This is a genomic window from Pontibacter sp. BAB1700 (genome assembly GCF_000277005.1).
Lineage (GTDB): Bacteria > Bacteroidota > Bacteroidia > Cytophagales > Hymenobacteraceae > Pontibacter > Pontibacter lucknowensis.
In genome coordinates, this window is record NZ_AKIS01000068.1 from 1 (window position 1) to 44,048 (window position 44,048).

The window sequence follows — 44,048 nt, forward strand, 5'->3', positions numbered from 1 at the left end:
ATTGCACGTTCGCTCCCAGACTCGGGTAAATGACATTGATCCAGTGTGGCTGCGCAATCATCGAAGAATCAGGGCGTATCTTGGCGTGCTTCGAATACTCGAAGGTATACGGATGCTCGTCCTGCAGCTGCTGGTAAGCAGCTTCTGGCAAGTCAATGCGGTTGTATCCTTTGGGTTTTGGGGTGTACTCGGCGTTACAGCCAATGATGGACAGGGCCATACCTGCCCATAGGGCCATTTGCAGTTTAGCTGACTTTATGATAGTGCTCTTTTTTGCTTGCGACATTAATCTTGATTCGTTTTACACGCTTATTGTCCGCCGACTCAACCGTAAAGTAATAGCGACCATACGACACTTCTTCGCCTACGTAAGGTATACGACCAAAAAGTGCCAGCATCAGGCCTGCCACTGTTTCGTGCTCGCTCTTTACTTCGTTAAAGGCATCGAACGGAACTTCCGTGATCTTACAAAAGTCATGCAGCGATGTTTTACCGTCAAATATAAAGGTATTTTCGTCGAGTTGTGAGTAAATGATCTCGTCCTCGTCATCAAACTCGTCATTGATCTCACCTACAATCTCTTCGATTACATCTTCCATCGTAAGCAGTCCTACTGTAGTGCCATACTCGTTCACCACGATGGCCATGTGCACGTGCTTTTCCCTAAAGTCCTGCAGTAGGTTGGATATGTGCTTGGTTTCCGGTACGTAAAAGGGCGCTCTGATCAGGTTCTGCCATTTAAAGTCAGTTCCTTTGTCAAGGTGTGGCAGCAGGTCTTTTACATAGAGTATGCCGTCGATGCTGTCGGTGCTTTCAGTATAAACCGGCACGCGCGAATAACCCCACTTGATGATCTGCGGAAGCAGTTCAGGTAGAGTAGCACTCTGCGGGAAAGCCACGATATCCATACGAGGACGCATTATCTGCTTCACCGTAATCGATCCGAAGTTTACAATGCCGCGCAAGATCTTACGCTCTTCAGGCGACGTCTCTTCGTTGGTAAGGGCCACATCCAGACTATGGTGTAATTCTTCCAGTGTTTGGCTATAAGCACGCACACGGTAGCGCTTGTCTATGAAATTGCTGATACCGGTCAGCAACCAGGCAAGCGGTCGTAGCACAGGCCGCAAAGCATCCAGTATCGGAGCCATACGCTGCGCAATAGCAGTGCCGTGCTTGCGGGCATATACCTTAGGAAGTACCTCCCCAAAGAAAACGATCAGGAACGTAACTACCAGCACACTGGCCAGCATCGTAGAAGTCGCCAGCGAAGTAGAGCCGACAAATTGCCACGCAATGTAGGCGCAGAGCGTGATGATACTAACATTGATCGCATTGTTAATGATCAGGAGCGAGGCCAGTAGTTGGCGTGGGCTCTGCAGGAGGTGGTGTACCAGTTGGAGCTTTTTTTCTTTGCTTGTTCTGGCTTTTTCAATCTCCTGAGGGGTGAGAGAGAAAAAAGCTGCCTCCGCCCCCGAAGTGAGGGCAGAGAGCAGCAATAAGATAAAACAAACCGAGATGGCTGCGATATATTCAATTCTAAGTAAAGCTGTTGCGCTTTGTAAAAGTTGCAGTAAGCTATAACTTAGGGGGTCTCCGGAATCTAAACTGTCCAAAATCAGATAGTTAGGTTAAACATAGGTTAGAACGGCAGGTCATCTGGCTCGTCGTTCTGGAAGGCAGACGCATTGCCCTTGCCTGATGCGGTAGCACTGCCCTGACCTGAGGTTTGTCCCGATGACTGTGATGAAGAGCCGCCCTGGAATCCGCCAGAGTTGCCATTGCCACCTGTCTGTGCTTCAGTACGGGACGTTAGCATGGTCATGCTATCGGCGACAATCTCGGTTCTGTACCGCTGCACACCGTCTTTGTCCTGGTAGTTGTCTGTGCGAAGCTTGCCCTCAATGTAAACTGAGTGCCCTTTGCGCACATACTTTTCGGCTACCTCGGCCAAACCGCGCCAAAGCACGATGTTGTGCCACTCGGTGCGCTCCTGGCGCTCGCCGTTTTTGTCTTTGAATGTTTCGGAAGTAGCGATCGGGAAACGCGCTACAGCTACGCCGCCTTCAAGGTGGCGAACTTCTGGGTCCTTACCAAGATTTCCGATAAGGATTACTTTGTTAACACTTGCCATGTCTTTTTTTTGTTAAATATTAAATTGATTAGGGCTACTCCGACAACCAAGCCGGAGGCAATTATGGCTACTGAACCTTTAGAATGCATTTTCACGCATAAAAGTTTCAGTTTATAAATTTAGTAAAATCTTCTCATCTTTCAAATAGCTGTCGATAAGAATTGGCTTCGGCAAAGCCTCTATTTTTTCAGATGAATAAGGTGCCAGTCGCGCCTCCTGCAAAACCTCTTTACTTAAACGAAAATCGAGCTGAATGAGATAAAACCGGGCTGTTATTTTCTGGTGACTAAGCACATGCTTATAGTCTTTGCGCGGTGGCAAAAGATGTGATTCCTGCACTGCTACACCTGCATCGTTCAGTTCTTTCAGCAGCCTGGCGGTGTCCAGGATTTTCGTGTCGCTTTCGTGCAGGTAAAAATCATACAATCCTTCCCAAATATCGCCACTCAGGCGCTTGCGCATGTAATACTGTCCTTCGTGCATAAAAACCATGTAGTGGAAAAAGCGTGGGCGGGCGGCCTTTGCCTTTGACTTGACAGGAAGCTCCTGCACCAGGCCATGTGTGAAAGCGAAGCAGGACTGCTGCAGCGGGCAGAACAGGCAATCGGGCATGACGGGGGTGCACTGGATAGCCCCGAACTCCATGATAGCTTGATTGAAGGTGTCAGGCGCATCAGCAGGTATAAGTTCGTTGGCCAGTTGCTGAAACACCTTTCGTGAAGCAGGTGCCGCAATATCGTCTGATAATCCAAACACCCGGGCCAGCACCCTGAAAACGTTGCCATCGAGCACAGCAACCTTCTCCTGAAAGGCAAAAGAGGCGATAGCGGCAGCTGTGTAGCTTCCCACGCCCTTCAGTTTCAGGAGCTCTTCATACTTGTTTGGGAACACGCCGCCATATTCCTGCACGATCTGCTTAGCTGTGTGGTGCATATTACGGGCCCTGGAGTAGTAGCCAAGTCCCTGCCAGAGGCGTAGCACTTCATCCTGAGGGGCCGCCGCCAGGTGCTGCACGGTTGGGTAGGCTTCGGCAAAGCGTTGGAAGTATGGCAGTCCCTGGGCTACGCGCGTCTGCTGCAGGATCACTTCAGAAAGCCAGATCAGGTATGGATCGGTGGTGTCGCGCCAGGGCAGGGTTCTTTTGTGGCGCTGGTACCATGTCAGCAACGTGTTTGGGAAGTATGTGCTAGGAATGTTTTTCATAATAAAAGGTCCCTTGAGCTCAGGCAGCTTGAACAGACAAATGTAAGACATTGTTCTGAGTGTGGAAGGAATGTATTGGTGTCAGTTTTTGTATCTTATTAAAATATAAGTAGATACGTGGCGTTAGGAAGAGGGCAAGCTGGCATGGGTATTGCAAGAGAACCGTCAGCCAAAAGGTGTGGAGAAGGTATATGAACGGCAAGGTTAAATCTGTAATAATTTAGTGCTAAAGCTTTTACTTGTCGAAAAGTAGGTATACCTTGRTGCCCCGAAAAATGGGGAACGACAGCGCTGTTGTTTCTCCTGATAAAGAGAAAGTTAACTTATTACTAATTTATAAAAATCTAAGAAAGTGACTAAAGCAGAAGTAATATCAGAAATTGCTGATAAAACAGGGATTGATAAGGCTGATGTGCAATCTACCATTGAGGCATTTTTCAAAGTGGTGAAAGACTCTATGGCCGATGGCAACAACATCTACGTGAGAGGTTTTGGAAGCTTTGTAAACAAGAAGCGCGCTAAGAAAGTGGCTCGTAACATTTCGAAGAACACTTCCATCATTATTGATGAGCACTTTATTCCAAGCTTCAAGCCATCTAAGACCTTTATTGCTAAGATTAAGAACAGCAAAAAGATCAAAGAACTGGCTCATTCTTAATTCTTTCGTATATTTGCCGGTTGCCTGTTTGGTTATCCTTTAAAAAACAGTCACTTACAAAAACAGAAACACATGTCACGCGCTCAAATATTTATTCTTGTAGCAGCAATTGCTTTGGCAGGGGCTATGTTCTTTCTGCCTAAAGTGGTTGTGACGAAGGATGACAGTACAGTAGCTGCTGAGCAGACTGCAACCATACCTGAAGGACACTCTGAGGATGATGGCCACGACCATGGACCTGCGCCAGCCGCTGCGGCTGATGGGATGCACTCGATGGCTACGCCAGAGCAAATGATGGAACTGGCTACAGTACGTGCCCGCTATAACAAAGCATCTGATGCCAAAACACGCGGCTTGTTAGCCAATGAACTGGCAGCTGCTTATGCTGCAGCAAGTAAATTTGACAGTGCAGGTTACTATTACGAGTTGGCCGCTGAAGCCCGTCCGGGTGAAAAGACCTACCGTAAAGCAGGTGACCAGTACTTTGAAGCCTTTACTTATGCAGCCACACAGCAGCGTGCGAGCGAAATGGGCGGCAAGGCACGTAAAATGTATGAGCAGGTGCTAAAGAACAATCCTTCGGACATGGACGCGAAAACAAACGTGGCCATGACTTATATCGCCAGCGAAAATCCTATGCAGGGTATAACGCTGTTGCGTGAGGTGATTTCGGCAGATCCGAAAAACCAGAAGGCGCTGTTTAACTTAGGTATACTGTCAGTGCAGTCAGGGCAGTGGGACAAAGCCGTGGAGCGTTTCCAGGAGTTGACAACCGTTAACCCGGATCACGTAGAAGGCACTTTCTACCTGGCTGTGTCGCTGGCCGAAACCGGTAAGAAAGAAGAAGCCATCAGGACTTTCAACAAAGTGAAGACGATGAGCAGCGACCCTGCACTGACAGCTTCAGTTGACGAGTACCTGGCAAAAATGTAATAAAAGAAATAATCATTTAATAAAAATTTCAAGACTATGCCTTGCGGAAAGAAAAGAAAAAGACATAAGATTGCTACTCACAAGAGAAAGAAGCGTCTAAGAAAAAACAGACATAAGAAGAAATAATTTCTTCTGCGTTTATTGAGGCCCACATTGCTTCTGCAATTGTGGGCTTTGGTCTATACATCCAACTAATCTTTGAGAGAAATTGAGTAACGAGCTTATTATCAATTCTACTCAGGATGGAGAGCGCATCGCCTTATTACAGGATAAGAGACTTGTAGAGTTTCACCACGAGAAAAAGGACACCAACTACATTGTAGGGGATATCTTTCTAGGGACTGTAAAAAAGGTAATGCCAGGCCTAAACGCCGCTTTTATTGATATTGGCTACCACAAAGATGCATTTCTGCATTACCATGATCTGGGAGCCAATATCAAAACCCTGAACAAGTATGTGAAAGCGGCACAGACACAGAAGAACGCTTCTGCAAAGCTTAACCAGCTTAAATTTGAGCCAGAAATTGACAAACTCGGCAAGATCGCTGATGTTCTTAAAAAAGGACAGCAGGTATTGGTGCAGATTGTCAAAGAACCGATTTCAACCAAAGGACCGCGCCTTTCATGTGAGCTATCGCTCGCCGGTCGATACCTGGTGCTCGTACCGTTTTCAAACACGGTAAGCGTATCCAAGAAGATTGTTAGCAAGGAAGAACGCACACGCCTTAAGCGCCTGATCAACTCGATCAAGCCTGAGAACTTTGGCGTGATCATCCGGACAGTGGCAGAAGGCCGTGAGGTGGCAGAACTCGACAGAGACCTGCGCAACATGGTGGAGAGCTGGGAAGAAGGCTTTAAATCGCTGAAGATTGCCAAGCCCAATGACAAGATCATTGGGGAATTGGGACGTTCTTCGTCCATACTGAGAGACTTAATGAACGAGAGCTTTGACAACATAGTAGTCGACGACGAGTCGCTCTATGACGAGATCAAAGCATACATCGGTAGCATTGCGCCAGATAAAGTAAAAATTCTGAAGCATTACACCGGTAAGACAAAAACCTCGAACACTTTAACATTGAGCGGCAACTAAAGGCTGCATTCGGTAAAACAGTGACCATACCAGGCGGCGGATACCTGGTGATAGAGCACACCGAAGCCCTGCACGTAGTCGATGTGAACAGTGGGAATAAATCTAATACCGAAACCGATCAGGAGGCTACCGCGCTGAATGTGAATATGATGGCTGCCAGAGAAGTGGCCCGTCAGCTGCGACTCCGGGATATAGGTGGTATCATTGTAATTGACTTCATTGACATGAAGTCGCCCGAAAACCGCCAGAAAGTATACGAGGTAGTCAAAGAGGAGCTGAAGAGAGACCGATCCAAGTCGACAGTTCTGCCTATCTCTAAGTTTGGCCTGATGCAGATCACGCGACAGCGTGTAAGGCCAGAGCAGAATATCGTGACCGGCGAGGTATGCCCTACCTGTAACGGCACCGGTAAAATAACTGCCAGCATTCTGATTACTGATGAAATAGACGTAGCGGTAGACGACCTGCTCACGCGACACAACCATAGAAGTCTGACACTGTACGTGCATCCTTTCCTGTATGCTTACTATACAAAAGGATGGTTCTCCAAGCAGATCAAGTGGTTCTTCCACTACTTCAAGTGGGTGAAATTTGTAAAAGACACTTCGCTCGGCATTACTGACTTTAAGGTAATGGATGACAAAGGCGAAGAAATAGAGCTGCGCACCGCCCTGACGGAGGTGAACGGGACGCAGGAATAAGAAAATTTTAATCAGATTCAACGGCAACAAAAAGGCCGCTCTGTTTATTCAGAGCGGCCTTTTTGATTTGTGTTCAAGTTATACTTAGAACTTGATGCCCACATCAAGGGATACTCCGTTGTTCTTGATCGCAATATTTTTGTCACCTAGTCGGTCACTATAGAAATTGTCAATATTACTCAGACCACGCAGGTAAGTAACACCGCCGAATAGTTTAGTGCTCTGACCGAGTTGCAATTCGGCGCCAGTTCCCAACAGGGCGCTGGTTTCAAAGATATTGAAGCGCTTCGCTGTCTTCTCACCATTGATCACTTTTTGGTTGTTTACCTGGGCTGACACCTTGGTTCCAAGAGCACCACCTACCTGGAAGTACAGGATCACATCCGGAGCTACCTCATTAGTGAACAGCTTAAGCGTGAGCGGTATTTCCAGATACTGCACAGTCAGGTCATCCTCTACTGGCACTGTCGTTGGCTGGCCGTTCGGATCCTGTGAAGTAAAATCATACTTGATTTTAGAGCCTTTGCTGCGGAACATCAAACCAGAGCTGAAGGCATAGTTATTGGAGAAAAAATAATCACCAACCACACCTACACCAATACGCAGTGTATTGCTGCTTTTTTCAAAACCGTGTCTGTCCTCAGCTATAAAGCGATTGCCTGAAATGGTAGGGGAGAACTGAATGCCGATTTCCATTTGGGCCATGGCAGTGGATGTAAAGCCCAAAAAGAGCAGCAGTAATGCGAGTTTTTTGAATTGCATGTTAATTTGTCGCGTTAATTTATTCTAATACGGGATAACCCTGTATTTTTGTATTAAATATTCGGCAATGTATCACAGATTATTATTACTCGCAACCATCCTATTGCTTTTTAGCTGTAAGAAGAAGGGGGGCTGCGACATACCTGAAGAAATTGAGCGTATACCTGTAACGGTAGAGATCGAACGACTGGAAAAGCCCTTTTTTGCGGCAAGCTCAAAGCAGGACATCGCTACTTTCCTTGATAGCAATCCCGTCTTTGCGGAACGTTTCATCCAACGCCGGAACTACCCTTCGGACTCGGCAGTAATTAATGCGCTTTATGCGTTGGCCACTAACCCTGAGCTCCAGAAGCTGGTGCAGGAGGCGGACCAGACTTTCGGTGACATGGCTACAGAAAAGCAGCAGCTCGAAACTGCTTTCAAGCATATCAAATATTACTATCCTGAGTTTAGGGAGCCGCAGGTCAAAACTTTCGTTTCTGGTCTCAACCAGGACCTGATGGTATCAGATAGCCTGCTGGTTTTCGGTATTGACTTTTTTATTGGCAAAGATGCCAGCTACCGACCTGATACCTACGATTACATCCTGAAACGCTACGAGCGCCCGAACATGGTACCGGCTGCCATGCTGCTGTTGTCCAACCGGTTCAACAAGACCAGCTTCCTGGAACGAAGCCTTCTCGCCGAAATGGTGAATACAGGCAAAGCTTACTATTTTGTGAAATCCATCATGCCTTGCACGCCTGACTCTACCATCATCGGGTATAGCGGACAGCAACTGGCCGATGTGCGCCACAACGAAGGCCGCATCTGGGCACATTTCGTCGAGCAAAAACTGCTCTATGAGAAAAGCCCATTCGTAGTAAACAAGTACATCGGCGAGCGACCTAATACGCCCGAAATCGACCCAACCTCCCCTGGTCGCCTGGGTACCTGGGTAGGCTGGCAGATTGTGCGCAGGTATATGGAGCGCAATCCGAAGGTCACGTTGCAGGAACTGATGGCTGACGACGATCACCAGAAAATTTTCAACGAATCGAAATACAAGCCTGAGAAGCGATAGTTCTATACCTCGCCTCTATACCTGCGCGCATGCACATAGCTATTTTTAATCAGCATCATCACAACCCTGACTGCCCTTCTACCTGCAGGCACTACACCTTTCTGGAGTACCTGGCCAAACGACATAAGGTGAGTCTGGTAACGAGCAGCGCCTGGAAGCAGCTTCGCATTACAGACAGGTATAAGTGGGTGCCGGATGGAGTGGACCTTTACGAACAGGAGGTGCCCTACAGCAACAAAATGGGCGTGCGCAGGCGACTTGTTTCTTACGGCGGCTTTGCAGCCTACAGCCTGGCCAAAGGTCTTTCTATACCTAAGCCTGATGTGGTCTGGGGAGTGTCAACACCGCTTTCTACGCCTTGGATGGCAGCCCGTGTCGCAAAGATGCGTGGCATTCCGTGGGTGTTTGAGGTGCAGGACCTGTGGCCTAGCTTCCCGATTGAAATGGGAGCAGTCAAGAAGGAGTGGCTAAAACGACGCCTTTTCAGGCTTGAGAAGAATCTCTACCAGAATGCCAGCCATATCATCACACTTTCTCCGGATATGGAAGAATATGTGGTTAGGCAAGGTATAGCGCGGGATAAGGTAAGCACTATCCTGAATGGCACTGACTTGGAAATGGCCGACGCTGCGACTCCTGAGAGAGTGGCAGCACTGCGAAAGCAATATCAGCTGCAAGGCAAGCAAGTCGTACTCTATGCCGGTACGTTTGGTCGCGCCAATGATATACCTACCATTATGCAGGCAGCTGAAGCAATGGCTAACCAACAGGACATTGTATTTGTGCTGGCAGGAGGAGGCTACTATGACAACGAACTGCGGAAGCTGTCGTTGCGCCTGCCTAACCTGGTGCTAATGCCGCCACAGCCGCGCCTGATGTGTTCACCCTATTCAAATTAGCAGATCTGGCACTCATTACCTTCAACGATTTGCCTGTGCTCGCCTCTAATTCTCCGGCCAAGCTTTATGATAGCCTGGCTTGCGGTGTTCCCGTGCTTGTGACTAATCCCGGTTGGACAAAGACATTCGTGGAGCAACATAACTGTGGCTGGTACAGTCCTGCAAGTCAGTCTGAACTGTTGGCTAAGAAGATAAAAGAGATCATGGCTGATCGTGAAAAGCGGCGACAGGCCGGGGCCAATGGGCAATCCATAGCCCGGCAACTGTTCGACCGCCAGCAACTTGCCGCCCAGGTAGAGCAGATTTTGTTGCAGGTGACAGGCAAGGTATAGGCTTTAGTCTTTGATGCTCGCCGACAGGTGTCTGAAGTCTTCTTTAAGCTGTGGCGCGTTTGCGGCCAATGTCCAGCAAATCACTTTGTAGAAATGTGTTTTTGTTTCTACAGCTGTGATGAGCATAAAGAAGTCGCCATCTTCATCAGTCCACTTCAGTTCGCTTTGCGCAACATGGTTTCCATTTGATTCAAAAACCTTGGCCTTGCTCAGTTTGCGTCTCTTCTCCTCCTTTTTGTAGTCGGCCGCAAAGCTATCCAGAAAATCAGCCGCATTTTCGAACCTCATGCCCTTCAGTTCAAGCTCTTCTTTCGAGTCCTCTATCACAATTGTATAAGCCTCTTTATTTTTATTGAAATACTGCAGACTGGCAACATCGTTCAGCTCATAAGTTTTGACCATGTAGCTGGGTATTTCCATTGAGTAGGAGTGACCTCCTTTGCGCTCAGCAAACTGTGTTTGAGCATGCGCGGCAGAGTAACTGCCCAGGAGGAGCAGGAAGAAGGCTAATAGTTTAGCAGGAGTAAAAGTTTGCATAAGCTTATAAAAGTATAATGATGAATAGCTAAATATAGGAAGTTGCATTTATTTTGGTGCTATTATTTTTCTGGTTCAATAACTCAAAGAAAGGTGTAAAAACTACTCAGGTGTTGCCAGGGTGTTAAAGTCTATGGTCTTTTTGTTTCGTTTATGGCTTTGCAACACTGATACTTGTGGCGGGGCGTGAGGAGAGAGCGGGTTTTTGGCACAGCCTTTGATTATGGAGGTATAGCAGAGCATATTTTCAGGCCTGGGCTTTGCTACTAATCGAACTTACCATAAAAAAATGAAGGAGAAATAAAGATGAAGAAGATAATAGCAGCCCTTTTGCTAGGCATGTTAGTTGCAGGTGGTAGCGCTTTTGCTCAGACCTCAACCAAACCGCAAGACCAAAAGCCGCGCAGTGAAATGCGTGCAGCCATGAAGGACAGAGCCCAGAAAAGCCCTGAAGAGATGGCCCAGATAAAAACTGATAGAATGGCTCAGAGGTTAGAGTTGAACGAAGTTCAGAAAAGCCAATTACAGGCACTGAACATGCGACAGGCACAGGAAATGAAAGCTATGCGCGAGAGCCATAAAGCAACCGGAGAAAAGTCAACTGAGCAGAGAGCGCAGATGCAGGAAGCTAGAAAAGCAAACCACGATCAGTGGCAGGCTGAGCTGAAAAGCATCCTGACTGCAGAGCAATATGCTAAGTATGAAGCCGATCGTGAGCAGATGAAGCAGAAGCGTGCTGATGGCAGAAAAGGCCAGAAATCAGGTGAACACAAGAAATCTGGCGAGCATAAGAAAAGAGGCGAGTACAAGAAGCAACAGCAGGGAAAGTAATCCCTTTTAAGAACCCATAGTTAAAGCGCGGGTGGACCATAAAGTGTCTGCCCGCGCTTTTTTATTAGGCTATACCTCCGACTTTGTTTTCAGGATCGTCAGGTATGTTAGGATAATGCTTCTGGAAGAAGGCGCAGAAATGCGTGAGCGGGCATTCCTCACACTTGGGCCTACGGGCGATGCAGATGTAACGTCCATGTAATATGAGCCAGTGGTGCGCCTTCGCAATGAGTTCCTGCGGCAGGTTAGCTACAAGCTCTTTCTCTACCTCGAGGGGAGTTTTGGCTGTCTTCGAAACCAGGCCGAGGCGCTTGCTCACCCGAAACACATGCGTATCCACGGCCATGGCCGGCTGGTTCCAGATCACCGAGACGATCACATTGGCGGTTTTGCGACCCACACCCGGCAGCTTCACCAGCTCCTCCACCGTGCTGGGCACCTCTGAGTTGAACTGCTCCACCAGCATTCTTCCCAAGCCAGCTAAATGCTTCGCTTTGTTGTTGGGGTAGGAGATGCTCCTGATGATTGGGAAAATTTCCTCCGGAGTCGCTGCAGCCAGATGTTCGGGTGTAGGGAATGACTCGAACAGGGCAGGCGTTACCATGTTTACCCGTTTGTCGGTACACTGGGCGCTGAGTACAACGGCCAGTATCAGTTCATAAGGATTGGAGTAGGCCAGCTCAGTTTCCGGGTCCGGAAAGTTCTGGGTAAAGTGCTCGATCAGCAGCTTATAGCGTTCACGTTTGCGCATAAAAAAAGTTTGCAGTCGGTTAAGACTGCAAACTTAAGCTTTTTGAGTAATTTAAAATGTTGTCGATAGACTGCTGGCTAGGGCTTTTGGCCGCGCCGTCAAGCAGTCGCTGGAGGAGCATGAGATCAGAGCAGCTGTCAGCCAGCTCGTTGTCGTGCATCAATGCTGTTTCCAGTTGCTCGAGGGCAGGGTCTGCCAACTCATTGTATACGTACTGGATCAGCTCATTCTGAGTAGAGGTTTTTATCATAAGCAATCGTGCTGTTTAGCATCTTTTTTCTTAGGTTGATCAATGCGTAGCGCATACGACCTAAAGCTGTATTGATGCTCACACCGGTTGCTTCGGCTATCTCCTGGAAACTCATATCGGCATAATGACGCATCATGAGTACTTCCCGCTGCGCCTGTGGCAGCGTTTGGATCAGCTCGCGCAGTCTGGCATGGGTGTCCTCCTTGATCTGCTGTGACTCAGCGGAGTCTTCAGCAAAAGACAAGGCATTGAACACATTACTACCGTCCTCCAGCGTGATCATCGGGCTTCGTTTCTCTTTACGGAAAAAGTCGATTGCCAGGTTGTGGGCAATACGGCATATCCAGGACGAGAACTTGCCTTCTTCGTTATACCTGCCGCCCTTCATGGTATGGATAGCCTTGATAAAAGCGTCCTGCATGAGGTCCTCAGCGGTATACGTGTCCTTAACAATCAGTAAGATCGTAGTGAATACTTTGTTCTTGTGTCTGTTTACTAGCTGTTCAAACGCATTTTCGTTACCTGCGATGTAGAGCGAGACTAAAGCAGAGTCGCTCAGCTGGGTAGTTGTATTCATCGTAAAGCTACATTAGTTTAACGTAGAGCTTTATACCATATTGTTGCGTTAGGCTGTTAGAACAAATATTTTTTTGAAGTGTAAATCAAATATAGGGAATGCATTTTGACTGTGCAACTATAGCCGGGTGCCTTAATAAAAAATATTAAAGAAGCTATATGCCAGTTAAGAATTACTGTTCCCTAATATACGGCAAGATAATATAAACGTATATGCTTTGAGTTAAATTTATTTTTTAACATATAGTGCAGCTATATATAATATTGATAAGGAGATAATTAAGAGGTGCCTACTGAGCTGGTCAGTAGGGCAAAAAGCAAAGCGGCAGCTTTACCGATATAACCGGTAAAGCTGCCGCTTTGCTTTTTGTTGGGACTACCTTATAGGGTTACTTCCTTGCCTATAATGCCGATCAGACCCATTTTCATTTGAAATACCTGCGCAATGCTGGTGGCTTTTTGCTTTAATTCCTTTGTTTTATCTCCTTCAAACAATTCATCTGCAGTTTCAGTAAACAGTACTATCCAGCGAGCGAAATGCTGTCTGTCCACTGGTAGGCGCATGTGCTTGGGGAAAGGCTGCCCTTTATAAGCATGGTGCCAAACAGTACCGAACTCCAGAAGCTGTACATTATGGGGAGATGGTGCTCCCAGTTTACTTTCGCAAAGCCATTGAATACAGGTCCCAACAGGTCATCCTCGTTTACTTTGGCGTAAAACGAGTCAACCAGCAGTTTTATATCCTGTTCATCTCTTATATCTTCCTTCATTTGCTGCAAATCGAAACCTTATAGGGTTACAAAAATACCAGCACAGGAGCGCGATAAAAATGACATTCGTCACTATATGACTACAATGGACATAAAAAATCCTTCGCAAGAGTTGAAATCTGTACGAAGGATAAGTTTGTAAATGTAACTGATGCTGCCTATTCGCGGTTATAGCGTTTCAGGCGGTTCAGGATCAGGAGCAGGCGGCGGTTAATGTCGCGCTCCTCTACAGGTTTGCACTGTGCCGTGATATCAGCAGGACGCTTGAGTTTAGCTTCCACTGCTTTCAGATGCTCGAGGTAGCACTCAATGGTCGTACAGGAGATATTCTGAAACTGAAGGCCTTCTCCGTCAGCTACTTTGCTGTTCAGGTTAATTGCTTTTGCGATCTCGGTGTTAATCAGTTTAGTTACGTCAGTGCTTGAAGTAATTTCCTGCTGGTACACCTTCTTCTCGATGTTCTCCAATAAATTGCGGATGTCCAGTTGTTCCATGGTGTTGATATTTTTAAATTTTTTAAAATCAATAGAGTCGGCAGTTCCTCTGCTCAGGATACGGTCCTGAATTGGCTGCGTTAACCCACAAAAGGATTGTTAATAAAAGAATAATATGGCGCTTTCAGCACCGGAAGCATGCGTAGGCATAGGTTGGCGATAGCTGGCATGCAGGAGTCGGCTGCTTGCTGAGGGGGTGGCCGCTCCCTAAAAAATTATACTTCTATATCGGAGCGAGTGTTACAGTAAAAAGCCTAAAAAATAAAATATTTAATTATTTAGGATCATCACTCTGAAAAGGCATGCAAGCCGGGGGCAGGAAGCATAAAAAGCATGGCTATACCTGTTGCCTTTGCGACGAACAAAATATAGCCATGCTTTAAATGTCGTGTAGCCTAAGCCTTAGCTGGCAGCGGCCTCTTTCTTCTCTTCGGCTTTCCTTTTGGTTGCCTGTCTTGGACGGCTGTTGCCGTAAGTGCCCTTCACAATTTTACCTTTCTTCGTTTTTTTATCTCCTTTTCCCATGATGTATTGGTTTTAATGGTTGTAGATAGCAACCCATACATACGGAAGCAGAGAGCTGTAGTTCAGGCATTTTTCAATGTTGAGTCATCTTCAGGAGTTGCCGCTATAGGCTGTGCAGCGCAAGTAGAAATCAGCCAGGTGCTATACCTGTAAATAGTCATAGAAAGCTAAACCTTTTTAAAGCTGCAGGTGTTTCAAAAGGATGCCGTGTTGCATGCTATGGCGAAATGCCAGGTATAACGCCAAAGGCTAAAAAGCCTTCTGAATGCGACAGGGTATTTGTATCTTTACATCGTATAAAACTCAGTTCGTCATGCGTGGGCTTTCTTGCCTGCGCTATACTCTATGGCAAACACATCCGAAAATAACCTCGACACACTCGACCCGCGCCAGCACATTATCATCAAAGGCGCCCGTGTGCATAATCTCAAAAATCTCAGTGTGGCCCTGCCGCGCAACAAATTCATTGTAGTGACCGGCCTTTCCGGCTCTGGTAAGTCTTCGCTGGCTTTTGACACCTTGTATGCCGAAGGGCAGCGCATGTATGTGGAAAGCCTGAGCTCCTATGCCCGCCAGTTCCTGGGCCGTATGGATAAGCCTGACGTGGACTACATCAAAGGCATCAGCCCGGCCATTGCTATCGAGCAGAAGGTGAGCATTAAGAACAACCGCTCTACCGTGGGTACCAGCACCGAAATCTACGATTACCTGAAGCTGCTCTACGCCCGCATAGGCAAAACCTACTCACCTATGTCGGGTGAGGTAGTGCAGAAGGACAGCGTGGCAGATGTGGTAGACTTTATCTTCTCGCTGGAGGACGAAGCCCGTGTCATGATTCTGGCACCGCTGCAACTTCATAAAGAGCGCACACTGGCCAAAGAGCTGGACCTGCTGCTGCAGAAGGGTTATTCGCGTATCTACGCCGATGGTCAGGTATACTTTATCGAAGAGCTACTGGAAGAGAAGAAGCCTAAGCTGGGTAAGGAGATTTACATCCTGGTAGACCGTGCCGTCATTTATAAGTCAGATGAAGACCTGCAGTTTAGAATCGCCGACTCCGTGCAAACCGCTTTCTTTGAAGGGCACGGGGAGTGTCGCGTGAAGTTTGGTGATGGCGAGGAGCGCGTGTTCTCTGATCGCTTCGAGCTGGACGGGATGGTGTTCGAGGAGCCTTCTGTCAATTTCTTCAGTTTCAATAACCCTTATGGTGCCTGCCAGACCTGCGAAGGATTCGGCAGCGTACTAGGTATAGACCCCGATCTGGTTATACCTGACAAGAGCCTGACAGTATACGAAGGGGCCATTGCCCCCTGGCGTTCTGAAAAAATGAACGAATGGCTGCAGCCGCTCGTGAAGAACGGTATCCGCTTTGACTTCCCGATCCACCGTCCTTTCAACGAACTCTCTGAGAAAGAACAGGAGCTGCTGTGGACGGGCAATAAATATTTCGAAGGGCTTAACGACTTCTTCAAGCATTTGCAATCGCAGACGCACAAGATACAGTACCGCGTGATGCTGTCGCGCTACCGTGGCCGCACCACCTGTCCTGACTGCAAAGCTCCCGACTGCGCAAGGACGCCAGTTATGTGAAGATCAACGATAAGAGCATCACCGATCTGGTGCTGATGCCGATCACACAGGCATTGTCATTTTTTGAGCAAATACAACTGACTGAGCACGAGCGCAACATAGCAGAGCGGCTCGTAACGGAAGTGGCCAACCGACTGGGCTACCTGGTGCGGGTAGGCTTAGGCTACCTGACGCTCAACCGACTTTCCAATACCCTTTCGGGTGGGGAGAGCCAGCGCATCAACCTGGCGACTTCGCTGGGAAGTGCACTTGTGGGCTCCATGTATATCCTGGATGAACCGAGTATTGGCCTGCACCCTAAAGACTCCGAACAGCTGATTGGTGTGCTGCGCTCTTTGCAGAAGCTGGGTAATACGGTGATTGTGGTGGAGCACGAAGAAGAGATGATGCGTGCTGCTGACCAACTGATTGACATTGGTCCGGAGGCTGGCTCTGGTGGTGGTAACCTGATGTTCCAGGGTACACTGGATGAAATGACCCGCACCGCCGATACCTATACCGCCAAATACCTGAGTGGGGAGATGGAGGTGTCGGTACCAGCGAAGCGACGCAAGTGGCGCAACGCCATTGAGATACAGGGTGCCCGCGAGAACAACCTCAAGAACCTGAGCGTGAAGGTGCCGCTGGGTGTAATGACCGTGGTGACAGGTGTGAGTGGTTCTGGCAAATCTACCCTGATCAAGAAAATACTGGCTCCGGCCATGATGAAGCTGCACGGCAACACAGCTGAGGCTACTGGTAAGTTTGATAAGCTGGCGGGGGATTACAACAAGATCCGGCACGTCGAGTTTGTGGACCAGAACCCGATCGGCAAGTCGTCGCGCTCCAATCCGGTGACTTATGTGAAAGCTTATGATGCGATCCGCTCTCTTTACGCTGACCAGCCACTGGCGAAATCACGTGGGTTTAAGCCGTCGCATTTCTCTTTCAACATCGAGGGTGGCCGCTGTGAGGTGTGCCAGGGCGAGGGCAGGTAAAGATTGAGATGCAGTTTATGGCGGACATCTACCTGACCTGCGAAAGTTGCAACGGGCAGCGCTTCAAGCAGGATGTGCTCGATGTGAAGTACAAGGAGAAGAGCATTTCGGAGGTGCTGGATATGACCATTGCTGACAGCATCGACTTTTTTGCCGATCAGTCAAAGATCGTTGAGAAGCTGAAGCCACTGAACGATGTAGGCTTAGGCTATATCCGGTTGGGGCAGTCGAGCAATACTTTGTCAGGTGGTGAGGCGCAGCGCGTGAAGCTGGCATCCTTCCTGACCAAGGGTGTGCAGGCACATCAGGAGGATATCCTGTTCATCTTTGATGAGCCAAGCACTGGTCTGCACTTCCATGACATCAACAAATTGTTGCAGTCCATCAATGCGCTGATCGAGAACGGGAATACCGTTGTCATCATCGAGCATAACATGGACATCATCAAATCAGCTGACTGGATTATTGACCTGGGGCCGGAAGGAGGTACCAATGGCGGGCACCTGCTCTTTGAAGGAACTCCGGAGGATATGGCCAAGCTGGAAGATAACCATACTGCCAGATTTCTGAAAGAGAGACTGTAGTCCTGCCACTTAAGGTATAGCAAATGCCGAAGTAACGTCTGTTGCTTCGGCATTTTTGTTTGCAGGCATTATATCGGGTGTGGCAGGTATAGCAATAGTCTTTTCTCAAAGTAACTTCGCTCGCTATACCTGGCTCACGTAAAAATGCGAGCGACAGGTATAGCAAATTTTCCTAACTTGCCGTAAAGCAGCGAAGACTGTTCCAATAAGTTATACCATCATCAACAACTATAAAACATGAGAAAACAAATTGTTGCAGGAAACTGGAAAATGAACAAGACCTACGAGGAGGCGCTTTCGCTGGTATCAGAGATCGATAACATGGTGAAAGACGAGGTAAACGGCGATGTGACCGTGATCGTGGCGCCGCCTTTCCCGTTCCTGCAGAGTGTGGGCAAGCTGACGCAGGGTAATGACCTGATGCACCTGGCTGCGCAAAACGTGAGCGAGCACGACAGCGGCGCATATACCGGTGAGGTATCGGCAGCCATGCTCAAGTCGGTAGGGGTGCAGTACGTGATCATTGGCCACAGTGAGCGCCGCATGTATCATCACGAAGACGCCCAGGCACTTTACAAAAAACTAAAAGTGGCCATCGCTCAAGGTATAACACCAATCTTCTGCTGCGGTGAGCCACTGGAGGAGCGCGACGCCGACCGCCACTTCGACTATGTGGGTAAGCAGCTACACGATAGCCTTTCTTACCTGAGCAACGAGGAGTTTGATAAAGTGGTAATTGCTTACGAGCCGATCTGGGCTATTGGTACCGGTCGTACGGCCAGCAGCCAGCAGGCGCAGGAAATGCATGCTTACATCCGTGAGCAACTTTCGCGCATGTTCGATGCGGAGGCGGCTTTCAATTGCTCTATCCTGTACGGGGGCAGCTGCAATCCGGGTAATGCCAAAGAACTGTTTTCCCAGCCAGATGTGGACGGCGGCCTGATCGGGGGCGCATCACTTAAGTCAAGAGACTTTACTGATATCATCAGATCGTTCTAATTAATCAGATAACACAGGAAAAAAGGCTGCCCGCTATATAGTTGGCAGCCTTTTTTATTGCAGATATAGTTATATTTGGCTAAATTATCTGTTATGATTCTAATAATATCCTTTTGGCTTTCGCTGCTCCCGTATTTGACAGCGCCACAGCCGGCAGCCGAGCCGTCTGTAAGGGTGGCTGGTAACGACATTTGCCGCATTTATGGCTCTGTATACCTGGAGCGTGACCCGAAGTATAAAAATACAGCCGCTTATACGGTATACCTGGGCGATGAAGAAGCCTTTGCCTCGATGGTGGTATACCGCGAGAGTAACAAACTGTTTGCCGACGGTACAGGCATCTGGCACATTACCAACAAGAAAGCCTTTGCTGACCACGTGCTCTACGTGACTGATAACCGAAATTTTGCTGATTTTACTGTACATTTTACCAACGTGCGCTCTTACGCAGCGTGTCGTCCTTAATTATCACACATGGATTTTATAGAAGTAGCCCTGAAAGTAAGCCCCGATTTTGCCGACATCTTCACCGCCGAAATGGGAGAACTGGGTTTTGATGCCTTCGAAGACACAGCCGAAGGCTTTAATGCTTACATTGACGAAGACAAGTTTGATCAACGCGAATTGGATAACATGCTGGCCCGCTATGCTGGCTACGTCACAGCGGAGTACCAGGTACAGAAAATTGAGCGCCAGAATTGGAACACCGAGTGGGAACGCAATTTCGAGCCGCTCTTCATAGGAGGGCAGGTGTCAGTAAGGGCATCATTCCACGAGAAGCCAGCCGAGGCGAAATATGACATCGTGATCAACCCGAAGATGTCGTTTGGTACAGGTCATCACGAGACGACCACCCTCATGATCGAGAACCAGCTAACACTGGACCACCAGGGCAAACGCGTGCTGGATATGGGCTGTGGCACAGGTATACTGGCGATCATGGCAGGCGAGTTGGGCGCTTCTGAAATCGTTGCCGTAGAAATAGAAGACTGGACCGTTGAGAATGCCCGTGAGAATGCGGAGCTGAACGGTTACGGAAACATTGATGTGCGACTAGGCGGTGCCGAGACCATTGAAGGAGACCAGCCTTATGACATTATTTTGGCCAATATTAACCGCAACGTGCTTCTTGATGACATGCCGGCTTATGTGGCGGTGTTGAAACCAGCAGGTACGCTGCTGCTGAGCGGTTTTTATACCGAAGACCTTCCCGCACTGCAGGAACGTGCCGAGGAACTGGGTTTGACCTATGTGTCCCACCGAACAAAGAACAATTGGGTGTCTGCTATTTTCAAGAACAGCTAATCGAAATCCTTCCGACCTATGAAATATAAACTTCTACCCTTTTTATTTTTTCTGGCTGTGTTCGCAGCACAAGCCCAGACAAAACTGTCTACTGACCCAGGTCAGTATATCACGGATGCTAAAAACATGCTGGTGACCGGGAAGGCCAAAAATGCTGAAACTCTCGGTGCTGCCTTGGAAAGCGTGTGGGGCAACCAGCGACTCTCCGATAAACAGAAGCAACAGGTGATTGACATTTCACAGCTGATGTATCGCAAGAAGATGCGCGTCAATCCGCATTATGAGAATTTTTACGAGATGCTGGTAGGGGCCGTGAACCATCACAACATGCGCGGCGCTCAGATCGACAACATGCTGGAAGTAGTGGCCAAGGCTGTGCAGCAGGACGAAGGTATAGCACTCGATCGCTTCTTTCAGACCAGCAGCAGCTACCTGAGCTCCGGTATACTGTACCAGAACAAGCAGTATACCTTGCGCACCGTAGGCGGCAGCGTAAGCTTTGCCTATGAAGGAAAGGCGGCTCCAAAAGATAAAGAAAAGTCTGCGGAGGTGAGTGACTGGGATAGCTTTTCGTGGGATGATGAGGTAGCTGGCGAAAGCAGCGAGGCCACCGCCGACGACTGGGGTGATGCCTGGGATACGCCTAAGCCCGCAGCCAAAAAAGTAGACCCGAAGGTAGCTGAGAAGAAGCGCCGCGATGACTTTAAAAAAATGTTCATACCTGCCCAGCCGAAGGTAAGCGGACCGGTACTGAAACTGGAGAACGTCAACCTGAGCTTTGCCACTATCCATGACTCCACCGCAATCATGAAAACGAGCGGACACCTGATGCTGGCCAATAACCTGTTTGTAGGGGAAGGCGGGTCATTCTCGTGGGAAGTGGACGGCAAGCCTGTTTCAGCCGCTTTCAAAGCCTTCAATTTTGATATAACAGCAGCCGCTTTTAAAGTGCCTGACGCGACCATTACCTACAATGCGGTGCTGGATGCGCCGATTGAGGGTGTTTTTGAGTTCAGAAGTTCAAAAGCTGGCACTAATGGGGAGAAATCCTACCCACGCTTCGCATCATTCACGAATGATGCGAAAGTGAAAAGCCTGGGCAAGGATATCGTTTATACCGGGGGCTTCACGCTGGCCGGTGACCTGATTGGAAGTAAGCCGCTCGATGGCAGTGTGTCGGCACTGGCCGTGTTGGAAGACGGAAAGAAGAAGTTCCGGTCGATGGCGCACAACTACAACCTGAACGACTCCATCATCTTCGCTAACAGAGCCTATGTGGCCATTTACCAAAATCAACGTCGAGACTCGCTGACGCATCCGGCCATGCAGTTGCGCTACTCCAAGCCAACCCGTGAACTGGTACTTACCCGCGACAAGGGCGTGTATAGCAAGACGCCATTCTACGACAGCTACCACAAGTTTGAGATCACAGCCGAGCGACTTGCCTGGAACCTGGGTACGCCGCACATCAACTTCTCGATCCTGAACACCAAAACCCTGATACCGGTACAGTTAGAGTCGGCACAGTACTTCTCCAACATGCGCTTTCAGCAGCTGGTGGGTGTGGCCAGTTTCCACCCATTGCAGGTGCTGGTATCCTATGCCGCTAAGGCCAAGACCAACGACTTCTATGCTTATGATGTAGCGAAGGCATCGAAACTGAACGAGAAAGCAGTGCAGGAAGCGGCGATCAGCCTGGCCCGGGAAGGTTACCTGACCTACGATGGGCAATCGCACTTTATTTCGCTCAAACCAAAAGCCTGGCACTACGTGGGCTCGGCTCAGAACCTGAGCGACTATGACCACCTGGTGATTAAGTCAGTGGTACCATCCGGCCGCAATGCTACCCTAAACCTGAGCAGTAACCGTCTGACGGTGCGTGGTGTAGAGAAGATGGCATTCAATAACGACTCTTCTACGGTGTATGCAGTGCCTGATAGCAACATTGTGCATTTGCTTGACAACCGCAACATGGAGTTTGGGGGTAAGCTATACGCCGGCCGCCTTAATTTCAGAGGCTCCCAGTTCAAGTTCGATTACAATGAGTTCATGATCGATATGCAGAAACTGGACACGGTAGCCTTTGTAACGAAGAAGCGCCGCACGGTAGGCAAGAAGAAAGAACTGGAGCAGGTGATGACCAGCCGGTCTGGTAACATGTCCGGTAAACTTTACATCAACAAGCCAAACAATAAATCCGGCCGCAAGCACTATCCGGAGTATCCGAAATTCGACTCGCCAATGGGTGGGCAGGTAGCCTTTGCCAGACCAGATGTACTGGGAGGAGCCTATGACAGCACCGTTTATTTCGATATCCCTTCTTATAAACTCGACAGTTTGAGCAAGGGTAAAAGTATGATAGGCTTCAGTGGTACTTTCCATTCCGGAAGTATCTTTCCGCCGATCAAGACCAAGCTGACCATGATGCCGGACGAGACCCTTGGCTTCTACTATCAGCCAGGGCCGAAGGGACTGCCTGCTTTTGGCGGTAAAGGTATAGCTTACGACACCATCATGATGAGTTCCGAAGGTATACAGAGTCGGGGCACACTCAAGTACCTGACCTCGACCTTTGAAGCGCCGGAGTATACCTACTACCTCGATAAAGTAGTGACCCAGAAAGGGGCCAGCGCAAAAATGGAAACAGGGGGGGGAGAAGCCAATTTCCCGGTGGCAAGCCTGGGGCACTATGAAATGATCTGGATGCCGAAGCAGGACACCATGTACGTGATGGCCTCTGCCAAAGACCCGATGAAGATCTACAAAGAGGAGTTCAGGTTTACGGGCACGGCTAAACTTTCACCGGGCGGCCTGTACGGTGATGGTGAAATGGACAATACCGATGCCAACATCGTGTCGAAGAAGCTGTCCATCAAAGGACGTAGCCTTTCAGGCAACAATGCACAGATGATAGTGAAGTCGGATGTGGAAGGTAAGCCGGCTATGAAAGCGACAGATATGGCTATCAGCTATGATCTGGATAAACGCTTTGTGGAGTTTGGCAGTGAGCAGAAGGGCGTAGCCAGTATAGAATTCCCGAAAGCGCAGTACAAGACTTCGATGAGCCGCGCTACTTGGGACATGAAACAGCAAAAGGTAAGCCTGGCAGCCGATGGTGCAGGAGGGAAAAATTACTTCTACTCTCAGCATCCGGAGCAGGACGGCCTTTACTTCAGCGCAGCTACAGGTGAGTATGACCTGAAAGTAAACTCCATTCTGGCTGGCGGTGTGCCTTACATACCGGTAGGTGACGTGCACATTATACCTGACAGTGGTAAAGTAGCCGTAGCGGCAGGTGCTACCATTACTACATTGCGCAATGCACGTGTAATGGCCGACTCCCTGCAGCAGTTCCACAAACTGTATTCCGGCAACATCGACGTATTGTCACGTAACGCCTTCAGTGGTACAGCCGTGCATGATTATCAGAATGCCGCTTCCGATTCATTTAAGCTACAGTTTGCAGATTTCGTGTACAAGCAGCACCAACTGAAGAAGAAGGAAAATATCAATACGACCTATGCGCAGGCATTGGTTCGTGATACTGACAACTTCTACATTTTTCCGCATATCCGCTACAGAGGCAACGTGAAGATGTACGCCTACCGTCCGCACATGGACTTTGACGGCGATTTAAAGCTGAACTTCACCGGAAACGAGGAAGATTCAGACTGGTTCCCTTTCAAGCGTGACTCCCTGAACCCTGACAATGTGCGCATCCCGATCATGAAGCAGAAGGCCCCGGACGGCAACCAACTGTACACTGGTCTGCATCTGTCACGTGGTACGTTTAAGCCTTACAATACCTTTGTTTCGAAAAAGCAGTACGACGATGACCTGGACATTTTCACTGTAAGCGGCGACCTGTCATATGATAAGGCAAACAGCGAGTTTAAGATCACTGATGCGGCCCGATCAGCTGCCGGATCTTACGAAGGCAACGAACTCCGTTACAATGAAGGCACTAAAACCGTAGCGTTTGAAGGCAAGCTTAACCTGGTAAACTCATTGAAGGATTTTGGAATAGAGTCGGCAGGTACAGGCATAGCCAAAGCTGACAGCGGCTATTATGCTGTTGATGCGCTGATGGCCTTTGACATGAACATGCACTCGCAGGTGATCAGTGCGCTTGGCAAAAAGTTAAACGAAACTGCTATACGCGGAGGCGGTGACCAGACAAGTACTGAAGAGATGCTTTACAAACTGGGTAACATCATCGGCAACCGCGATGCGCAGCGTTACCGTGAGCAAGGCGGACTGATCACTTTGCCAAAGCTTTCGAACAAGTTGGTACGCAGCATGGTGTTCCACAACGTAGACCTGCGCTGGTCCAACAAGACCAATGCCTGGTACAGCGTAGGAAAACTAGGCCTGTCTAATGTGCTGAAGGAGGAAATAGGGGCTGACATGGACGGCTTTATGGAGATTAAGCAGGACCTTAACGGAGAACCGGTGGTGAACCTATACCTGCAGGCCGATCCATATACCTGGGTATTCATGAGCTATCTGGAAAACGGGCTGGTCATTGTGTCGTCTGACGCTGACCTGAACAAGACCATCCGCTCCAAAGCCAGTGGTGGCCGCAGCCGCAAGTACGGCATGTACATGGGCGAGAACATCGACAAAAACCGTTTTGTGGATCAGTTCAAACACGACTACCTGAACGGTAAAGACGCATTCAAGATGGCAACTCAGGCACCAGTAGCAGAGCAGGGTGGGTTTAATGTTGCCGAAGATGAAGTAGAAGACACCAAAAAGAAAAAGAAGAAGAAAAAAGGAAATGTGGAGGAGGAGGAAGGCTGGCAATAACCGATACCTGCACTCCGGCCGTATAGGGAAAGATAGCTCTCTTTTGGATATTAAATTAACAAGTACCTATATTTGGGTTCTTTTAGATTAAAAAAACACACGTAAACTGCACTTAACTTTGTTAAGTATAGTTAATGCATACAAAAAGCTGACACACGCGTCATGAACATACTTTTAATTGCCGCTTTATTTATAGTAGCATACCTGATCGGATCTATCTCTACCGCCGTTTGGATCGGCAAAGCTTACTACGGAATTGATATTCGCCAGCACGGTAGTGGTAACTCCGGAGCAACAAATACATTCCGGGTGCTGGGCAAAAAGCCGGGCACGATCGTGATGCTGATCGACATCTTTAAGGGATGGGTAGCTACTTCGCTGGCAGCTTTACTGGTGATATTCAACGCAGTGCCCGCCGAAGATCTGATTATCTATCAATTGGCAATGGGCGCACTGGCAGTAGTAGGACATATCTTTCCGGTGTATGAGCGCTTTAAGGGCGGAAAAGGAGTGGCAACTTTGCTAGGTATGATGTTGGCCATACACTTGGAAGTGGCGCTGATGTGCATGGTTATTTTTGTGATTGTACTCTTTACCTCCAGGTATGTATCACTGGGATCTATGATTGCGGCACTGGCATTCCCGATACTGCTGTTGCTGCCACGCTTTCATCCTGATAACCCGATCCTGATCATATTCGGATTTGTGGTATTTGCCGTGGTGGTTTTAACGCACCGTAAGAACATCAATCGCCTGATCAACGGCGAAGAAAGCAAAGCCAACATTAAGTTGGGGCTGCGAAAATAGGTATAGCAGTCCGCAGGGATAAGCATTCTAAAAGCCACTCTTTCCGAAGGGTGGCTTTTTTCGTACCTTTAAGGCAGGACATTTATCTAGACTATGAATCAATATATCACTGACAACAAAGACCGATTTATAAACGAACTGCTGGACATGCTGCGCATACCTTCTGTAAGCGCTGATCCGAAGTTCAAGCAAGATGTACTGCGCACAGCTGATTTTGTAGCCCTAAAGCTGCGCGAAGCTGGTGCTGATAAGGTAGAACTGTGCGAAACCGGCGGTTACCCGATTGTGTATGGCGAGAAAGTAGTAGACCCAAGCCTACCAACGGTGCTGGTATACGGCCACTATGATGTGCAGCCTGCCGACCCTTACGAGCTGTGGCACTCGCCTCCGTTTGAGCCTGTAATCAAGGACGGTAAAATATACGCCCGCGGTGCCTGCGACGACAAAGGTCAGATGTACATGCATGTAAAGGCATTTGAGGTGATGATGCAGAACAACGCCCTGGCCTGTAACGTGAAGTTCATGATCGAGGGTGAAGAAGAAGTGGGTTCTGCCAACCTGGCTACCTTCGTGAAAAACAACAAAGAGAAACTGGCAGCCGATGTGATCCTGATATCTGACACAGGTATGCTGGGCAACGACACGCCTTCTATTACAACTGGTTTGCGCGGCATGAGTTATGTGGAGGTAGAGGTAACTGGTCCGAACCGTGACCTGCACTCCGGCTTGTATGGCGGTGCGGTGGCGAACCCGATCAATATCCTGTGCCAGATGATCGCGTCGATGCACGACGAGAATAATCACATCACCATACCTGGCTTCTATGACAATGTGGAGGAACTGAGCCAGGAGGAACGAGCCGAGATGGCCCGTGCTCCTTTTAGTCTCGATAAGTATAAGCAGGCGCTTGATCTGCCGGATGTGCATGGCGAGGAAGGCTATACCACCATGGAGCGCAACTCCATCCGTCCAACACTGGATGTAAATGGCATCTGGGGCGGCTACACCGGGGAAGGTGCTAAAACGGTTATACCTTCACAGGCCTTTGCCAAAATTTCGATGCGCCTGGTGCCGAACCAAACGTCTGAAGAAATCACAGAGAAATTCAAAAAGCACTTTGAAAGCATTGCTCCTAAAAGTGTGAAAGTGATAGTTCGTCCGCACCACGGTGGTGAACCAGTGGTGACGCCTACCGACTCGGTAGCTTACCAGGCAGCTGCTCGAGCTTACGAAGAAACCTTTGGAGTGAAGCCGGTGCCAGTACGCAGCGGTGGTTCCATTCCGATTGTGGCTATGTTCAAGTCTGAGCTTGGCCTGGATTCGGTTCTGATGGGGTTTGGTCTGGATACGGACGCGATTCACTCACCAAACGAGCACTTCGGGGTATTCAACTTTATGAAAGGCATAGAGACGATCCCGCAGTTCTATAAATACTATGCAGAGATGAGCAAGTAAGCATCTTCGCTAAATAAGAACAGCCCTGCTACTTAACTGAAGTAGCAGGGCTGCTTTGTTTTTAGGTATAGCTGAGGTATAGCAAACCGACCTTACCAGTTGCCTGGCCGGCGTGAAGGCACCAAAAAGCCAATAGAGAGTTGCCACACAAGGTTGCGCTGGCTCAGGTCTGCTTTAGGAAATGGCCGCAGACTGGCTGTGTGGCGGACATTCAGGAAAAAACCACTCTCGAGCATCAAGCCGCCGCCTATAGCATAGCCGGCATCAAAGCCGTTAAAGTCATCACGGCTGAAATCTTCGCGCCCGAATACTACAGGAGGATCAATGGAAGGGTCGGTGCTGACAATGTTGACCTTGTTGCCGACGTTGAGCAGGTAGCCCATGTAAGGACCGGCTTCTACGAACAAAGCTGCTTTCTGCAACTTGATCATAAGTGGAAGCTCTATATAATCGAGCCGGAGGTCGCCGGTGAGGGCAGTCTCAGCAGCTGTGTTTAAGGTATAGTTGTCGTAGGTAAAGCCCTTGCGACTGAAGTGCAGTTCGGGTTGTACTGATAAGCGGGAGGCAAACTCGTAGGCGAACACAAAAGCACCGTGTATACCAGCCAGATGGTTGATTTGGTCGGAAGGGGCGTCGGAGCCAACTGCTTTAGAGAAGCCGCCTCCAGCCTTTACGCCGTAGCGGTAATACTGAGCCTGCACCGAAAGCGATGTTACTAGAAACAGGCCTGTCAGGAGTATGATCTTTTTCATAGTTTCGGGTATAGTAAAAAATTAGGTATAGAGCTGTTGTTAATAGTACTCCTGAGGGCGGCATTTAGTTAAGCCATAAGTATAGTAGGTATAGCCGGAAACAAAGAAAGCCGCCAGGTGCTCAGCACCCGGCGGCTTTCTTATTGGGAAAGATGGTTAGCGATTAGTTGGAAGTGCAAAGCCTACTGTTACCATAAAGGTAGAGTGGCGGGCATTGGTCAGGTCGCCGTCAAAGTTAACATCTTCCTTCACGAAGTCGCTGAAGGCACCGTTGTAGCGCACGCCGAAGCTGATAGCATTGTTAGCAGAAGTGAAACCTATACCGGCTGCATAGCCTACTTCAAACTCAGAAAGTCCTTCTTTGCTTTTCTCGTCCCGGTTAGTAGACTGCAGCGTACCGTTTATGTACGTTCTGGTTTCATTGTTCACGCTCAGCAGGTATGAAGCCTGCGGACCTGCTTCGAAGTATAGCGGGCCAGCCTTAATTCTGGCTAACACAGGAACATCCAGATAGTTGTAGTTTACCTTGCCTTCGCGTCTTCTGGTTTGACCGAGAAGGCTGAACTCAGAATCCTCATTCTTAAAGCCCTTCACAGAGTATAGCAACTCAGGCTGTATCGAGAAAAAGTTGTCGACAATGCCGAAGTTGGCCATGATACCTGCATGAAATCCGACTTTGTTGTTGAAGCGGTCTTCGTCACGCAGGTCGCCTGACAGGTTAGAGACATTCGCACCGCCTCGTATACCGAAGCTTGCGTTTTGTGCCTGGGCACTAAATGCAGTAGCTACTGCAAACACGAACATGAATAATAGCTTTTTCATAATTTGGAATTGGTTATTTTGGTATAATCTGAGCAATATACGTGCAGAACAATATTATTATTGAGCAAGTGGAGGGGGTATTTTTGAGTAGAATGTCTCATCTATTTGAAAACCAGCTTAATAATTTTTTAGTTATTGCACTCTTTTTCACTGCTTCTGCTTTCTCTTTCATTAGAACAGTTGCACTACACTCTAGTACAGCCGATCAGTCGGTTTGTTCCAAGATCTTGGTGAGAGTAGTGAATCTGTGAGTAGAGAGGAGGTGAAGCCGATATATAGCAGGAGCTACGCGGATGCCTCCTATAGAAGAAGCCCCGACGAAAACCGGGGCTTCAGTAATATAGTTTTATTTTGTACTAATAGCGCTTTTATCTGCCGCCAAACAGGTAGCCGAGCGTCAGCATGAATACGTCATTACGATAGTTGCCTATGTTTGTGTTGTCATAAAGCTTAGAAATATCGCCATTGTAACGAACGCCAATGCTTAAGCCTAGCGGAGTAGCCTGCAAACCAACACCGGCAGCATATCCAAAACTAGTACGTTTATAGTCATCTAAGTCTTCGGTAATAGTCGTGTTATTCAAATCCACTTCACCGCCTATCCTGAACGACACCTGTGGGCCAGCTTCAAAATAAAGCGGACCAGCATTCACACGGCCTAGCACCGGCACATCCAGGTAATTGATTTTCCACTTCACATCATCCGCACTGGTTTCGGCACCCTTCATAGAATAAAGCACCTCTGGCTGTATCGAGAAAAAGTTGTCAACCGATAGTGGGAAGTTAGCGGTCAGACCAGCGTGTCCCCCCCAGATGCGATCAAGGTTATCGGCATCAGATCCGCCAAAGCCAGCATAATTCACACCCGCCCTGATACCTAATCGTGGGCCCTGTGCATGTGCCGCAACCACTGTGGTCATGGCTAAAACGAGCATTAAAATTCTTTTCTTCATAGTAGTAAATGGTTAGTAGGTTAAGTGTATTACCGCCAGGTCTTGTCTTCTTCGGTTTAAGTTCCTGACGTCCCATATTACGCAGCCTCCCAAGAAAAGTCTAAAAAAGTTTAAGATTTCGCTTTGGATACAGTGCAATTGAAAATGCAAATTAAAACGGCATTAAAAAGAAAAGTTCAACACCTATTTAGGATGTTGAACTTCGTAAGTATTTAATATATAGATAGTTGCGTTTTAAGGTGTGTTAGCCTGCCCACCCGTCTCTGTCTAAGCTGCGGTACTGAATAGCTTCTGCTAAATGTTCAATTTTAATATCTTCACTATCAGCCAGATCGGCGATGGTGCGGCTCACTTTCAGGATGCGGTCGTAGGCGCGGGCCGAAAGCCCAAGACGCTCCATGGCGGTCTTCAGTAGCGTGCGTCCGGCATCAGATATCTGACAGATCTCTTTCACCATCTGCGAGGGCATCATAGCATTGGAGTGCATGTAGTCAAATTCATGGAAGCGCTCCCGCTGAATCTCGCGCGCCCGTACTACGCGCTGTCGTATGGTCTCGCTGTCTTCCGACTTGCGGGTCGCGGTCATTTCATCAAAAGTCACAGGAGTTACCTCTACATGTAGGTCTATACGGTCGAGCAGCGGGCCGCTCACCTTGTTGAGGTAGCGCTGCACAAGACCAGGGGCGCACACACATTCTTTCTCGGGGTGATTGTAAAATCCACATGGACACGGGTTCATGCTGGCAATGAGCATAAAGTTAGCCGGAAAGTCCAGGGTAGTTTTGGCCCTTGATATGGTTACGCGACGCTCCTCTAGTGGCTGACGCATTACCTCCAGTGCAGTGCGTTTGAACTCCGGCAGTTCGTCCAGAAACAGTACGCCATTATGTGCCAGGGAGATCTCGCCGGGCTGGGGTATACCGCCGCCGCCCACCAGTGCCACGTCAGATATAGTATGGTGCGGTGCCCGGTACGGACGCGTAGAAAGCAGCGAAGAAACTTCACCCAGCTTGCCTGCAACGGAATGTATTTTGGTTGTTTCCAGCGCCTCATGCATCGACAGTGGCGGGAGGATAGAAGGTAGTCGCTTGGCCAGCATGGTTTTGCCCGCTCCCGGAGGTCCTATCATAATGACGTTATGGCCACCGGCGGCGGCGATCTCCAGCGCCCGCTTGATGTTCTCCTGCCCCTGCACATCCGAAAAGTCGGCCGCGTACTGGTTAGCCGAGTTCTGAAACACATCGCGTGTGTCTACTTTTACAGGTTGGATGTCTAGCTCATCATTCAGGAAGTCGATAGCCTCTTTGATATTCTCAACTCCGATCACATCCAGATTATTTACAATCGCCGCTTCGCGGGCATTGCGGGCTGGCAGTATGATGCCTTTGAACCCTTCTTTGCGGGCTTGGATGGCAATAGGCAGTACACCTTTGATCGGACGGAGCGAACCGTCGAGTGACAATTCCCCCATGATCATGTATTGTGAAAGCTTATCAGCGGCCAGCTGTCCACCGGCAGCCAGCATACCCATCGCGATGGTAAGGTCATAGGCAGCACCTTCTTTCCGGATGTCGGCAGGTGCCATGTTAATGATGGTTTTCTGGCGTTTAAGCTTGTAGCCGTACTGAGCCAATGCTGATTCGATACGCTGTTCGCCTTCTTTAATGGCATTGTCGGGTAGGCCCACCAGGAAGTACTTTGCGCCGGCACTCACGCTCACTTCCACGGTTACGGTATAGGCGTTCACGCCTTGTACGGCGCTGCCAAACGTCTTGATAAGCATAGGGGTTAGATGTTGATCTATAAATGCGATTTTGATAATTCAGATTCGCAACATTGGCCACTGCCAATTGATTCCGAGTCGATGGGGTAAAAATACAAAATGTAGTTTTACTGTTATCTGCAAACAGCAATCAACCGGCTATCAGATTGTATGAAACGCAAGTATAGCACTCTTACTTTGGAGCATGCTTTATAAAGAGGGTACAAAACAAAGGGCACGTAGTTTCAGGTATAGCTATACCTGAAACTACGTGCTCTGCGATGTCTTATACCTGTTACTATTTAAGCACAGATTCTCTTTTCAATGAGAAGAATGAGAATATGAATGACTTTGATATGAATCTCTTGCACACGGTCGGCATAGCCCTGGTGTGGAACGCGCACTTCCACGTCGCAAAGGGCGGCTAATTTGCCCCCGTCTTTGCCAGTAAGACCAACTACAGTCATGCCTTTAGACTTGGCGGCTGCGGCGGCTTTCAGCACATTGGAAGAGTTACCACTGGTGCTGATGGCGAGCAACACATCGCCGTTGTTACCTAAAGCTTCGATGTAGCGGGAAAAAACATGATCGTACCCATAGTCATTGCCCACGCAACTCATATGACTCACGTCGGAGATGGAGATGGCAGGTATAGCCTGTCGGTTGTTGCGGTAGCGTCCTGTCAGTTCTTCTGCAAAGTGCATGGCGTCGCACATGGAGCCACCGTTGCCGCACGAAAGGATCTTACCACCTGCTGCTACAGCATCAGCCATGGCATTGGCCGCTTTTTCGATGGCGGCAATATTATTAGGGTCTGCAATAAAGTTGTTGAGCGTCTGTTGCGCTTCCTGCAGCTCCTGAAGTATGATCTGGGTCATGTATTATATTAGTTGCTCGCTACAGCCATCTCCATCCGGACAGACTCTTTGTAGCTGTTGCTTCTGTATGCTTGTTTGCGCTCATACAGATCGGCCTTCAGCTCGTTGATCTTCACCTGAGCCATGTGCCTGTCGTATTTGAGCGACGTAATGTAAAGTTTTCCAATTAACAACTTTACCAGCATTAATCCGGCGCCTATTGCTCCGAGTGCTTTGTAAAGGGTGAGCGCCTGCTCTTCAGTCGCAATCTCAAATATGGCTTTATGGTCTAGCAAGTCTGTTAGCAAAAGTGCTATAAACATAGCGTAGCAAAAAACGACCACATCAGAGAGTGTCTTAAGTTCTTTCATGCTTCAAGGTTGGATTTTGGTGCAAAACTGTATCGGGCTAAGCTATAAAAAAATATGAATATACCGAAACGTTAACACTAAAATTTAATTTAAAGCAATGGTTGGTAACACAAAAGCACTAAGTGCTGCTATGATACCAGTTGCATTTGTGTAAGTTTTGCGTACAATCCGCCGTGCTGCAGCAGGTCCTCATGACTGCCACGCTCTACGATGCGGCCCTGTTGTAATACTACAATCTCATCGGCGTGCTGTATAGTACTCAGTCTATGCGCAATTACAATCGAGGTTCTGTTTTTCATCAGGTTGGTCAGTGCTTCCTGCACTAGTTTCTCCGATTCAGTATCCAGCGCCGAGGTAGCTTCGTCCAGAATCAGGATCGGTGGGTTCTGCAGAATCGCTCTTGCAATGCTAAGGCGCTGGCGCTGTCCACCAGACAAGCGGCTACCGCGGTCGCCGATCATGGTCTGATAACCTTCAGGCGTCTTCACGATGAACTCATGCGCGTTGGCAATCTTAGCAGCTGCGATCACTTCCTCTTCCGTAGCATCGGTTTTGTTAAAGGCGATGTTGTTGAAAATGCTGTCGTTGAAAAGTATAGACTCCTGCGTTACCACGCCCATCGTATCGCGCACCGACTCCATGGTATAGTCGCGGATGTCGTGTCCGTCAATCAGGATGGCTCCTGCAGTCGGGTCGTAGAAGCGCGGTATCAGGTCGGCAAGAGTGGACTTGCCACCACCGGATGGACCTACCAGTGCCACGGTTTTGCCTTTCTCAATGCTGAGGTTGATGTCCTGCAGCACAACATGGTCGCCGTAGCTGAAGCTCACATCCCGGAACTCGATTTCGTGACGGAATTCCGGCAGTACCTTCGCATTTGGCTTGTTCTTTACCTGTGGCTCCGTGTCGATTACCTGCAGAATGCGGTCGCCGGATACCAAACCGCGCTGTATGTTGCTGAACGCTGCAGACATGGCCTTCGCCGGTACAAGCACCTGCGAGAACAGGATGATGTAAGTTATAAACTCCGCCGCACTTAGGTCAGATTCTTGGTTCAGCACCATGGTGCCGCCAAAGTACAGGAGCAAGGCAACTACCGTTACACCCATGAACTCCGAGAATGGAGAGGCTAGATCGCGCTTGTATGCAATAGAGCGCTGTAAGCGGGCATAGCGACTGTTCTGGTCATGGAACTTGTCCAGGATGTACGGCTCAGCATTAAAAGCCTTGATCACCCGGATGCCGCTCAGCGTTTCGTCGATAATGGTGAGTATAAAGCTCAGTGACTCCTGGCCTTGTTGCGCGGCCCGCTTCAGGCGCTTGGCTATACCTGCGATGAGTATACCAGAGAGCGGAAGAAGGATTAGTGTGAAAAGCGTGAGCTTCACTGACATGGTAAAGAGCACGACAAAGAAAGCGATAATAGAAATTGGTTCACGGATAACCACCGTCATCGTGTTCACCACCGAGTTTTCCACTTCCTGAATGTCCACGGTAAGGCGCGTCATCAGGTCACCTTTGCGCTCGTTGCTGAAATAGCCCATGTGCAGCTGCGTCACCCGCTCATAAGTGGCGTGGCGAATTTTCTTCACCACATGCGCACGCAACGCACCTACCACCCGAAAAGCCAGGTACTTGAACAGGTTGGCCAGGAAAACAGAAATCACTACGATTATACAGACAAAAAGAAGCGCCCCCTGCCGTCCCTGCTCCAGAATGACCTGTCCGAAGTGGAAGTTAAAGAAGTCTTTGAAATACTCGATTGAGAGGCTGAATTCTGGCTTGGTCGTCACCATGGTCACGGCCTCGTCAGCGCCTACAGTTCCAAAAAGTACATTAAGCAGCGGAATAAGCAGCGTAAAGTTGAGCAGGCCGAAAATGATGCCCAGTATAGTATAGATGGTGTAAAGCGGCACAAAGCGACTGTATGGCTTTGCGAACTGCAGTATCCGGAGATAAGTCTTCATGTTGATATAGGCCATCCCTACCTGTTACAGGTATAGGAGGCTGCCCCGATTGCTCCCCGTAACACACGAGTAGCTTGCCGGAAGTTTTTAAGTATTAATGAATTACAATATTGTAGGCCGCGCTATACCTGCCGTATGCTTAGCCGCTGCAAAGATAGCTAAATTAGGACAGGTATGTATAGCGAGCTTTTAAAACGAAAACGGGGAGTCTTTATTTCTAAAGACTCCCCGCTCAAGGTATAGCTATACCTGTCTGTTAAAATTCGTGCAGTCGCTGCGCAATGTTCCAGCGCAAGGCTACAGAGGTAAACACCGTGTTTTTGCTAAGTGAGCTTACATCAGCCTCAGTGCGGCGGATGATGCCCTTCACGTCCACGAACAGGTTGTGCTTGAACTGGTAAGTGGCCGTCAGGTCGAGGTGCAGCTGGTTGGTGGTGATGCCTTGCGCGATCTCGTGGCCGTAGTTGAACGGCCTTGAGTTGTAGTCCAGGTTCACGTTGTTGCCCCAGTTGATGGTGTCGCCTTCTGCCGTGATCTCGTCCTGGCCGAAGCGGGTTGCAATGGCCTTGCCTACCAGTTGGAGGCGCGGCAGCGGCTGGTAACGGGCTATACCTACAAATTCATACAGGTTGGCGCCCATTGGGTGGGCAAGCGGCTGGCGGTTGTGCTGGTAGTTGGAGCTGCCGTCGCGGTGCTGGTAGGTATAGGGGCGTATGATGTTCACCTCACCCAGCAGGTCTAAATTAGAAAGACCAAAAGCGTCGATGTACTTGGCGCCGATCTGACCGGCTTGCTTGTTAGCCCACCAGCCATTACCGCCTGTTACTTCGTTGAGCACAAACTCGTCGAGCACCAGCTGGCCGTAAAGCTGTGCTGTGTTGAAGAGGTTCCAGCGGAAATCAAGGCCCAGCATGGCATTGTCCTGGCTGCCCAGGTTGTGCTCCACACTGCGATAAAAGATCACCGGGTTGAGGTACTGCAGCTCAAAGCGGCCTCTCTCACGACCAAAGATGATCTGCTCAAACAAACCCACATTAAAGTTGTCGGTGATGTTGATGCCGAGGCGGTGCAAGGCCATATACTTCTTAGGCAACAGGCGGTCTCCACCCCCACGACGGCGGTAGTCGGCGGTGAGCTCCTGGAACAGGTTCATGTAGTGCAGGCGCCAAACGCGGGTGTTCAGTTTCAGGAAGAAAGCCGGCGGAGCGTAGTCGGAGTATACCAGTGAGCGGTAGCCGTCGCCGATGAAGTGGCGGTCGTGGCCCAGCTGTATCTCCACATGCTTCGAGAGGGAGTAGTTCATGTAGCCGCGTGCCGTCAGGAAGTCGTAGCCGTCGCCTTTAAAGGTTTTCCAGAGTCCTTCGTGCGGCACCACTCCGTCGCGGCGGATGCGGTCCTCCACATAATCAGCAAAGCGGGCCTGGTTTTCTCCGATAAAGGTATAGAAGCCGAAACGATTGTCGATGCTACCCTCCAGCTGGATACCGCGTGTATTGACGTAACGAACGCCGCTGCTCTCGCTATCATTGCCGAGTTCCAGGTGCAGTACCGGATTTACGCGCAGGGTGAAATCCTCGGAGTCGTAGTGGTAGAGATCCGTTTTGTTACGGTAGAACGTGTTGAAGATTGGGCGCTCGCTGATGTTATCGTTTGCCTGGGTGGTGTAGTTCCAGTTGTCGTTGAGCAGGTACTGGATATTGAACATGTCGGCATTGGAGCGAGGTTCTCCAATGGCAGCCTCAGCTAGTTCAGCTACTTCTTTGCGACCGATCGGGCGTACATTGGTGTGCATCTGCGGCACTTTTGAGCCCAGCTTGATCTGGTAGCGGTCTATCAGGTGATAGGTGTCGCGGTCGTAGGGCACATACACATCCTGCGCCTGCACAGCAGGTATAGCCAGCAGACTAAGTGCCATGGCGGCAAATATATTTCTCATAAGAGGAAAGTTCTAATCAGGGGAAAGCGATTTGTAAGGTACTTATTTAGAATTCACAATATTAACAAAAACACATGAAATTGCATGATGCAGATTACCGAAAGCACGTATAGGTCAGACTTATACAGATATGGGGTCTGCACAGTTCAACGTTTTTGGCAGCCGGAGATTGCCGTACGCCCGAAAGACCTTATCTTTAGGTCATTAAAAACAGCCATGCTCATGCAAAAAGATAACCTGCACATACTCACAGCAGCCCCATCGCTTGCCAACCATTTTGTAGCCGAACTGCGCGACGTATCGGTGCAGCACGACAGCCTGCGCTTCCGCCGCAACCTGGAGCGCCTGGGTGAGCTGCTGGCCTACGAGATATCCAAAACGCTTCCTTACGAAAACCGCGACATCGTAACGCCTCTGGCTACTACCCAAACCCAGCTGCTGACGGCGCAGCCTGTGCTGGCCACTATCCTCAGAGCCGGATTACCAATGTACAATGGCATGCTTAACTACTTTGACAAGGCGTACAGTACATTTGTAGGCGCTTATAGGGTAGAGGAGCAAAACACCGAGCTGCAGATCAACATGGAGTACCTGGCCTCCACGGACCTGCACGACAAGATCCTGATTCTGGCCGACCCGATGCTGGCCACCGGTCGGTCGCTGGTAAAGTCTTATAAAGGCATGCTGCGCCACGGCAAACCAGTGCAGGTGCACATTGCCGCTGCCATCGCTTCTCCGGAGGGAGTAGCTTACATACAGCAGGAGGTTCCGGAGGCGCACATCTGGCTGGGGGCTATGGATGATCACCTGAACGAAAACTTCTATATCGTTCCCGGACTGGGCGATGCCGGCGACCTTGCATTCGGTCCGAAGGTGTAGCCATGCCCGTTCATCATGATCAGGCCCTATACCTCAGCCGACCAGGAGGCACTCTTGCAGATTTTGCGGCTCAATACGCCAACTTATTTTGCTCCTGAAGAGGAAGATGACTTTGTGCTATACCTGCATGAGCGTCTTGAAGACTACTATGTAATAGAACAGGACGGGCAAGTCGTAGGTGCCGGCGGCATCAATTACTTCGATGGCCATACCTGGGCCAGACTGTCCTGGGATCTGATACACCCTGCGTTTCAGGGCAAAGGCATAGGACGGGAGCTCACCTTGTTTCGTATCAACAAGTTAAAGGAAATGCCCGGAATGCAGTGGCTGCAGGTGCGGACGAGTCAGTTGGTGTATCCGTTTTACCAAAAACTCGGCTTTGAACTGGAGAAGGTGGAGCAGAATTTTTGGGCGAAGGGAATCGACCTGTATCAAATGAAAATGAATCTGGGCGCTTAGTGCCTTCAAAATTTTAAACTCGCATCAGCGTTCAGAAGAGGTAGTGGAGGAGCTTCTTAAATACATGTCGGTATACCTGATCAGTATGGTCAAGTTCATAGGTGGGCCTTTGGCAGGTATGTCGCTGGGGATGGCTTACCTCGAAACCGTGCTCCTGACCGTAGCCGGTATGATGACGAGCGTGCTGGTGTTTTCGTTTGTCGGGAGGGAAGCAGCCCGATGGTACTCCCGTTATCGCCGAAACTACAACAGACCTGTATTCAGTCGCCGGAGCCGCCGGGTGGTGCGCATCTGGCGCAACTTTGGCGTTGTAGGCGTTGCCTTCTTCACGCCGCTTTTTCTTACACCCGTTTTCGGTACTATAGTAGCTGCCGTGTTCGGCGTGCCACGTCGGCAGATCTTCCTGCACATGCTCTGGAGCGGCACCATGTGGGGCTTTGTTCTGACAGGCCTGGTGTACCGTTTTCAGGAAATAGCGCTCGAGTATCTGTAAACAAAAACACCCTGCCTTATCGGACAGGGTGCACATGCTATTTCTTTTTCTTCTTTTTCGTTTTTTGCCAGAACGAGGCTCTGGGGTCACGCTTGCTATCAGGTCGCTTCTTAGGTATAGCTTTCTTTTCGTGGAAGGCACCCTTAAAGTCCGGGTTCTCACTGCGCTTCTGGTGGTCAATGTCACGGGCAATCGCCTGCTGCTCCTCAAACGTGATGTCGTGAATCTTTACCTCAGCTGGCATCGGCTCCTCTGGTATCTGCATCCGGATCAGTTTCTCGATTTTCCGGATATGATACATCTCCGCAGGGTTTGCAAAAGTGATGGCGGCGCCCACGTTCTCAGCACGACCGGTGCGACCGATGCGGTGCACGTAGTCTTCGTACACAAAAGGCACATCGAAGTTGATCACATGGCTCACCATCGTCACGTCTATACCTCTGGATGCCACATCAGTTGCTACCAGGAAGCGGACTTCGCCTCCCTTGAAAGCCTCCATGGAGTTGATGCGTGTATTCTGGCCCTTGTTGCCGTGGATGGCCCGTACTTCGCCGTACTCGCGGCGCTCTAAGAATTTGGCCACGTTCTCAGCGTTTTTCTTGCTTCGGGTAAAGATGATTACACGGTTGAAAGTTTCTCTGTCCTGAATCAGGTGCTCGAGCATGGCGATCTTGGTGCGCAGGTTGGGCACCTGGTACAGCACCTGGCTCACCGTTTCCACCGGCGTAGCCTGTGGTGTCACCTCAATGCGGGTCGGGAACTCCAGAAACTCCTCGGACAGCTCCACCACCTTCGGGTGCATCGTGGCTGAGAAAAGCAGGTTCTGGCGTTTGCGCGGCAGAACTTCCAGCAGCTGACGAATCTGCGGCATAAAACCCATGTCCATCATCTTGTCGGCTTCGTCCAGTACCAGCGTTTTGATCTCTTTTAATATAAGCTCGCCTTTCAGGTATAGCTCCATCAGTCGCTTCGGTGTGGCTACCAATATGTCAATACCTTTGTTGATGGTCTCAATTTGAGTCTTTGGGCCCAATCCGCCATAAATAACGGTATGGCGCAAGTCTGTGTACTTACCCAGCAGCGTGATATTCTCTTCGATCTGCATGGCCAGCTCGCGGTAGGGGCCAGGATAACGGCACGCGGGTTAGTGCCCTGCGCATACTTCACCTTCATCAGGATAGGCAGCAGGAAGGCTGCGGTTTTGCCGGTGCCGGTCTGGGCAATGCCCATCACATCGTGCCCGCCCATGATCACAGGTATAGCCTTGAGCTGGATAGCGTCGGTTTTTCGTAGCCGGCCTCCTCGATGGCGTTGAGCAGCTGTCGGTTCAGCTTAAAATCTTCAAACGTAGTTATTTCTTTCTCGGCTTCTTCTGCATGGTATTTCTAATCGTGTTGATATGCAAAGGTACGGGAAATTTGTGGGAGGGGGATAAAGCTGGATGTGTTGTTACGGAATTGTAGTATCTTGAATCTTATATATTGAAAGCGCCATTCAGTTTAATGTATGTTCAAAAAGATTCTTAAGTGGGTTCTTATTTTTGCAGGTATAGCCTTCATTGGTTACATAAGTGTCCTTCTGATGATCATGTCTGCCTTTGGAGCCTTTGACAGGGACTACACAAAGGAGGAGCTGATCGAGCATTACGATCTCAAACGAGCTGAAATGCATGCACTCAAATCATATTATCAATCTATTGTACCTGCCCATCATACCGTCAAAATTGAGTTTACTGACAATCAAAAGCTAAATTATTTTTCATATATCCACTTTAGATGAGGTTACAGGAAAAACATTGCGTGATAACAATTGGGACCTGGAGATAGAATCATTAAAAGTTGACTCTATGATTACTGCATTAGGCTGGTCACGTAAAACATTAAAGACCCTCAAGGCAAAATTGGATGAAGCTGGCTGCATTTCTGTAACAAACAGCACTCCTTTTAATATCGGTTTTCAGCGTAGTGGCATGGGCATGTATTTCTATAACCTGTTTGATGAGCCTATACCTGATAGCTTGAGAGCGAACTACAATGACAGCTGTACTTATGTGCTATATACAGATCAGGTAGTGCTGGAGTATGGTGGGGGAGCAGTTGGGCCACAATGTTTCCCTTGGTGAATAAGATAAGGTAAAACAACGCATGCAACCATCTCACCCCCATTAGGGTCTTTCAGGTATAGGCCTTAATCCAATGTTCCCCATGAGCAAAAGCATATTATTGTCAAGTATAGCCCTTGTGGCAATGAGTATATTTTCGGGTTGCCAAAAAGAGATGGTAGACGAAGGACCCAACACACCCAATATCCGTCCGCTGACGGTGCAGGAGCAGAAAACGGTAACCAGCTCCAATGACTTTGCTTTTAGGTCCTTTGCGGAGCTCAGCAAAGCCGAAGAGGCTGAAAATATTTTCATCTCGCCGCTCAGCATCAGTATGGCGCTGACCATGGCTTTCAACGGGGCGGATGGCGAGACAAAACAAGCCATCGGACGAACGCTAGGTTTTGAGGAAGCCTCTGATGAAGACATTAACAAATCCTTTAAAGACCTGATTGCTCTGTTGCAAGGTATAGACAGGAAAGTGATCTTTACCTCAGCCAATTCCCTTTGGCATAGCAACCTGGTACGGCTTCAGGCGCCTTTTATCAAGACGAACAAAGAGTATTTCAACGCCACGGTGCAAGGTCTAGATTTTGCTTCGCCCGCCTCTGTTGGGCAGATCAATAGTTGGGTGAAGAACAGCACCAACAATAAGATTGATAAAATACTGGATGAGATAAAGCGGGATCAGGTTTTGTTCCTGATCAATGCCATCTATTTTAAAGGCACCTGGACCTATCCTTTCGATAAAAACCTCACTAAGCCGGGGCAATTCCTGCTTGAAAATGGCAGCAGTGTCACCCATGATTTCATGACCATGAAGAAGGGCGAATATCTGCACTACCGCGACAACACCGTTGACATGATTGACCTGCCTTACGGGAACGAGCAGTACAGCATGACGATTGTGATGCCAAGCGGAGAAAATAGCGTGCAGAGCATTATTCCGCAGCTAAGCCCAGCCAACTTGTCTAGGTGGCTTGCAGATGGGCGCAAGGTAAGCTGGGAGCTGCAAATGCCTAAGTTTAAAATGGAGTACGAAGAAGAACTGAACGCCATGCTGATCGACCTGGGTATGGGCGTCGCTTTTTCGGGTGGGGCGGACTTCAGCCGCATGGTAGAGGGGCATAATAACCTGGCGATCTCACAGGTGAAGCACAAAACCTTTGTGGAAGTAAATGAAGAAGGCACAGAAGCCGCAGCTGTCACCTCAGTGGGTATAGAGTTGACTTCTATGCCAGCCAGCTACCGAGTAGACCGCCCCTTCGTATTCATGATCCGCGAAAAATCCTCAGGTGCCATCCTGTTCATCGGCAAACTGATGCAGCCTTAATTGCGGGAGGTATAGTTTTTATCTTCAAGGTATAGCAATCAGGCGCTTTTGTGCGGGAAACTTTGCTAATGTGTGTTAACTTTGTCTAGCACATACCTTAGCAGCATGAAATCTATCCTGATAAAGAACGCACAGCTTGTAAACGAAGGAAGCACCACCACAGCCGATGTATTGGTAAAAGAAGGCCGCATCGCACAGATAGGACAGGGTATAGAAGCCAAAGCCGACGAGACGATCGACGCCACCGGCCTGCACTTGATTCCCGGTGCCATCGATGACCAGGTGCACTTTCGTGAGCCGGGGCTCACGCACAAGGCAAACATCGAGACTGAGGCGAGAGCAGCTGTGGCAGGCGGTACTACATCGTTTATGGAGATGCCGAATACGGTGCCAAATGCCATAACGCAGGAACTGCTGGAAGATAAGTATAAGATTGCCGCTGAGACCTCACTGGCAAACTACTCCTTCTACATAGGTGCCACCAACGATAACCTGGCGGAGGTGTTGCTCACCAACCCAAACACGGTTTGCGGCATCAAGATTTTCATGGGTTCTTCCACGGGGAACATGCTCGTAGACAATGAGCAGACGCTGGACCAAATCTTTGCGAAAGCCAAACTGCCGATTGCCGTGCATTGCGAGGACGAGCAGACTATTCGCGATAACATGGCCATCTATGAAGAGAAGTACGGCGAGGATATACCTGTGAAGTGCCATCCGGAGATTCGCAACGAAGCGGCCTGTTTTAAATCATCCTACCTGGCCGTAAAGCTGGCTGAGAAGCATAATACCCGACTGCACATCCTGCACATCTCCACGGAAGAAGAACTGAAGCTGTTCCGCAATGACATTCCGCTGGAGCAGAAGCGTATAACCGCTGAAATATGCGTACACCACCTGTGGTTTGATAAAGAAGACTACGACAAGTTCGGTACTCAGATCAAGTGCAACCCGGCTATAAAAGAGCACCGTCACAAAGAAGGCCTGTTACAAGGACTGCTGCATGACAAACTCGATGTGATCGCCACTGATCATGCCCCACATACCTGGGAGGAGAAGCAGGGCAAGTACAAGCAGGCACCAAGTGGCGTGCCGCTGGTACAACACTCCGTGCAGATGATGCTTGAGTTCGTAAAGCAGGGCAAACTGACGATCGAGAAAGTGGTGGAGAAAATGGCACACGCGCCAGCTATCCTTTTCAACGTACGCGAACGTGGCTACATCCGTGAAGGCTACTGGGCTGACCTGGTGCTGGTAGACCTGAACAAGTCTTATACCGTTTCCAAAGACAATACCTACTATAAATGCAACTGGTCACCTTTCGAAGGCCATACCTTTAGCAGTACCATCACCCATACCTTGGTTTCCGGGCACCTTGCTTTTGCCAACGGCACATTCGATGAGAGCAAGAAAGGAGAGCGCCTTTTGTTCGACAGATAGTTCCGTGATTTAATAAGATAGGTATGGAAAGCATTATGTCGCTGCAGTATGATTGGGTGAAAGGATCGCGGGAAGTGCTCCTGCAATACTGTGAAACCATATCAGCAGCAGACTTTTGCCAGGAAAACAGCTCAATTTGGGAGAGGAAGCATCCGGAACCTGCTGGAGCATATCGCGAATACCTATGAATTCTGGCTTGGTGAGCAGGCGCTGCAAAAGGAGGTGGCATTTACATCCTACGAAGCTGTTCAGAACATTAAAGATGCCTGGCTACTGTTCCAGGAGATAGATAAACTGGTAGAGGAATTTGTTGCGAGCTTTGGGCGAAGTTATCTTACAAACCTGGAGGTCAGTATCAACGATACGAGTACCAAAGCAAACCTGCTCAAGCTGTTTACCCACGTCATCACGCATGAGTATCACCACAAAGGCCAGATTCTGTCGCTGAGCCGGCACCTGGGCTATGTTCCGGTTGATACCGATATTATGCGCTAGATTAAAACAGGGAATTACCTTTGATAGAGAACCTCAGGTAGGAGAATATAGGGAATAAGCAAATGGAGTTAACAAAGTTCAAGGAGTTGCATGCCCGCTTTTTTGGGAAAAAACTGCCGGAGGAAGTGCTTCAGTCGGAGGAATTCGAGGCGTACGAAGAAGCTATCCATGAAGACGAAGCCTGCTATAACTGGGCAATTACCGATAAACTAAAGAGCAAAGGCTTTGCTTATGAAAGTTACTGTTGCCTGATGATGGCTGACAAGGTATACGAAAGCCTGGATACCGACGGAGAGATCAGGTATGACGATCCGGAAGTAGTGATCAATCAGTGGGATGAAGGACTGTACGGTATACCTGTGCACAATGGCAGCGCCACCATGGTCGTGA

At 49.1% G+C, this 44,048-nt stretch carries 39 protein-coding genes and 4 pseudogenes; 22 read left to right on the plus strand and 21 right to left on the minus strand.

Features of this window, described 5'->3' with window-relative positions; translation table 11 throughout:
• The 4 genes and pseudogenes from O71_RS08620 to mutY form a co-directional block, all read right to left on the minus strand.
• Window positions 1-286 (minus strand): annotated as a pseudogene (locus O71_RS08620) (gliding motility lipoprotein GldD); the annotation flags it as partial.
• Entirely contained in the window at window positions 246-1,499 is a 1,254-nt protein-coding gene (gene gldE / locus O71_RS08625; RefSeq protein WP_007655561.1) for a gliding motility-associated protein GldE, read from the minus strand. The gene gldE and the pseudogene O71_RS08620, both read right to left, overlap by 41 nt.
• A gap of 143 nt (window positions 1,500-1,642) precedes the next feature.
• Window positions 1,643-2,134, minus strand: a complete 492-nt coding sequence (locus O71_RS08630; RefSeq protein WP_007655563.1) for a single-stranded DNA-binding protein — start codon at window positions 2,132-2,134, stop codon at window positions 1,643-1,645.
• A 111-nt stretch (window positions 2,135-2,245) separates the two neighbouring features.
• Window positions 2,246-3,337 carry an A/G-specific adenine glycosylase gene (gene mutY, locus O71_RS08635; RefSeq protein ID WP_040574047.1) on the minus strand — a complete coding sequence of 364 codons (1,092 nt, stop codon included), beginning with the start codon at window positions 3,335-3,337 and terminating at the stop codon, window positions 2,246-2,248.
• A 352-nt stretch (window positions 3,338-3,689) separates the two neighbouring features.
• On the opposite strand from mutY, the gene O71_RS08640 reads away from it, so the two are divergent.
• The 3 genes and pseudogenes from O71_RS08640 to O71_RS08650 all read left to right on the plus strand — a co-directional run bounded on the left by O71_RS08640 (window position 3,690) and on the right by O71_RS08650 (window position 6,722).
• On the plus strand, window positions 3,690-3,995 hold the full coding sequence (locus O71_RS08640) for an HU family DNA-binding protein (RefSeq protein WP_007655567.1): 306 nt from the start codon (window positions 3,690-3,692) through the stop codon (window positions 3,993-3,995).
• A 72-nt stretch (window positions 3,996-4,067) separates the two neighbouring features.
• A complete protein-coding gene (locus O71_RS08645; RefSeq protein WP_007655569.1) occupies window positions 4,068-4,928 on the plus strand; it encodes a M48 family metallopeptidase in 861 nt (286 codons plus the stop codon).
• 208 nt (window positions 4,929-5,136) lie between these two features.
• A pseudogene (locus O71_RS08650) lies at window positions 5,137-6,722 on the plus strand (ribonuclease E/G).
• Between the two features lie 84 nt (window positions 6,723-6,806).
• Here the strand turns inward: O71_RS08650 and O71_RS08655 are convergent.
• Entirely contained in the window at window positions 6,807-7,484 is a 678-nt protein-coding gene (locus tag O71_RS08655) for a porin family protein (RefSeq protein WP_007655571.1), read from the minus strand.
• A 67-nt stretch (window positions 7,485-7,551) separates the two neighbouring features.
• On the opposite strand from O71_RS08655, the gene gldB reads away from it, so the two are divergent.
• Genes gldB through O71_RS25490 form a run of 3 tightly spaced genes read left to right on the plus strand, consistent with a single transcriptional unit; the run spans window position 7,552 to window position 9,778 of the window.
• Complete coding sequence (gene gldB / locus O71_RS08660; RefSeq protein WP_237717777.1) at window positions 7,552-8,547, plus strand: gliding motility lipoprotein GldB; 996 nt, start codon at window positions 7,552-7,554, stop codon at window positions 8,545-8,547.
• A gap of 29 nt (window positions 8,548-8,576) precedes the next feature.
• Complete coding sequence (locus O71_RS08665; RefSeq protein WP_007655574.1) at window positions 8,577-9,446, plus strand: glycosyltransferase family 4 protein; 870 nt, start codon at window positions 8,577-8,579, stop codon at window positions 9,444-9,446.
• Window positions 9,425-9,778: a glycosyltransferase gene (locus tag O71_RS25490; protein ID WP_007655576.1), complete on the plus strand. Its 354-nt coding sequence runs from the start codon at window positions 9,425-9,427 to the stop codon at window positions 9,776-9,778. The genes O71_RS08665 and O71_RS25490 overlap by 22 nt, the downstream gene beginning before the upstream one ends.
• A gap of 3 nt (window positions 9,779-9,781) precedes the next feature.
• Here the strand turns inward: O71_RS25490 and O71_RS08675 are convergent, their stop codons facing one another.
• A complete protein-coding gene (locus O71_RS08675; protein ID WP_007655578.1) occupies window positions 9,782-10,315 on the minus strand; it encodes a hypothetical protein in 534 nt (177 codons plus the stop codon).
• Window positions 10,316-10,621: 306 nt separating this feature from the next.
• Between O71_RS08675 and O71_RS08680 the strand changes: the two genes are divergently transcribed.
• Complete coding sequence (locus O71_RS08680) at window positions 10,622-11,146, plus strand: DUF4890 domain-containing protein (protein ID WP_007655580.1); 525 nt, start codon at window positions 10,622-10,624, stop codon at window positions 11,144-11,146.
• Window positions 11,147-11,210: 64 nt separating this feature from the next.
• Here O71_RS08680 and nth read toward each other — a convergent pair whose 3' ends face one another.
• The 6 genes from nth to O71_RS22615 all read right to left on the minus strand — a co-directional run bounded on the left by nth (window position 11,211) and on the right by O71_RS22615 (window position 14,512).
• On the minus strand, window positions 11,211-11,897 hold the full coding sequence (gene nth / locus O71_RS08685) for an endonuclease III (RefSeq protein WP_007655582.1): 687 nt from the start codon (window positions 11,895-11,897) through the stop codon (window positions 11,211-11,213).
• Between the two features lie 19 nt (window positions 11,898-11,916).
• Window positions 11,917-12,147 (minus strand): hypothetical protein, encoded by a 231-nt coding sequence (locus tag O71_RS08690; protein ID WP_007655589.1) that lies wholly within the window; start codon window positions 12,145-12,147, stop codon window positions 11,917-11,919.
• Window positions 12,122-12,724, minus strand: a complete 603-nt coding sequence (locus O71_RS08695; RefSeq protein WP_007655595.1) for an RNA polymerase sigma factor — start codon at window positions 12,722-12,724, stop codon at window positions 12,122-12,124. The genes O71_RS08690 and O71_RS08695 overlap by 26 nt, the downstream gene beginning before the upstream one ends.
• Before the next feature lie 520 nt (window positions 12,725-13,244).
• Entirely contained in the window at window positions 13,245-13,493 is a 249-nt protein-coding gene (locus tag O71_RS27190; RefSeq protein ID WP_007655596.1) for a group III truncated hemoglobin, read from the minus strand.
• A 158-nt stretch (window positions 13,494-13,651) separates the two neighbouring features.
• Window positions 13,652-13,987: a hypothetical protein gene (locus tag O71_RS08705; RefSeq protein ID WP_007655597.1), complete on the minus strand. Its 336-nt coding sequence runs from the start codon at window positions 13,985-13,987 to the stop codon at window positions 13,652-13,654.
• A gap of 402 nt (window positions 13,988-14,389) precedes the next feature.
• Window positions 14,390-14,512 carry a 30S ribosomal protein THX gene (locus O71_RS22615; RefSeq protein ID WP_071530864.1) on the minus strand — a complete coding sequence of 41 codons (123 nt, stop codon included), beginning with the start codon at window positions 14,510-14,512 and terminating at the stop codon, window positions 14,390-14,392.
• Window positions 14,513-14,857: 345 nt separating this feature from the next.
• Between O71_RS22615 and uvrA the strand changes: the two are divergent.
• From uvrA to O71_RS08740, 7 genes and pseudogenes are all read left to right on the plus strand, one after another.
• Window positions 14,858-17,663 (plus strand): annotated as a pseudogene (uvrA, locus tag O71_RS08710) (excinuclease ABC subunit UvrA).
• 237 nt (window positions 17,664-17,900) lie between these two features.
• Window positions 17,901-18,662 carry a triose-phosphate isomerase gene (gene tpiA, locus O71_RS08715; RefSeq protein ID WP_007655598.1) on the plus strand — a complete coding sequence of 254 codons (762 nt, stop codon included), beginning with the start codon at window positions 17,901-17,903 and terminating at the stop codon, window positions 18,660-18,662.
• A 93-nt stretch (window positions 18,663-18,755) separates the two neighbouring features.
• Complete coding sequence (locus tag O71_RS08720) at window positions 18,756-19,127, plus strand: DUF6150 family protein (protein ID WP_040574044.1); 372 nt, start codon at window positions 18,756-18,758, stop codon at window positions 19,125-19,127.
• Between the two features lie 9 nt (window positions 19,128-19,136).
• On the plus strand, window positions 19,137-19,967 hold the full coding sequence (prmA, locus tag O71_RS08725) for a 50S ribosomal protein L11 methyltransferase (protein ID WP_007655600.1): 831 nt from the start codon (window positions 19,137-19,139) through the stop codon (window positions 19,965-19,967).
• An 18-nt stretch (window positions 19,968-19,985) separates the two neighbouring features.
• Window positions 19,986-24,776, plus strand: a complete 4,791-nt coding sequence (locus O71_RS08730; protein WP_007655616.1) for a hypothetical protein — start codon at window positions 19,986-19,988, stop codon at window positions 24,774-24,776.
• A 162-nt stretch (window positions 24,777-24,938) separates the two neighbouring features.
• Window positions 24,939-25,583, plus strand: a complete 645-nt coding sequence (gene plsY / locus O71_RS08735) for a glycerol-3-phosphate 1-O-acyltransferase PlsY (protein WP_007655617.1) — start codon at window positions 24,939-24,941, stop codon at window positions 25,581-25,583.
• 93 nt (window positions 25,584-25,676) lie between these two features.
• Complete coding sequence (locus tag O71_RS08740; RefSeq protein ID WP_007655631.1) at window positions 25,677-27,038, plus strand: dipeptidase; 1,362 nt, start codon at window positions 25,677-25,679, stop codon at window positions 27,036-27,038.
• Window positions 27,039-27,130: 92 nt separating this feature from the next.
• Here the strand turns inward: O71_RS08740 and O71_RS08745 are convergent, their stop codons facing one another.
• The 8 genes from O71_RS08745 to O71_RS08780 form a co-directional block, all read right to left on the minus strand.
• A complete protein-coding gene (locus O71_RS08745; RefSeq protein WP_007655633.1) occupies window positions 27,131-27,790 on the minus strand; it encodes a porin family protein in 660 nt (219 codons plus the stop codon).
• Between the two features lie 156 nt (window positions 27,791-27,946).
• Entirely contained in the window at window positions 27,947-28,612 is a 666-nt protein-coding gene (locus O71_RS08750; protein ID WP_234986457.1) for a porin family protein, read from the minus strand.
• Window positions 28,613-28,980: 368 nt separating this feature from the next.
• The gene (locus O71_RS08755; protein WP_155800727.1) at window positions 28,981-29,565 is read right to left on the minus strand and encodes a porin family protein; all 585 of its coding nucleotides are present in this window, start codon (window positions 29,563-29,565) and stop codon (window positions 28,981-28,983) included.
• A 244-nt stretch (window positions 29,566-29,809) separates the two neighbouring features.
• Window positions 29,810-31,348: a YifB family Mg chelatase-like AAA ATPase gene (locus tag O71_RS08760; RefSeq protein ID WP_007655638.1), complete on the minus strand. Its 1,539-nt coding sequence runs from the start codon at window positions 31,346-31,348 to the stop codon at window positions 29,810-29,812.
• Between the two features lie 281 nt (window positions 31,349-31,629).
• Complete coding sequence (gene lpcA / locus O71_RS08765; protein WP_007655639.1) at window positions 31,630-32,205, minus strand: D-sedoheptulose 7-phosphate isomerase; 576 nt, start codon at window positions 32,203-32,205, stop codon at window positions 31,630-31,632.
• A gap of 8 nt (window positions 32,206-32,213) precedes the next feature.
• A complete protein-coding gene (locus O71_RS08770; RefSeq protein WP_007655640.1) occupies window positions 32,214-32,555 on the minus strand; it encodes a hypothetical protein in 342 nt (113 codons plus the stop codon).
• A gap of 128 nt (window positions 32,556-32,683) precedes the next feature.
• Window positions 32,684-34,522 (minus strand): ABC transporter ATP-binding protein, encoded by a 1,839-nt coding sequence (locus tag O71_RS08775; RefSeq protein WP_040574049.1) that lies wholly within the window; start codon window positions 34,520-34,522, stop codon window positions 32,684-32,686.
• 256 nt (window positions 34,523-34,778) lie between these two features.
• Window positions 34,779-36,458, minus strand: coding sequence for a hypothetical protein (locus tag O71_RS08780; protein WP_007655642.1), 1,680 nt, complete (start codon window positions 36,456-36,458; stop codon window positions 34,779-34,781).
• Window positions 36,459-36,674: 216 nt separating this feature from the next.
• Between O71_RS08780 and upp the strand changes: the two genes are divergently transcribed.
• From upp to O71_RS08795, 3 genes are read left to right on the plus strand one after another with little or no spacing between them, the layout of a single operon-like run.
• On the plus strand, window positions 36,675-37,337 hold the full coding sequence (gene upp, locus O71_RS08785; protein WP_007655643.1) for a uracil phosphoribosyltransferase: 663 nt from the start codon (window positions 36,675-36,677) through the stop codon (window positions 37,335-37,337).
• Between the two features lie 15 nt (window positions 37,338-37,352).
• Window positions 37,353-37,796, plus strand: a complete 444-nt coding sequence (locus O71_RS08790; protein ID WP_007655644.1) for a GNAT family N-acetyltransferase — start codon at window positions 37,353-37,355, stop codon at window positions 37,794-37,796.
• Window positions 37,797-37,839: 43 nt separating this feature from the next.
• The gene (locus O71_RS08795; RefSeq protein ID WP_007655646.1) at window positions 37,840-38,289 is read left to right on the plus strand and encodes a small multi-drug export protein; all 450 of its coding nucleotides are present in this window, start codon (window positions 37,840-37,842) and stop codon (window positions 38,287-38,289) included.
• 37 nt (window positions 38,290-38,326) lie between these two features.
• Here the strand turns inward: O71_RS08795 and O71_RS08800 are convergent.
• Window positions 38,327-39,644 (minus strand): annotated as a pseudogene (locus tag O71_RS08800) (DEAD/DEAH box helicase).
• 491 nt (window positions 39,645-40,135) lie between these two features.
• Here O71_RS08800 and O71_RS08810 point away from each other — a divergent pair.
• The 5 genes from O71_RS08810 to O71_RS08830 form a co-directional block, all read left to right on the plus strand.
• Entirely contained in the window at window positions 40,136-40,411 is a 276-nt protein-coding gene (locus O71_RS08810) for a hypothetical protein (protein WP_155800729.1), read from the plus strand.
• 124 nt (window positions 40,412-40,535) lie between these two features.
• Window positions 40,536-41,723 (plus strand): serpin family protein, encoded by a 1,188-nt coding sequence (locus O71_RS08815; protein ID WP_192811658.1) that lies wholly within the window; start codon window positions 40,536-40,538, stop codon window positions 41,721-41,723.
• A gap of 105 nt (window positions 41,724-41,828) precedes the next feature.
• The gene (locus tag O71_RS08820) at window positions 41,829-43,163 is read left to right on the plus strand and encodes a dihydroorotase (RefSeq protein WP_007655654.1); all 1,335 of its coding nucleotides are present in this window, start codon (window positions 41,829-41,831) and stop codon (window positions 43,161-43,163) included.
• Between the two features lie 90 nt (window positions 43,164-43,253).
• A complete protein-coding gene (locus tag O71_RS08825) occupies window positions 43,254-43,658 on the plus strand; it encodes a DinB family protein (protein ID WP_007655655.1) in 405 nt (134 codons plus the stop codon).
• 62 nt (window positions 43,659-43,720) lie between these two features.
• Window positions 43,721-44,048: hypothetical protein (locus O71_RS08830; RefSeq protein ID WP_007655656.1), on the plus strand; the 328-nt coding region annotated here is incomplete at its 3' end.

Bases quoted from the DNA above. Each gene is read 5' to 3' on its own strand.
- O71_RS08630 (WP_007655563.1), bottom strand. From the start codon at position 2,134: ATGGCAAGTGTTAACAAAGTAATCCTTATCGGAAATCTTGGTAAGGAC.
- mutY (WP_040574047.1), bottom strand. From the start codon at position 3,337: ATGAAAAACATTCCTAGCACATACTTCCCAAACACGTTGCTGACATGG.
- O71_RS08645 (WP_007655569.1), top strand. From the start codon at position 4,068: ATGTCACGCGCTCAAATATTTATTCTTGTAGCAGCAATTGCTTTGGCA.
- O71_RS08655 (WP_007655571.1), bottom strand. From the start codon at position 7,484: ATGCAATTCAAAAAACTCGCATTACTGCTGCTCTTTTTGGGCTTTACA.
- gldB (WP_237717777.1), top strand. From the start codon at position 7,552: ATGTATCACAGATTATTATTACTCGCAACCATCCTATTGCTTTTTAGC.
- O71_RS08665 (WP_007655574.1), top strand. From the start codon at position 8,577: ATGCACATAGCTATTTTTAATCAGCATCATCACAACCCTGACTGCCCT.
- O71_RS08675 (WP_007655578.1), bottom strand. From the start codon at position 10,315: ATGCAAACTTTTACTCCTGCTAAACTATTAGCCTTCTTCCTGCTCCTC.
- O71_RS08680 (WP_007655580.1), top strand. From the start codon at position 10,622: ATGAAGAAGATAATAGCAGCCCTTTTGCTAGGCATGTTAGTTGCAGGT.
- nth (WP_007655582.1), bottom strand. From the start codon at position 11,897: ATGCGCAAACGTGAACGCTATAAGCTGCTGATCGAGCACTTTACCCAG.
- O71_RS08690 (WP_007655589.1), bottom strand. From the start codon at position 12,147: ATGATAAAAACCTCTACTCAGAATGAGCTGATCCAGTACGTATACAAT.
- O71_RS08695 (WP_007655595.1), bottom strand. From the start codon at position 12,724: ATGAATACAACTACCCAGCTGAGCGACTCTGCTTTAGTCTCGCTCTAC.
- O71_RS27190 (WP_007655596.1), bottom strand. From the start codon at position 13,493: ATGAAGGAAGATATAAGAGATGAACAGGATATAAAACTGCTGGTTGAC.
- O71_RS08705 (WP_007655597.1), bottom strand. From the start codon at position 13,987: ATGGAACAACTGGACATCCGCAATTTATTGGAGAACATCGAGAAGAAG.
- O71_RS22615 (WP_071530864.1), bottom strand. From the start codon at position 14,512: ATGGGAAAAGGAGATAAAAAAACGAAGAAAGGTAAAATTGTGAAGGGC.
- tpiA (WP_007655598.1), top strand. From the start codon at position 17,901: ATGAGAAAACAAATTGTTGCAGGAAACTGGAAAATGAACAAGACCTAC.
- O71_RS08720 (WP_040574044.1), top strand. From the start codon at position 18,756: ATGATTCTAATAATATCCTTTTGGCTTTCGCTGCTCCCGTATTTGACA.
- prmA (WP_007655600.1), top strand. From the start codon at position 19,137: ATGGATTTTATAGAAGTAGCCCTGAAAGTAAGCCCCGATTTTGCCGAC.
- O71_RS08730 (WP_007655616.1), top strand. From the start codon at position 19,986: ATGAAATATAAACTTCTACCCTTTTTATTTTTTCTGGCTGTGTTCGCA.
- plsY (WP_007655617.1), top strand. From the start codon at position 24,939: ATGAACATACTTTTAATTGCCGCTTTATTTATAGTAGCATACCTGATC.
- O71_RS08740 (WP_007655631.1), top strand. From the start codon at position 25,677: ATGAATCAATATATCACTGACAACAAAGACCGATTTATAAACGAACTG.
- O71_RS08745 (WP_007655633.1), bottom strand. From the start codon at position 27,790: ATGAAAAAGATCATACTCCTGACAGGCCTGTTTCTAGTAACATCGCTT.
- O71_RS08750 (WP_234986457.1), bottom strand. From the start codon at position 28,612: ATGAAAAAGCTATTATTCATGTTCGTGTTTGCAGTAGCTACTGCATTT.
- O71_RS08755 (WP_155800727.1), bottom strand. From the start codon at position 29,565: ATGAAGAAAAGAATTTTAATGCTCGTTTTAGCCATGACCACAGTGGTT.
- O71_RS08760 (WP_007655638.1), bottom strand. From the start codon at position 31,348: ATGCTTATCAAGACGTTTGGCAGCGCCGTACAAGGCGTGAACGCCTAT.
- lpcA (WP_007655639.1), bottom strand. From the start codon at position 32,205: ATGACCCAGATCATACTTCAGGAGCTGCAGGAAGCGCAACAGACGCTC.
- O71_RS08770 (WP_007655640.1), bottom strand. From the start codon at position 32,555: ATGAAAGAACTTAAGACACTCTCTGATGTGGTCGTTTTTTGCTACGCT.
- O71_RS08775 (WP_040574049.1), bottom strand. From the start codon at position 34,522: ATGAAGACTTATCTCCGGATACTGCAGTTCGCAAAGCCATACAGTCGC.
- O71_RS08780 (WP_007655642.1), bottom strand. From the start codon at position 36,458: ATGAGAAATATATTTGCCGCCATGGCACTTAGTCTGCTGGCTATACCT.
- upp (WP_007655643.1), top strand. From the start codon at position 36,675: ATGCTCATGCAAAAAGATAACCTGCACATACTCACAGCAGCCCCATCG.
- O71_RS08790 (WP_007655644.1), top strand. From the start codon at position 37,353: ATGATCAGGCCCTATACCTCAGCCGACCAGGAGGCACTCTTGCAGATT.
- O71_RS08810 (WP_155800729.1), top strand. From the start codon at position 40,136: ATGATTACTGCATTAGGCTGGTCACGTAAAACATTAAAGACCCTCAAG.
- O71_RS08815 (WP_192811658.1), top strand. From the start codon at position 40,536: ATGAGTATATTTTCGGGTTGCCAAAAAGAGATGGTAGACGAAGGACCC.
- O71_RS08820 (WP_007655654.1), top strand. From the start codon at position 41,829: ATGAAATCTATCCTGATAAAGAACGCACAGCTTGTAAACGAAGGAAGC.